The organism is Clostridium sp. D33t1_170424_F3, from assembly GCF_015667585.1.
GTDB lineage: Bacteria > Bacillota > Clostridia > Oscillospirales > Acutalibacteraceae > Anaeromassilibacillus.
Map to the genome: position 1 here is coordinate 1 of NZ_JADPEG010000010.1, position 57,671 is coordinate 57,671.

At 52.3% G+C, this 57,671-nt stretch carries 53 protein-coding genes (1 of these 53 running past the window's edge); 6 read left to right on the plus strand and 47 right to left on the minus strand.

What is annotated here, in order from left to right:
* Positions 1 to 151 precede the first annotated feature (151 nt).
* The 20 genes from hisE to I4V53_RS08085 form a co-directional block, all read right to left on the minus strand.
* Positions 152 to 478 carry a phosphoribosyl-ATP diphosphatase gene (gene hisE, locus I4V53_RS07990; RefSeq protein ID WP_195985177.1) on the minus strand — a complete coding sequence of 109 codons (327 nt, stop codon included), beginning with the start codon at positions 476 to 478 and terminating at the stop codon, positions 152 to 154.
* Between the two features lie 18 nt (positions 479 to 496).
* Complete coding sequence (gene hisI, locus I4V53_RS07995) at positions 497 to 853, minus strand: phosphoribosyl-AMP cyclohydrolase (RefSeq protein ID WP_195985178.1); 357 nt, start codon at positions 851 to 853, stop codon at positions 497 to 499.
* Positions 850 to 1,578: a 1-(5-phosphoribosyl)-5-[(5-phosphoribosylamino)methylideneamino]imidazole-4-carboxamide isomerase gene (gene hisA / locus I4V53_RS08000; protein ID WP_195985179.1), complete on the minus strand. Its 729-nt coding sequence runs from the start codon at positions 1,576 to 1,578 to the stop codon at positions 850 to 852. Before hisA ends, hisI begins: the two co-directional genes overlap by 4 nt.
* A 59-nt stretch (positions 1,579 to 1,637) precedes the next feature.
* A complete protein-coding gene (hisB, locus tag I4V53_RS08005; protein WP_195985180.1) occupies positions 1,638 to 2,213 on the minus strand; it encodes an imidazoleglycerol-phosphate dehydratase HisB in 576 nt (191 codons plus the stop codon).
* Between the two features lie 60 nt (positions 2,214 to 2,273).
* Positions 2,274 to 3,323: a histidinol-phosphate transaminase gene (hisC, locus tag I4V53_RS08010; protein ID WP_195985181.1), complete on the minus strand. Its 1,050-nt coding sequence runs from the start codon at positions 3,321 to 3,323 to the stop codon at positions 2,274 to 2,276.
* A gap of 13 nt (positions 3,324 to 3,336) precedes the next feature.
* Entirely contained in the window at positions 3,337 to 4,623 is a 1,287-nt protein-coding gene (gene hisD / locus I4V53_RS08015; protein ID WP_195985182.1) for a histidinol dehydrogenase, read from the minus strand.
* Positions 4,624 to 4,641: 18 nt separating this feature from the next.
* The gene (hisG, locus tag I4V53_RS08020; RefSeq protein ID WP_195985183.1) at positions 4,642 to 5,274 is read right to left on the minus strand and encodes an ATP phosphoribosyltransferase; all 633 of its coding nucleotides are present in this window, start codon (positions 5,272 to 5,274) and stop codon (positions 4,642 to 4,644) included.
* The gene (hisZ, locus tag I4V53_RS08025) at positions 5,271 to 6,479 is read right to left on the minus strand and encodes an ATP phosphoribosyltransferase regulatory subunit (protein WP_195985184.1); all 1,209 of its coding nucleotides are present in this window, start codon (positions 6,477 to 6,479) and stop codon (positions 5,271 to 5,273) included. Before hisZ ends, hisG begins: the two co-directional genes overlap by 4 nt.
* An 87-nt stretch (positions 6,480 to 6,566) precedes the next feature.
* Positions 6,567 to 7,253, minus strand: a complete 687-nt coding sequence (locus I4V53_RS08030; protein ID WP_195985185.1) for a YjjG family noncanonical pyrimidine nucleotidase — start codon at positions 7,251 to 7,253, stop codon at positions 6,567 to 6,569.
* Positions 7,250 to 7,750 carry a gamma carbonic anhydrase family protein gene (locus I4V53_RS08035; RefSeq protein WP_195985186.1) on the minus strand — a complete coding sequence of 167 codons (501 nt, stop codon included), beginning with the start codon at positions 7,748 to 7,750 and terminating at the stop codon, positions 7,250 to 7,252. Before I4V53_RS08035 ends, I4V53_RS08030 begins: the two co-directional genes overlap by 4 nt.
* A gap of 13 nt (positions 7,751 to 7,763) precedes the next feature.
* Positions 7,764 to 12,119, minus strand: a complete 4,356-nt coding sequence (locus I4V53_RS08040) for a PolC-type DNA polymerase III (protein WP_195985187.1) — start codon at positions 12,117 to 12,119, stop codon at positions 7,764 to 7,766.
* A 51-nt stretch (positions 12,120 to 12,170) separates the two neighbouring features.
* Positions 12,171 to 13,214, minus strand: coding sequence for a flavodoxin-dependent (E)-4-hydroxy-3-methylbut-2-enyl-diphosphate synthase (gene ispG / locus I4V53_RS08045; RefSeq protein ID WP_502709363.1), 1,044 nt, complete (start codon positions 13,212 to 13,214; stop codon positions 12,171 to 12,173).
* Positions 13,214 to 14,293 carry a M50 family metallopeptidase gene (locus tag I4V53_RS08050; protein WP_353616500.1) on the minus strand — a complete coding sequence of 360 codons (1,080 nt, stop codon included), beginning with the start codon at positions 14,291 to 14,293 and terminating at the stop codon, positions 13,214 to 13,216. The genes ispG and I4V53_RS08050 overlap by 1 nt, the downstream gene beginning before the upstream one ends.
* Before the next feature lie 4 nt (positions 14,294 to 14,297).
* Positions 14,298 to 15,449: a 1-deoxy-D-xylulose-5-phosphate reductoisomerase gene (locus tag I4V53_RS08055; RefSeq protein WP_195985188.1), complete on the minus strand. Its 1,152-nt coding sequence runs from the start codon at positions 15,447 to 15,449 to the stop codon at positions 14,298 to 14,300.
* Positions 15,450 to 15,541: 92 nt separating this feature from the next.
* On the minus strand, positions 15,542 to 16,366 hold the full coding sequence (locus I4V53_RS08060) for a phosphatidate cytidylyltransferase (RefSeq protein ID WP_195985189.1): 825 nt from the start codon (positions 16,364 to 16,366) through the stop codon (positions 15,542 to 15,544).
* On the minus strand, positions 16,367 to 17,095 hold the full coding sequence (uppS, locus tag I4V53_RS08065) for an undecaprenyl pyrophosphate synthase (RefSeq protein WP_195985190.1): 729 nt from the start codon (positions 17,093 to 17,095) through the stop codon (positions 16,367 to 16,369).
* A gap of 61 nt (positions 17,096 to 17,156) precedes the next feature.
* On the minus strand, positions 17,157 to 17,711 hold the full coding sequence (frr, locus tag I4V53_RS08070) for a ribosome recycling factor (protein WP_195985191.1): 555 nt from the start codon (positions 17,709 to 17,711) through the stop codon (positions 17,157 to 17,159).
* A complete protein-coding gene (gene pyrH, locus I4V53_RS08075; protein WP_195985192.1) occupies positions 17,712 to 18,425 on the minus strand; it encodes a UMP kinase in 714 nt (237 codons plus the stop codon). It lies immediately after the preceding gene.
* Positions 18,426 to 18,601: 176 nt separating this feature from the next.
* The gene (gene sigG / locus I4V53_RS08080) at positions 18,602 to 19,369 is read right to left on the minus strand and encodes an RNA polymerase sporulation sigma factor SigG (RefSeq protein ID WP_050698306.1); all 768 of its coding nucleotides are present in this window, start codon (positions 19,367 to 19,369) and stop codon (positions 18,602 to 18,604) included.
* A gap of 170 nt (positions 19,370 to 19,539) precedes the next feature.
* Positions 19,540 to 20,070: an inorganic diphosphatase gene (locus I4V53_RS08085; RefSeq protein WP_195985193.1), complete on the minus strand. Its 531-nt coding sequence runs from the start codon at positions 20,068 to 20,070 to the stop codon at positions 19,540 to 19,542.
* A gap of 206 nt (positions 20,071 to 20,276) precedes the next feature.
* On the opposite strand from I4V53_RS08085, the gene I4V53_RS08090 reads away from it, so the two are divergent.
* From I4V53_RS08090 to tsf, 3 genes are all read left to right on the plus strand, one after another.
* On the plus strand, positions 20,277 to 20,561 hold the full coding sequence (locus I4V53_RS08090) for a YlmC/YmxH family sporulation protein (RefSeq protein WP_050698308.1): 285 nt from the start codon (positions 20,277 to 20,279) through the stop codon (positions 20,559 to 20,561).
* 257 nt (positions 20,562 to 20,818) lie between these two features.
* Complete coding sequence (gene rpsB, locus I4V53_RS08095) at positions 20,819 to 21,559, plus strand: 30S ribosomal protein S2 (protein WP_050698309.1); 741 nt, start codon at positions 20,819 to 20,821, stop codon at positions 21,557 to 21,559.
* Between the two features lie 88 nt (positions 21,560 to 21,647).
* Positions 21,648 to 22,565 carry a translation elongation factor Ts gene (tsf, locus tag I4V53_RS08100; protein WP_195985194.1) on the plus strand — a complete coding sequence of 306 codons (918 nt, stop codon included), beginning with the start codon at positions 21,648 to 21,650 and terminating at the stop codon, positions 22,563 to 22,565.
* A 326-nt stretch (positions 22,566 to 22,891) separates the two neighbouring features.
* On the opposite strand, the gene I4V53_RS08105 is transcribed toward tsf, so the two are convergent.
* The 17 genes from I4V53_RS08105 to I4V53_RS08185 all read right to left on the minus strand — a co-directional run bounded on the left by I4V53_RS08105 (position 22,892) and on the right by I4V53_RS08185 (position 44,389).
* Entirely contained in the window at positions 22,892 to 23,338 is a 447-nt protein-coding gene (locus I4V53_RS08105) for an RrF2 family transcriptional regulator (RefSeq protein ID WP_195985195.1), read from the minus strand.
* A 37-nt stretch (positions 23,339 to 23,375) separates the two neighbouring features.
* Positions 23,376 to 23,969 carry a sortase gene (locus I4V53_RS08110; protein ID WP_195985196.1) on the minus strand — a complete coding sequence of 198 codons (594 nt, stop codon included), beginning with the start codon at positions 23,967 to 23,969 and terminating at the stop codon, positions 23,376 to 23,378.
* Positions 23,970 to 23,971: 2 nt separating this feature from the next.
* Positions 23,972 to 24,292, minus strand: coding sequence for a hypothetical protein (locus tag I4V53_RS08115; RefSeq protein WP_195985197.1), 321 nt, complete (start codon positions 24,290 to 24,292; stop codon positions 23,972 to 23,974).
* A 2-nt stretch (positions 24,293 to 24,294) separates the two neighbouring features.
* A complete protein-coding gene (locus tag I4V53_RS08120; protein WP_195985198.1) occupies positions 24,295 to 25,344 on the minus strand; it encodes a Cna B-type domain-containing protein in 1,050 nt (349 codons plus the stop codon).
* A gap of 2 nt (positions 25,345 to 25,346) precedes the next feature.
* Positions 25,347 to 26,186 (minus strand): class C sortase, encoded by an 840-nt coding sequence (locus I4V53_RS08125; RefSeq protein ID WP_195985199.1) that lies wholly within the window; start codon positions 26,184 to 26,186, stop codon positions 25,347 to 25,349.
* Positions 26,187 to 26,439: 253 nt separating this feature from the next.
* Positions 26,440 to 28,284: a SpaA isopeptide-forming pilin-related protein gene (locus I4V53_RS08130; protein ID WP_195985200.1), complete on the minus strand. Its 1,845-nt coding sequence runs from the start codon at positions 28,282 to 28,284 to the stop codon at positions 26,440 to 26,442.
* Positions 28,285 to 28,362: 78 nt separating this feature from the next.
* Positions 28,363 to 34,341 (minus strand): SpaA isopeptide-forming pilin-related protein, encoded by a 5,979-nt coding sequence (locus I4V53_RS08135; protein WP_195985201.1) that lies wholly within the window; start codon positions 34,339 to 34,341, stop codon positions 28,363 to 28,365.
* A gap of 31 nt (positions 34,342 to 34,372) precedes the next feature.
* Positions 34,373 to 34,954 carry a signal peptidase I gene (gene lepB, locus I4V53_RS08140; protein ID WP_195985202.1) on the minus strand — a complete coding sequence of 194 codons (582 nt, stop codon included), beginning with the start codon at positions 34,952 to 34,954 and terminating at the stop codon, positions 34,373 to 34,375.
* Positions 34,884 to 35,483 carry a hypothetical protein gene (locus I4V53_RS08145; protein WP_195985203.1) on the minus strand — a complete coding sequence of 200 codons (600 nt, stop codon included), beginning with the start codon at positions 35,481 to 35,483 and terminating at the stop codon, positions 34,884 to 34,886. The genes lepB and I4V53_RS08145 overlap by 71 nt, the downstream gene beginning before the upstream one ends.
* Before the next feature lie 310 nt (positions 35,484 to 35,793).
* Positions 35,794 to 39,006, minus strand: a complete 3,213-nt coding sequence (locus tag I4V53_RS08150; protein WP_195985204.1) for a diguanylate cyclase domain-containing protein — start codon at positions 39,004 to 39,006, stop codon at positions 35,794 to 35,796.
* 498 nt (positions 39,007 to 39,504) lie between these two features.
* The gene (locus I4V53_RS08155; protein WP_195985205.1) at positions 39,505 to 40,569 is read right to left on the minus strand and encodes a type IV pilus twitching motility protein PilT; all 1,065 of its coding nucleotides are present in this window, start codon (positions 40,567 to 40,569) and stop codon (positions 39,505 to 39,507) included.
* Positions 40,570 to 40,584: 15 nt separating this feature from the next.
* The gene (locus I4V53_RS08160) at positions 40,585 to 40,986 is read right to left on the minus strand and encodes a hypothetical protein (protein ID WP_195985206.1); all 402 of its coding nucleotides are present in this window, start codon (positions 40,984 to 40,986) and stop codon (positions 40,585 to 40,587) included.
* Positions 40,976 to 41,437: a hypothetical protein gene (locus I4V53_RS08165; RefSeq protein ID WP_195985207.1), complete on the minus strand. Its 462-nt coding sequence runs from the start codon at positions 41,435 to 41,437 to the stop codon at positions 40,976 to 40,978. Before I4V53_RS08165 ends, I4V53_RS08160 begins: the two co-directional genes overlap by 11 nt.
* Positions 41,434 to 41,886 carry a DUF4860 domain-containing protein gene (locus I4V53_RS08170; protein ID WP_195985208.1) on the minus strand — a complete coding sequence of 151 codons (453 nt, stop codon included), beginning with the start codon at positions 41,884 to 41,886 and terminating at the stop codon, positions 41,434 to 41,436. The genes I4V53_RS08165 and I4V53_RS08170 overlap by 4 nt, the downstream gene beginning before the upstream one ends.
* A gap of 52 nt (positions 41,887 to 41,938) precedes the next feature.
* Positions 41,939 to 42,253, minus strand: coding sequence for a hypothetical protein (locus I4V53_RS08175; RefSeq protein ID WP_195985209.1), 315 nt, complete (start codon positions 42,251 to 42,253; stop codon positions 41,939 to 41,941).
* A 32-nt stretch (positions 42,254 to 42,285) separates the two neighbouring features.
* Complete coding sequence (locus I4V53_RS08180; RefSeq protein ID WP_195985210.1) at positions 42,286 to 43,326, minus strand: type II secretion system F family protein; 1,041 nt, start codon at positions 43,324 to 43,326, stop codon at positions 42,286 to 42,288.
* A gap of 73 nt (positions 43,327 to 43,399) precedes the next feature.
* Positions 43,400 to 44,389, minus strand: coding sequence for a transglutaminase-like domain-containing protein (locus I4V53_RS08185; protein WP_195985211.1), 990 nt, complete (start codon positions 44,387 to 44,389; stop codon positions 43,400 to 43,402).
* 375 nt (positions 44,390 to 44,764) lie between these two features.
* Between I4V53_RS08185 and I4V53_RS08190 the strand changes: the two genes are divergently transcribed.
* The 3 genes from I4V53_RS08190 to I4V53_RS08200 all read left to right on the plus strand — a co-directional run bounded on the left by I4V53_RS08190 (position 44,765) and on the right by I4V53_RS08200 (position 48,146).
* On the plus strand, positions 44,765 to 46,141 hold the full coding sequence (locus I4V53_RS08190; protein WP_195985212.1) for a CCA tRNA nucleotidyltransferase: 1,377 nt from the start codon (positions 44,765 to 44,767) through the stop codon (positions 46,139 to 46,141).
* Between the two features lie 13 nt (positions 46,142 to 46,154).
* A complete protein-coding gene (locus I4V53_RS08195; RefSeq protein ID WP_195985213.1) occupies positions 46,155 to 46,649 on the plus strand; it encodes a DNA-deoxyinosine glycosylase in 495 nt (164 codons plus the stop codon).
* A 186-nt stretch (positions 46,650 to 46,835) separates the two neighbouring features.
* Entirely contained in the window at positions 46,836 to 48,146 is a 1,311-nt protein-coding gene (locus I4V53_RS08200) for an alpha-amylase family glycosyl hydrolase (RefSeq protein WP_195985214.1), read from the plus strand.
* Between the two features lie 165 nt (positions 48,147 to 48,311).
* On the opposite strand, the gene sigE is transcribed toward I4V53_RS08200, so the two are convergent.
* The 10 genes from sigE to malQ form a co-directional block, all read right to left on the minus strand.
* Positions 48,312 to 49,034 carry an RNA polymerase sporulation sigma factor SigE gene (sigE, locus tag I4V53_RS08205; RefSeq protein WP_195985276.1) on the minus strand — a complete coding sequence of 241 codons (723 nt, stop codon included), beginning with the start codon at positions 49,032 to 49,034 and terminating at the stop codon, positions 48,312 to 48,314.
* A gap of 96 nt (positions 49,035 to 49,130) precedes the next feature.
* On the minus strand, positions 49,131 to 49,958 hold the full coding sequence (locus I4V53_RS08210; protein WP_195985215.1) for a sigma-E processing peptidase SpoIIGA: 828 nt from the start codon (positions 49,956 to 49,958) through the stop codon (positions 49,131 to 49,133).
* Between the two features lie 160 nt (positions 49,959 to 50,118).
* A complete protein-coding gene (locus I4V53_RS08215) occupies positions 50,119 to 50,382 on the minus strand; it encodes a spore coat protein (protein WP_195985216.1) in 264 nt (87 codons plus the stop codon).
* Positions 50,383 to 50,395: 13 nt separating this feature from the next.
* On the minus strand, positions 50,396 to 50,578 hold the full coding sequence (locus I4V53_RS08220) for a hypothetical protein (RefSeq protein WP_050698333.1): 183 nt from the start codon (positions 50,576 to 50,578) through the stop codon (positions 50,396 to 50,398).
* 139 nt (positions 50,579 to 50,717) lie between these two features.
* The gene (locus I4V53_RS08225; RefSeq protein WP_050698334.1) at positions 50,718 to 51,089 is read right to left on the minus strand and encodes a type II toxin-antitoxin system PemK/MazF family toxin; all 372 of its coding nucleotides are present in this window, start codon (positions 51,087 to 51,089) and stop codon (positions 50,718 to 50,720) included.
* Between the two features lie 382 nt (positions 51,090 to 51,471).
* Positions 51,472 to 51,987: a hypothetical protein gene (locus I4V53_RS08230; protein WP_195985217.1), complete on the minus strand. Its 516-nt coding sequence runs from the start codon at positions 51,985 to 51,987 to the stop codon at positions 51,472 to 51,474.
* 21 nt (positions 51,988 to 52,008) lie between these two features.
* On the minus strand, positions 52,009 to 53,544 hold the full coding sequence (locus tag I4V53_RS08235) for an NAD(P)H-hydrate dehydratase (protein WP_195985218.1): 1,536 nt from the start codon (positions 53,542 to 53,544) through the stop codon (positions 52,009 to 52,011).
* Complete coding sequence (gene acpS / locus I4V53_RS08240) at positions 53,541 to 53,948, minus strand: holo-ACP synthase (RefSeq protein WP_195985219.1); 408 nt, start codon at positions 53,946 to 53,948, stop codon at positions 53,541 to 53,543. Before acpS ends, I4V53_RS08235 begins: the two co-directional genes overlap by 4 nt.
* Positions 53,949 to 54,104: 156 nt before the next feature.
* Positions 54,105 to 56,444, minus strand: coding sequence for a glycogen/starch/alpha-glucan phosphorylase (locus I4V53_RS08245; protein ID WP_195985220.1), 2,340 nt, complete (start codon positions 56,442 to 56,444; stop codon positions 54,105 to 54,107).
* Between the two features lie 18 nt (positions 56,445 to 56,462).
* Positions 56,463 to 57,671, minus strand: partial view of a 4-alpha-glucanotransferase gene (malQ, locus tag I4V53_RS08250; protein WP_195985221.1) — the 3' portion only. It continues 288 nt past the right edge of the window; the window shows 1,209 of its 1,497 coding nt (coding positions 289–1,497); its start codon lies beyond the right edge, outside the window; the stop codon is at positions 56,463 to 56,465.

The following is a 57,671-nucleotide window of genomic DNA, read 5'->3' on the forward strand; positions in this document are numbered from 1 at the left end:
GCCGCCTCTCCACCTAAAACTCAATATTTCCTACCAGGGCTCTTTTTTGTACTGTCCGCACAACCTAGGGCAGTTCACCATTAGCGGGGGGATTTATTAATACAGCCCAATATTTGCACGTTCCGTCAATTATGAGGCAGTCTCATTTTTATTAAGAGTTCTTATCCACCTGATGAAACTGCTTCAGGTTTCCGGTTTTTGCGCTGCGTTTTCCCAGCTCAGCCTCCACGTCCTCCAGCTGAATACCGGACTGCACCATCAACACGGTGAGATGATACAAAAGGTCGGAAATTTCCAGAACCGTCTCTTCATTTTTGCCGTTCTTCGCCGCGATAATAACTTCGCTGCATTCTTCGCCGCATTTCTTCAAAATTTTATCCAGCCCCTGTTCAAACAGGTAACAGGTGTAAGACCCTTCCGTATGGCTGCCTTTGCGGGCCAGCACCGTCTGATAAAGTTCGTTAAGCACATTATTCATCCTTGCAACTACCGTCCTTTATGAATTTGTATCCGCCTCTCGCTGCCAGATGCGATGAAAAAAACAGCTGTGCGCCCCTGTGTGACAGGCCGGACCGGTTTGCAGCACCGTCACCAACAGCGTATCGTCGTCGCAGTCCCCGTCTATACTGACAATCTTTTGGAGATGCCCGGACGTCGCGCCCTTGTTCCACAACTCCTGTCGGGAGCGGCTGTAAAACCAGGTGTACCCAGTCTCCAGTGTCTTTCGCAGGGACTCCCGATTCATATAGGCAAGCATCAGCACTTCATTGGTACCATACTCCTGCACAATCGCCGGCAACAGGTCGCCTTTTTTAAAAAAACGTTCTATAAACGCTTCGTCTATCTGTTTCATTTCGCGTGGACCCCTTTACAAAGATCCACCGCCTGACGCAGGCTCAGGTCTCTGGTGTAAAGCGCTTTGCCGCAGATCGCGCCGTGCAGCTTCAGAGCGGTCAGTACAACGATATCTGTCAGACTGCTGACGCCGCCGCTGGCGATTACCTTGCAGGAAACCGCACGGTTCAACTTGTCCAGCATCGTATAGTTCGGCCCATCCATCATGCCGTCGTGGGAAATATCTGTAAAGATAATATACTTTACTCCAATATCCTCCATCTGTTTTGCCAAATCAATATAATTTACGGTAGAAGTTTGTAGCCAGCCTTCCGCTGCAACATTTCCATCGCGTGCGTCGATTCCTACGGCGATCTTATCCCCGTGCTTTTTCACGGCTTCTTTGACCAGCGCCGGGTTATTCAGGGCCGCAGAGCCAAGGATTACCCGGGAAATGCCGTTTTCCAGATAATAGTCGACTGTTTCCATCGTGCGGATTCCGCCGCCCAATTCCACCTTCAGGTTGCACTGTTTAATCACGTCAAAAATCAGCTCTGTGTTAACCGGCATAGCGTCCTTTGCACCGTTCAGGTCGACCATATGCAGCCAGGTAGCGCCCATCGCCTCAAACGCCTTTGCCGTATCGGCGGCGCTTTCTGCGACTGTATAGGCGGTATCGTATTTTCCCTGCACCAAACGCACACATTTTCCATCCTTGATGTCAATTGCAGGCAGAATAACCATCTAGCCTACCTCCTATTCGTATTTTCCAAATTCCCTTATCAAAAGGAGTCAGGCAGAAACTACAAAGAACCTTTTGTGGAGAGAACGCCGCCGCCGGTTTGCGCCGCCGCCAGCCGGAGCGCATGCGCCGCCGCTTTGAAGATCGCCTCCGCCTCATGGTGCGCGTTGGAACCGTACTCCAAACGGACATGCAGCGTAATCCCCGCGTTTGTTGCAAACGCGCGCAGAAACTCCTCTGTCAGACACAGATCATATTCCCCTGCGCGTTCCTGTGAGAACTCCGCCTGGAACACAAGGAAAGGCCTTCCGCTCACATCCACCGCGGCGAACGCGAGCGCTTCGTCCATCGGCACAAAGAAGCTTCCAAAGCGTGCAATGCCGGATTTATCGCCGAACGCCTGCGCAAAGGCTTTCCCCAGTACAATGCCGGTATCCTCCACCGTATGATGCCCGTCCACATACAGGTCCCCATTTACGGAAACCTGCAGACCAAAGCCGCCATGGACGGCGAAAGCCGTCAGCATATGATCAAAAAAGCCGATTCCTGTCGAAATCTGGACCGGACCTCCATCAAGGGAAAGTTCAATTGTAATATCGGTTTCCCGGGTCTTTCTGGTTTGCAACGCGGTTCTCATAACCGTACCTCTCTTTTGAATCCTATTTATTTTACACCATTTTTACAGTTTTGTGGAGGACTAAAGCAGTTGTTTGAAATTTTCTAAAAATTGTTCATTTTCTTCTGGACTGCCCGCGGTAATTCTGAGCGTATCGCCCATAAAACGAACAGCAATTCCTTTTTCCAGAAGCGCGTCAAAAATGCGGCGCGCGTCGGGCAGCCGAACCAGCACAAAATTGGTGCAGCTGTCATAAACATGCAGCTTTTCCGGGAAAGTCGTTTCCAACTCCTTCACCGCCTGATATAAAGCTTTTCGCGCATCGATCAACTGAGCAACCGCCTGATCCAGCACTTCCCCGCTGTTCAGGACAATTGTTCCCACTTTCTGCGTAATGGAATTGACGTTGTACGGTGATTTCACCGCGCGCATCGCACGGGTCAGAATAGGATTTGCCGCCGCAAAGCCCAGCCGGATCCCCGCCATACCGAACGCCTTGGAGCAGGTGCGCAGAATGATCAGGTTGTCGTACTGCTCCACCTCGTTTAAAAGGGACTGATCCCAGAAGTCCATATACGCTTCGTCCAGAACCACCAGAGCGGAAACCGACCGGACCAGCCGGCGCACCTCCTCCCGTTTCAAACCCAGGGAGGTCGGATTGCAGGGGTTTGAAAACAGGAGCAGCTTTGCGCCGCTGTCGTTTGCGGCAAAGATCAGCTCGTCCACATCAACGGTCAAATCCTCGCCCTTTTGGTAGACGACGCTTTTTGCCTCCACCAGAGAGCTGTAGAAACGGTACATGGAGAAATCCGGCGCAACGGTCAGGATCGCATCGCCTTTCATCAAAAACGCCGTCTCAATGATGGAGATAAGTTCGTCCGAGCCGTTTCCAGCCGTCACCAAAGAGGGATCGACTCCGTAATGCGCGCCGAAGCTGGCGCAGAGCTCTTTTGCGTAGGGATCGGGATACCGGTTAAAGGGAATATCCGCCATGGCATACTGCGCCTGCTCCAGCAGATCCATCGGCATTTCCAGGAAGGATTCGTTCGCATCCAGGCGAATGGGGTAATCGCCCTCGATCGGGTCATAGGGCTGCAAATCCTTCAGCTTTTCATTCAATATAAAAGGCATATTGGCTCCTCCGTTACTGGCCGCGCACACGGATGGAATTGGCGTGTGCGGTCAAACCTTCCGTTTCGGCGAGCTTAATGATGTCGTCCTTTGCCTGCAGAAGCGCCTCCTGCGTGTAATAGATAAAGCTGGATTTTTTGACAAAGCTGTCCACGGAGAGCGGCGAGAAAAAGCGCGCCGTACCGCTGGTGGGCAGCACATGGTTCGGGCCGGCAAAATAGTCGCCCAGCGGTTCCGGGGACCAGTTGCCCAAAAAGACGGAACCCGCGTTGTCCAGCTTGCCGATAAATTCCATTGGATTGATGGCGCAGACCTCCAGATGCTCCGGCGCCAGCTCATTGGCAAATTCCACGGCTTCTTCCATCGTATTACAGAGCATCACCGCGCCGAAATTGTCCAGCGACTGGTGAATGATCTCCTTGCGGGAAAGCGTTTCGATCTGGCGGTAAAGCGCCGCAATCGTCTCCTCTGCAATCTTCTCCGACGTCGTCAGCAAAACAGAGGAAGCCAGCACGTCGTGCTCCGCCTGAGACATCAGGTCCGCCGCCAAAAACTCCGGATTCGCCGTCTCATCCGCAATAATCAGAATTTCGCTCGGCCCCGCAATCATATCGATATCGACCGTGCCGTAGAGCTGCCGTTTCGCCGTGGCCACATAGATATTGCCCGGCCCGACAATTTTATCGACTTTTGGAACGCTCTCTGTACCAAACGCCAACGCTGCGACAGCCTGCGCGCCGCCCATCAGGAAAACGCGGTCCACGCCCGCCACCAGCGCCGCCGCCAGAATATCCGGATTCGGCCTGCCGTCTTTACCGGGAGGCGTCACCATGACCAGCTCTCCCACGCCGGCGATCTTCGCGGGAATTGCATTCATCAGCACGGAGGACGGATACGCCGCCGTGCCGCCCGGCACATACAGGCCGACTTTCGCCAGGCCGCGCACGCGCTGGCCCATCATGACGCCGTTTGCCTCCGTGTTCATCCAGCTCTGCTGTTTTTGCCGCGCATGGAAATTGCGGATATTTGCCGCCGCCTTCTCCAGCGCCTCCACAAAAGCAGGGTCGCAGTCTTTGACCAGCTCCTGCATTTCCGCCTGATCGATGACCATCTTTTCCGGTACGCTGCCGTCGAAACGCTCCGTATAGGCGCGCACCGCATCGTCTCCGCCTTTGCGCACCGTCTCCACAATCTCCGCAACCGCTTCGTCCACCTTTTTGCCGGAGTTTGCACTGCGCTCCTTAAGCTGTTCAATAAAAGCGCGGCCAAAATCGCCGCCCTGTTTCACATACTGTATCATATGCGGGTGCCTCCCTTCTCATTTTTCCTGCGTTGCTTTTTCCATCTGCGCGACCAGCTCTTCAATCTCCGCTTTGCGCAGCTTGAGACTCGCTGTATTGACAATCAGCCGCGCAGAAATATCGCACACGGTTTCCACAACCTCCAGCCCGTTTTCGCGCAGGGTGGAACCCGTCTCCACAATATCGACAATCGCGTCGGAAAGCCCCAGCAGAGGCGCCAGCTCCACGGAACCTTCAATTTTGATAAAGCGAATATCCATCGCCTTGCTTTCAAAATAGTTGCGCGCTACATTGGGGTATTTGGTTGCAATCGTTTTGCTGGCGTAACCGCTGAAAAAGTCGGTCCCCTTCGGCGCGGCCAAAGCAAACCGGCAGCGGCCAAAGCCGAGGTCCAGCACTTCATAAAAGCTGGTACCGTATTCCATAATGGTATCCTTGCCCACAACGCCCAGATCGCAGACGCCGTGTTCCACATAGGTGATGACATCCGCCGCTTTGGCCAGCACGACCTCCAGATGCTCCCCCACAGGAAGAATCAATTTGCGGCCTTTATTTTTGACTGCCTCACAGTCAAACCCGATTGTTTCAAACAGGGCAACCGTATCCTTTTCGAGGCGGCCCTTTGTCAATGCAATTCGTAACGGTTTCATGCTTTCTCCCCTATCCCATTCATCGTCTCCACAGAGCCGTTGACAAAGTCGACGCGCCGGATCCCCTGCGCCCGCGCATAGGCAAGCGCTTCCTCGCGGGTTGCAAAAACAGAGCTTTCGCATTTATAGCCGCTTCCCGCCAGCTGGGACGCATACTGCAAGGCCTTGATCTCAAAACCGCTGTCGCTGTGGACCAGAATATCCACCGCCTTCGGCGGCTGAATCCGCCCCTGCTTGAGCAAAAGCTCCGCCAGGGCGTCCACATTGACGGCAAAACCGACCGCCGGCATCGGGGAGCCGAATTGTTCGGAAAGCTTATCGTACCGGCCTCCCAGCAGGATTGCATCACCGATATTTTCCATATATGCACTGAAAATGATACCTGTATAGTAATCGTTGCGCTGTACGAGCCCGAGATCCACAATCATCCGGTCGCCCAGCCCCAGCTCCACCAGGGACTGGTACAGCTCGTGCAGATAGGCCAGCGTGCCGCTGGATTCCTCATCTTCGCAGAGCGGTTCCGCCTGCGCAAAAACCTCTTCGCCGCCAAATAAGCGCGGCAGACGGCGGACGGCGTCTACCTGCCTGCTGTCCTCCAACGTATCCAGAATGGTGTTGAGCGCCGCATAATTCTTCGATTCAATACTGCTGCGAATGTCCTCCCGCAGATCGTCGGAAATGGGGAGCTGCGCCGTCAACGCGCGGAAAAAGCCCGCATGCCCCAGCTCCAGGCGGAAATTCGGTACACATTTGCTCAACGCTTCCACCGCCGTCACGATCACTTCCAGATCCGCCCGCCGGCCCGCCGCGCCCAAAAGCTCAATCCCCGTCTGCATCATTTCATTCCGGCGGCCTGTCAGGCCCGGGTTGCTGCGGTAAATCTGCTGCACATAATACAGGCGGATCGGCTTCTGCTGCTTTTGCAGGCGGGTCGCCGTCATCCGCGCGATCGGGATGGTGGAGTCCGGGCGCATAACTACCAGCCTGCCGTGCCGGTCACTCATTTTATACATAATTTCCTGCGCAATACCAGAGAAGTCCGGATCAAACACATCGTAAAATTCCAGCCCGGGCGTAACCACTTCGTTAAATCCGCGGGAAGAAAACACGCTGGTAAGCGTCCGTTCCACATAGCGGTGCGCCAGGCAGTCCTCAAAAAGCAGATCTTTTGTACCCTCTGGGGTAACCATATTGTATTTCTTCATAGGAAGCCTACCATTTCCTTAATATCATTCGCCATTCACTTTAGCGTGCTAATATAATATCATAGTGAATTATTGCTGTCAACCGTTTTATACAATTATTTTCCTGAGTTCGTCCAACCGGCGGATACGGTAATCCACCCGGATTCCTCCGCTCTCCGCCGTTTCATCCGGGCAGTACCAGCAGGTGTCAATTCCCGCATTGATTCCGCCCTGTATATCCGAGCTCAGCGAATCGCCGACAATCAGCGCTGTTTCCGGAAGAAAGTCCGGAATGCGCGCAAATACGTAATCAAAATACGCCTTCATGGGCTTTTGGTACCCGGCGTCCTCCGAAACAAAGATCCCTTTCATAAAGCGGTTCAGTCCGGAGCTCTGCAACCGGCTGTACTGCGTACGGGAAACGCCGTTGGTCACCACATATAAGTCGCAACGGGCCGCGCAATACGCGCAGATTTCCTCCGCGCCGGGAATCAAAAAGTGGCCCTGTCCCAGCGCGTCCTGATATTCGTCTTCAAACGCCCGCCCGTCCCCATCGATCCCGAGCTCTTCAAACAACCGGACAAAGCGGGAATAGATCACCGTTTCCCGGCTGATCTCTCCCCGCTCAAATTGCTTCCACAACCCATCGTTAATTCGATGATAGATTTGTTTGACGCGGCTGTCCAGCGGATAGCCATGTTTTTGAAACGTCCGCTCCAGCGCGGCCTGTTCCGACGCCTGAAAATCAAGCAGCGTTCCATCCACGTCAAACAGTACGGTTTTGTAAGTCTTCAAACTGATTTCTCCCATTCCGGCAGCGCCTCCGCATGCCGGCAGTATTCTTCCGCCGAGCGAAGATTGCCTTGTATCTCTTCTGTTGTCACGGGCCTGCGAACCTGCGCCGGCATCCCCATTGCCAGGGAACCGTCTGGAATCTCCATCCCCTGCGTCACCAAAGCGCCTGCGCCGATGATGCAGTTCGCACCGATTTTCGCACCGTTCAACAGTATCGCTCCCATGCCGATCAGGGCGTTATTTCCAATGGAACAGCCGTGAAGGATCGCCCCATGCCCCACAGTGACGCCCTTTCCAATCCGGATCGGACATCCTGTATCCACATGCAGGACACAGCCGTCCTGGATATTGGAGCGTTCTCCGATGACGATGGCGTCGTTATCCGCGCGCAGGACGGCATTGTACCAAATGGAGCTTTGCGCCTCTAATGTGACGTCTCCCACCACAGCCGTGCCGGGCGCAACATGTGCGGCCGGCGAATTTTTGGGCTGCTGCATACGATTCCCTCCTTTAGAACAAGGTCATCTGCGAACTTGCGGGCAGGTCTTTGAGAGATCCCGCCTGGGACAGCATCTCTATGACGGATTTGGACACCTTGGACCGCGCCTGTAAATCGTCCACCGAAATATAGGGGCCGCCCTCACGCGCTTCCGCCAACGCGTTGGCCGCCGCCTCTCCAACGCCCGCCAAAGAGGAAAACGGGAGGCGGATTTTTCCGTCCTCTACCATGTAGCGTTTTGCATCGGATTTGTACAGGTCCACCGGCAGCACCTCAATGCCGCGCGCCAGCATCTCATTAGCGATCTGGAAAGTAGAATAGGCAGCTTCTTCCTTGGCGCTGGCTTCCTTGCCTTTCATGCTGATTTCATTCATACGGCGGCGCACCGCGTCCCGCCCCTGGATCACCGTAGCGCCGTCAAAATCTTCGCCTCGCACGCTGAAATACGCCGCATAATATTCCACCGGCGTATGCACCTTGTACCAGCCAAGGCGCAGCGCGGAGATCATATACGCTGCGGCGTGCGCTTTGGGGAACATGTATTTGATCTTCAAACAGGATTCAATATACCACTCCGGCACATTGTGCTCGCGCATCGCCTGTTTGTGTTCATCCGTCAGCAACACAGGCGCCTTACCCTTACGGGTGATTTCCATAATTTTAAACGCCATCTTCGGTTCCAGGCCCTTCAGCAGCAGATACGTCATGATGCTGTCGCGCGTACCGATAACCTCGGAAATGGTGCAGGTCCCGTTTTTAATCAGGTCCTGTGCGTTGCCCAGCCACACGTCCGTGCCGTGGGACAGTCCGGAAATCTGCAGAAGGTCGGAAAACGTCTTCGGCTTCGCGTCCACCAGCATCTGGCGCACAAACGGCGTACCGAGTTCCGGCAGGGAAAAGGTTCCCGTCTGGCAGTCGATGTCCTCCGGCGTCACGCCCAAGGCTTTTGGCGATTCAAACAGGGACATGACCTCCGGGTCGCTCATGGAAACGGACATGACCGGAATCCCGGTGTATTCCTCCAGATAGTGATAAATGGTCGGCACGTCGTGTCCCAGCTCGTCCAGCTTACAGATCGTATCATGGATGGAGTGGAAGTCGAAGTGCGTGGTAATGTTATCGGAATTCTGGTCGTTCGCCGGATGCTGCACCGGGCAGAACTCGTAAATATCGTGGCCTTTCGGCACAACGACCATGCCGCCCGGATGCTGGCCCGTGGTGCGCTTGATCCCCGTACAGCCGACCGCCAGACGCAATTCTTCCGCGCGGTGCAGAACGCTGCCGCGCTCTTCCGCGTATTTTTTGACAAAGCCGATGGCGGTTTTGTCTGCCACCGTGGCAATGGTTCCGGCCTTGAAAACGTGATCCTTACCAAACAGCGTCTCCGTGTAGCGGTGCGCGCCGGACTGGTATTCGCCGGAGAAGTTCAGGTCAATATCCGGCGTCTTGTCGCCGTCAAAGCCAAGGAATGTTTCAAACGGGATGGTGTGCCCGTCGCGGTTGTAATCCGCGCCGCATTTTGGGCATTTCTTCGGCGGCAGATCAAACCCGGAACCGTAGCTGCCGTCCTCGATGAACTCGCTGTTCTTGCAGTTGGGGCAGATATAGTGCGGGCACAGCGGATTGACCTCCGAGATACCGGACATGCTCGCCACAAAGGAGGAACCGACCGACCCACGGGAGCCGACCAGATAGCCGTGCGCCTCCGAGTCGGCCACCAGCTTCTGTGCCGTCATATACAGCACGGAGAAACCGTGCTTATTGATGGAACCCAGCTCCCTTTCCAGCCGCTCTTTGACGACCGGAGGAAGCGGGTCGCCGTAAATTTCTTTGGCGCGCTTCCAGCAGATTTCATTCAGCTGCTCTTCCGCGCCGTCGATGAACGGCGGGAACACGCCCTCCGGGATCGGGCGCACCTGCTCGACCATGTCCGCAATTTTATTGGTGTTCGTCACAACGATTTCATAGGCCTTCTCTTTCCCAAGATACGCGAACTCTTCCAGCATCTCATCTGTTGTGCGCATGTACAGCGGCGCCTGCTGATCCGCATCGGAGAAACCCTGCCCCGCCATCAGGATTTTACGGTAATCCGCGTCCTTCGGGTCCATAAAATGAACGTCGCAGGTCGCGACAACAGGCTTGTGCAGCGTCTCTCCCAGCTTGACAATGGTGCGGTTAAACTCACGCAGTTTTTCTTCATTCGGCACATCGCCGTTGCGCACCATGAACTGGTTGTTGCCCAGCGGCTGAATCTCCAGATAGTCGTAAAAGCTGGCGATGTCGCACAGCGTGGACCACGGCTGACCGTTGAAAATCGCGCGGTAGAGCTCCCCGGCCTCACAGGCGCTGCCGATGATCAGGCCTTCGCGGTACTTGACCAGCACGCTCTTGGGAATCCGCGGCTTTTTAAAGAAATAGTCCAGATGCGAAAAGGAAATCAGCTTATACAGATTCTTTAGTCCGGTCTGGTTTTTCACCAGAATGATCTGATGATATGGACGCATCTTTTTGGGGTCGCCGCCCGCCAGCGAGGTATTGATATCCTTCACGGTCTTCGCGGCGGTATCCTCTTTCAGACGGGTCAGCAAAACCAAAAAGATTTTGCCGAGCACCGCCGCGTCGTCGCAGGCGCGGTGGTGATTGAACGGGTCCAGCTTGAGGTGCTTCGCCACGGTGTCCAGCTTATGGTTTTTCAAATCCTTTAGCATCGCGCGGCACATGGGAAGCGTATCGATATAGGTATATGGGAACTCCATACCGCAGCGCTCCGCGGCGATCCGCATGAACGAGGTATCAAACTCCGCGTTATGTGCAAGCAGCACGACGTCTTCTCCACAAAAGGCGTAGAAGCGTTCCAGCGCCTCCTTTTCCAACGGCGCGTCCTGCACCATCTCGTTCGTGATGCCGGTCAGCTCTGTAATTTTAGGAGGAATCGGCATCTGCGGATTGACAAACGTATCAAAGCTGTCTACAATTTCTCCGTTTTTAATGCGCACCGCGCCGATTTCCGTAATCCGCTCCTTGTTGGGGCTCAGGCCCGTCGTTTCAATGTCGAAAGAAATAAACGTTCCGTCCAGGGATTGATCGGAACTTCCGGTCACCGCCGGGACCATATCGTTGATAAAATAGGACTCCACACCGTAAATTACCTTGAATTTGCCGCCCTTGCCGGTGATCTTCTCCAAAGCGTTCATTGCGTCGGGAAACGCCTGCGCCACGCCGTGATCCGTCAGTGCAATAGCCGGCTGCCCCCACTGGTACGCGCGGTTAATCAGGTCCGCAACCGGGCTGACGCCGTCCATACTGGACATATTGGTATGCAGATGAAGCTCCACACGCTTTTCCGGTGCGGTGTCCATGACCTTCACCTGCTCCACTGTGGAAATCCCCTTGGGACGCAGCACAATCTCATGGTCGTATTTATCATACTCCACATCGCCGCGCACGATGATGGTCATACCCTTTTTTAAGGTGTCCAGCGCCTTGCACTGCTGCACCATCTCAATGATTTTAAGGGTGATGGAACCGGTATAGTCCGTAACATTGATGGAATAAATTTTCCGGTTCTGGTCGCGTGTCAACTTGGACTCCAAAGAAAAAATTTCTCCCCAAATGGTAACGCTGCCGATGTCCGGTGTAATACGGCTGATCGGAATCGGCTTTGCCTTTGCGGGACGGCCGTATAATTCTTTTGCTGTTTCCGGCAGAATCGCGGGCAGCATGGTTTCCGGCGTACGCATGCTGATGGTCTTTGCCTTTTTCTTTTTGGCGGGCGCGCCGTCCTGCATACTTTGTTCGTATTCCTCCACTTCCCGCACAACCTGCTCGCGCCGGACGGTCTCTTCCTGCTTCTTCTGGCGCTCTATGTATACGACGCTGTCGCTCTCCATCGAAGTTACGCCGTCGAATTCCACCTGCAGACTGACGCCGAATTCCTCCTGCAGCATCTGAGAAAGCATCCGGTCCGCCTTGCGGGAAAGCAGCAGGTTCATACCGCCGTGGCTGAGGGTGATAATCAGCTTTCCATTTTCCACGCGCGCCTTGGAGTTATTCAGCGTCCCGTTGATGCTGGCATCCCGGCGTTTTAACTCCTGCACCAGATTGGGGTAGTATTCCACGGAAAAGCTTCCCGTTGGAAACTGCGGCGTCAAAACCGCCCGATTAAGCTGCAGCGCCTGGCATCCGCTGATCTCCTTTTCCGCGCGAAACAGAGTGTATCGATCCACCAGCGCGGGAAACGCCACCTTCGCCGTCAACACCCGCTTCTGCGTATCGATCTGCAGCCCGGCAATTTCTCCTTTATGCATGCTCTCCGGATACCCGGAAAGCTTTATGTAAGGCCCAAAAAATTCTCCAAATGTTTTCAAAACAAATATCCTCCGGTCCGTGCAAACGTGCGCGCAAACGCGCGCACCGCATTACAGCTTTTCTACCTCTTTGACCAGCTCGTCCACCAGTTGTTCCTCCGGCACCTTGCGGATCACCTCACCCTTTTTAAAGAGCAGGCCGACGCCGTCTCCGCCCGCAATGCCAATGTCCGCCTCACGCGCTTCGCCGGGGCCGTTTACCACGCAGCCCATTACCGCCACTTTAATCGGTTTCTTACAGCCGGCGAGGCGTTTTTCCACCTCCGCCGCAATACCGATCAGGTCGATTTTTGTGCGCCCGCAGGTCGGACAGGAAACGAATTGTACACCTTCCGACCGAACATGTAACGCTTTTAAAATGTCAAAGCCCGCGGCGACCTCTTTGACCGGGTCCGCCGTCAGAGAAACGCGGATTGTATCTCCAATCCCCCGCTGCAACAGGGAACCGATGCCGATGGCCGATTTAATCAGACCCATGCGTTCCGTGCCCGCTTCCGTCACCCCGAGATGCAGCGGATAGGTACAGCTTTGCGCACACAATTCATAGGCGCGGATCATTGTATCCACGTCAGAAGATTTGATGGAGATAACAATATCTTCAAAATCAAAGCGTTCCAGCAGGGACGCATGGTACAGCGCGCTTTCCACCAACGCCTCGGGTGTGGGGCTCCCGTATTTTGCCAGGATTTCCTTTTCCAGCGACCCGGAATTGACGCCGATGCGGATCGGAATCCGCTGTTTCCGGCAGGCGTCCGCTACCGCCTTTACGTGTTCGTCGTTCCCGATATTGCCGGGGTTGATGCGGATTTTGTCGATACCCGCGGCGACGGATTCCAACGCCAGCCGATAGTCAAAATGAATGTCTGCGACCAAAGGGATTTGGACCGCCTGTTTGATTGCAGGAATCAGCGCCACCGCCTCCCGGTTGGGGATCGCCGCACGAATGATCTCACATCCGGCCTGTTCCAGCGCTTTTGCCTGACTGACGCTGCCTTCTATATCCAACGCCGGCACGTTCAGCATGGATTGCACGCTGACGGGCGCGCTGCCGCCAACGGCTACGCCGCCCACCAGCACCTGTTTAGACTTCCGCACTATCCACCAAGTCCTTTCCCTGTCACCAGCCGCAGAATATCGCTGAAGGTGATCACTACCATTAAGCACATCAGCAGCACAAAACCGGCCGCGTTCACCCAGCCTTCATATTTGGGGTTGATCGGTTTGCGGCGCACCGCTTCCACAATCAGGAATACCAGCCGCCCGCCGTCCAACGCCGGGAACGGCAGCAGGTTGACCACACCCAGGTTGACCGTAATGATCATCATCATATACAAAATATTGTTAATCGCGGTGCCAAAGCTTTGCGCCAGGCCCTGCGAGGCGACCTCTCCAATAGCGCTTGCCGCGCCGACCGGACCCGCCATATCGTTAAGGCCAAACCGGCCGCTCAAAAGCCCCGCCAGGCTGTACCAGACCATCCGCACGGTAGAAACCGTATCCTGCCAGGATTTCACGAGCAGGGTTCCCACATTTTTCTGGATCGGCTCCACGTAAAAATCGAGCATCAGCATCGGCTTTCCGTTGTTGTCCTTTGTGTTGAATTTCACGTCCGGGAAAGTGATGGCCTGCCCATCGCGCAGAACTTCAACATCCACGGACTCCGGGTTCGCCGTGGCCAGTGCAAAGCTCAAATCGCGGTCCGTATTCACCTTATAGCCGTCCACGCTCGTAAACGTATCGCCAATCTGTAAGCCCGCAGCCTGTGTGGCCGCCCCGTCCTGAAACTTCCCAATGGTCGTGGAATTGAACGCGGGCTGCTGGCCCAACAGAATCATCATCAGCACAAGGCCCAGCACGACGTTCATTACCGCGCCCATGACGACTACCAGAATTCGCTTCCAGACCGGCTTGCTGCCAAACGAACCTTCCTCCGAACTGTCTTCGTCTTCGCCCTCCATGGCGCAGAAGCCGCCGATGGGCAGCAGACGGAGCGCGTATTTCGTCTCCCCCTTTTGAAAATGAAACAGCGTCGGCCCCATGCCGATGGCAAACTCATTGACCTTAATGCCGGAGAGTTTTGCCGTGATAAAATGGCCAAACTCGTGGATAAAGACGATAAACCCGAAAAGCAGAACCGCTATGATTACCAATAAAACCTGTAAAATAATGATCACCTCGTCAGTTCGCCGCTTGCAGCACGAATGCACGCGCCGCCGCATCGGCGTTCAATATATCATCGACGGACGCAATTTGCTTCACATCCGGTTGATGTTCCATTGCCTGTGTTACCAATTCGCCAATCCGCGGCAGGGAAATCCGATGCTCCAGAAACAGGCGCACCGCCTCCTCGTTTGCTCCGTTCGCCGCTGCCGGAGCCAGGCCGCCGCGCTCCAGGGCATGCCGGCAGGCGCGCAGGCAGGTAAAGGTCTCCATGTCCGGCTCGCGGAAGGTCAGCGTCCCACATTGAATCAAATCCAGTTGCTCCACGGGAGAAGCCATTCGCTGCGGCCAGGTCAGCGCATATTGGATGGGAATGCGCATATCCGGCGCGCCAAGCTGTGCAATAATGGAATTGTCCTGGTATTCTACCATGGAATGCACAATGCTTTCCCGGTGCACGACCACATCTACCTGTTCGCCCGGCAGGTCGAACAGCCAGCATGCCTCCATTATTTCCAGCCCTTTGTTCATCAACGTGGCGGAATCGATAGTTACCTTCGCCCCCATATTCCAGTTGGGGTGCTTCAGGGCCTGTTCCGGCGTCACCTGCGCCAATTCCTCTTTTGTCATGCCGAAGCACGGACCACCGGAAGCCGTCAGAATAATACGCTTTACTGCCTTCTTTTCCGGGCAGCCCTGCAAACACTGAAAGATTGCGGAATGCTCGCTGTCCACGGGAAGAATCCTGACGCCGCGCGCCCTTGCTTCCGCCATGACCAGCGCGCCGCCCGCCACCAGCGTTTCCTTATTGGCAAGCGCCACATCCTTGCCGGCACGGACCGCCGCCAGCGTCGGCAGCAATCCGACCATACCCACTACCGCGTTACAGACAACGTCCGCAGGGGCAAAAGAAGCGGCTTCGCAAAGCCCCTCCATCCCCTGCACCACCCGCACCGGGGTGTCCGCAACGGCAAGCCGGAGCTTTTTGGCCGCATCTAAGTCAAAAACCGCAACAAGTTGCGGTTTGAATTCTCTGATTTGATTTTCAAGAAGCGATATGTTGCGGTTTGCCGCAAGTGCGCATACGTGTAAATTCAGGCGGCGCGCCACATCGAGCGTTTGCAGGCCGATGGAGCCCGTTGCACCCAACAGGGAAAGGTTTTGTTTCATAGGAGTCCCCTTCCATAAAAAAGAGCACAGACCCTTATCTGTTTTTTCAGAATCTGTCCTCTTTATGAAGTATTATGAACGACTTGCTCGTTTTATATAACAACAATCGGAAAAAACTGCACCCAAAAATACACGAAGGGCGCCACAAAAATCACGCTGTCAAACCGGTCCAGAACGCCGCCATGCCCGGGGATCACTTCTCCAAAGTCCTTGATGTGGCAGCTCCGTTTGATCAGGGAGAAGCTCAGGTCTCCAATCACCGAAAGCGCCGCGCCAACCAGGCCGATCACAAACAGGGAAAAGTACGAAATCTGCACCTGATAGGCATAAAAAATCGCGTGAAAAATGTATCCGAAGACCAGCATTGCCGCAATGTCTAAAACAAAGCCGCCAATCAGGCCTTCTACTGTCTTTTTGGGGCTGATCTGTGGACAGAGCTTGTGTTTGCCCAGAAAACTCCCCGCAAAAAACGCGCCAACATCCGCGATCCAAGCGGAAAAAATGGCGATAATTACATAAAACATGCCGTGGTTATACCCCATGGAACGCAGGCCGACCAGCGTCTCCAAGGCCGTGGGGATCAGCAAAGTCATACTGTACACCACGCCGATCTCCCGGAAGGTAAATATCTGATGGTAAAAAATCAGGGAAACAAACAGGATTACCGTATAAATATAATAGACTGCCTGCTGCCAAACCGGATCCTGCACCAGCGGCAGCACGGCGGCGAACACCGCGCTGGGTAAAAGCAGAATGGAATTCTTCGACATGCCCAGGGCAGAAATAATCTCCACCACGCCCATCACCGAGATTAAAGAAATCGCCAGGTTGAGCGCCATGGGAAAAGAGCGGTTAAAAATGACAATTGCCAGTAAAAAAACCACCAATGCCGCGCCGGAAGCCACTCTCGATTTCAATTAAATCCCTCCAAAGCGCCTGTTTCGCTGTGCGAATTCCATCAGGGCGCGGTCCAAATCTTTTGTGGTAAAGTCCGGCCACAGGATATCCAAACTCACATATTCACTGTATGCGGACTGCCAGAGCAGAAAATTGGAAGTGCGATTCTCCCCGCTGGGCCGGATAATCAAATCGGGGTCGGGCTGTCCAGCGGTATAGAGATGCTTTTCAATCAGGGCTTCATCTATGTCTTCCGGCGCCAGGCTGCCGGCCGCCGCTTCCCGCGCCACTTGGCGCATTGCATGCGCCAGCTCCGCCCTGCCGCCGTAATTCATTGCAATGTTGAGCACCATACCCGTCTTATCCTTGGAAGACTCCTCCGTACGCCGGATCAGATCCTGCAAATGCGGCGCAAACGCAGACGTATCCCCGATAAAACGCGTGCGAATATTTTCATCTGTGAAATCCTGGAGCGCTTCCTCCATGTACTGTTTAAAAAGGCGCATCAGCGCCTTTACTTCGTCCTGCGGACGTTTCCAGTTCTCCGTGGAAAACGCGTAAACCGTCAAATACGGGATACCGATTCTGCTGCAGTACCGGGCGATCGTACGGAACGTATTGGCGCCGGCCGTATGGCCCGCCGAGCGCGGCAAGCCGCGCTTTTTGGCCCAACGGCCGTTGCCGTCCATGATGATTCCCAGGTGGTTTGGCAGCATTGCCGTTCCCAGCTTTTGATCTGAAGCTTTCATGCCATCCGTCCTGTCTTCCTATTAATACGCAAAGAGGGGATCAGTTCATTCCGGAAAACAGTTATATTTCCATCAATTCCTTTTCTTTTTTTGCAAAGAGCGCATCCATTTCTTTGGTATATTTGTCTGTGAGGTCCTGCGTCTTCTTTTCCGCCTTTTTGAGCTCGTCCTCGCTCAGCTCCGCTTTTTTCTCCATGGCTTTCAGCTTTTCCATTGCGTCACGGCGAATGTTGCGGACGGCAATTTTGGCCTCTTCCGCCATTTTGCTGATCTCCTTAACCAACTCCTTACGGCGGTCCTCTGTCAGCTGCGGAAAAATCATCCGGATGGTCTTTCCATCGCTCTGCGGATTAATGCCGATATCGGACGTCTGGATCGCCTTTTCAATGGCACGGCAGACGGAGGCGTCCCAGGGCTGGATCACCAGCACGCGCGCTTCCGCAACGGACACGGCCGCAAGCTGGTTGACTGCTGTGGGCGTGCCGTAATAATCGACCTTTACTTTTTCCAATACTGCCGGATTCGCTCTTCCCGCGCGGATACCCGCATAGGCATGGGACAGATTGGAAGCGCTTTTTTCCATGCGCTCTTCCGCATTTTTCAATACTTCTTTCATTTACATATCCTCCTTCACAATTGTGCCGATCGGTTCGCCGCAAACTGCTTTTTTGATGTTTTCCGGGTCGTCAATGCTGAATACCAAAATCGGAATATGATTGTCCTTGCACATAGAAGCCGCCGTGCTGTCCATGACCTTTAAATCCCGATTTAAAACGTCCATAAAGGAAAGCGAATCGAACTTGACCGCATCTGGGTTCTTTTTGGGGTCGCTGTCGTAAACGCCGTCGACCATCGTCGCCTTTAAAATAATATCCGCGTCGATTTCCGCCGCCCGCAGGGAAGCCGCCGTATCCGTGGAGAAAAACGGGTTGCCTGTGCCGCAGCCAAACACCACCACGCGCCCTTTTTCCAGATGCCGCACCGCACGGTTGCGAATGTAAGGCTCTGCAACCTGCTGCATGGAAATCGCCGTCTGTACGCGCACCGTTACACCCAGTTGCTCCAGCGCATCCGCAACGCCAAGCGCGTTGATGGTCGTCGCCAGCATGCCCATGTGATCCGCGCGGGTGCGGTCCATTTTACCGCTGCTGCGTCCGCGCCAGAAGTTGCCGCCGCCCACAACAATGGCAATCTCCGTGCCCATATCCACACACTCTTTGATCGGCTTGCAAATCTTCAAAACCGTATCGAAATCAATCCCGTGGGACTCCCGCCCCGCAAGGGATTCCCCGCTCAATTTTAAAAGAACCCGTTTATATTTAGGCTGCAAATTGAACAACTCCTACTATAAATTTTTGTAAAATTGGTTTGGACTTCTATTATTTTACAATATGTATTTCGCAATGTAAAGCCTTTCCGCCGCAATTCACCTATTATTCACAAGTGTGCCGGACCAGGCCGCGGATACAATAAAAAAGACAGGGTCTTCCCTGCCTTTTTCTTCCTTTATATATCCTTTTTGATTTTACTGAGCGCGCCTTTTTCCAGCCTTGAGACCTGCGCCTGGCTGATCCCGATTTCCGCCGCCACCTCCATCTGGGTCTTGCCGCGAAAAAACCGCATGGTCAAAATTCGCTTTTCCCGATCGCTCAGATCACTGATGGCTTCCTTCAGGGCAATTTCATCCAGCCAGTTGCTGTCGTCGTTGTTGTCTCCCACCTGATCCATCACATAGATCGTATCTCCCCCGTCGGAAAAAACAGGCTCGTACAGGGAGACCGGTTCCACGATGGATTCCAGCGCAAGCACGACGTCCTCCCGGGGAAGGTCCAGCTCTTTGGCAATCTCATCGATTGTGGGTTCCCGGTTGTTTTGGGCGGTCATTCGCTCCTTGGCCTGCATCGCCTTGTACGCGGTATCCCGCAGGGACCGGCTGACCCGGATGCTGTTATTGTCCCGCAGGTAGCGCCGAATCTCACCAATGATCATGGGAACGCCATAGGTGGAAAACCGCACGCCCTGACTCATATCAAAATGATCGATCGCCTTGATTAAGCCGATGCACCCCACTTGGAACAGATCGTCCAGATTTTCGCCGCGGTTGGTGAAGCGCTGGATTACACTGAGCACCAACCGGAGGTTGCCGTTGATCAATTCCTCTCTTGCGCGCATGTCGCCATCCTTCACGCGCGTCAGGAGCTCTGTCTTTTCCTTTTCGGTCAGCACTTTCAACTTTGCTGTATTTACGCCGCAAATGTCCACTTTGTTGTACACTGCACATTGCCTCCCGTCTTCTATTCGCAATCAGTATTGCCATGAACCGGAAGGAACATGCACAGGGAAAATCCAAAAGGAACCTCTGGCCCACCCGCCAAAAATGGAAAAAGCCGGACGGCGTCCGGCTTTTTCTGATCAGTCAAGCTTATAAAAAATTTATTTTATTTTCAGCGGCAATAATTTTCGAGATAGCTGTCCAAACTCTCCTGAATAATCAGTTTGGCTGCTTCCGTGTCCCGTACATTGTCGATCGCGGTCGTCTTTCCCTCCAAAGCTTTATAAACAGAAAAGAAATGCGACATTTCATCAAAAATATGCTTGGGAAGTTCACTGATGTCCCTGTAACCGTTATAGGTGGGGTCGTTGAACGGGATGGCGATAATCTTCTCATCTTTGAAGCCGCTGTCCTCCATGCTGATGACGCCGATGGGATAGCAGCGTACCAGCGACAGCGGGTGGATATTCTCTGAGCAGAGCACCAGCACGTCCAGAGGATCATGGTCCGCGGCGTAGGTCCGCGGGATGAAGCCGTAATTCGCCGGATAGTGCGTCGAGGTATACAGGACGCGGTCCAGCGAGAGCAGGCCCGTCTCCTTATCCAGCTCATATTTTGCCTTACTTCCCTTGGTGATTTCGATTACCGCACAAAAGTCGTCTGTTTTAATGCGCTTCGGCGATATATCGTGCCAGATATTCATAAACATTCCTCCTTTTTCGGCTGAGCTCCAGACGCAGCCCTCTTGTTTATTATTGTAGCATTTCATACGGAAAGAATCAATTGATTCTATAGGGTTTATGCAGATTCGGACAAATTATGCAGCATTCTACAGGGAAACGCCGCATAGATATAAAAGAAAACTACAATACTTTTAATATTGCCGGTCTTCCGGCTGGAGGGATTTCCATGAACTGCAGAATTGCGGATATGCGCCACAAAGAAGTGATCAACGTTAAGGACGGCACGCGCATCGGGCTCGTATGCGATGTGGAGATCGATACCGTCACCGCCCGGGTGCTCTCGCTCGTCATCTACGGCCGGCTGCGTTTCTTCGGGCTTTTCGGGCGTGAGGACGATATTACCATCAAATGGCAGGATATAGAAGTCATTGGTGACGAAACTATTTTGGTGTGTTATAATGACATTTATCGTGTGAAAAAGCGCCCGCGTATATTCGGGGGCGGCGGATAAAAAGCAGCCGCATTTTACCGGTTTTCAAATACTTTTCGATTAATCCGGCAGAATAAGGATTTTTTGTCCCGTTCAGATGTGGAAAACCCGGCAATTTTCTTATATGCGGTAAAAATATTTCTTGCAATTATCGTCGCATTATGCTATAATAGTGCGCGCAAAACACACGCCGATGCTGGACGAACCGGTGCTCTTTTAAAAAGAGTTCTGCGTCCTAAATCAAAGCGCGGCGGAGGAAAAACCAAGGAGGATTTATCATGGCAGTTGTATCTATGAAACAGCTTTTGGAGGCCGGCGTACATTTCGGCCACCAGACCAGAAGATGGAACCCGAAGATGGCTCCGTACATCTTCACCGAACGCAACGGCATCTACATTATCGACTTGCAGAAAACCGTCAAAAAACTGGAAGAGGCTTACAATTTCGTGCGCGACATCGCCGCGGAAGGAAAGTCCGTCCTGTTTGTCGGTACTAAAAAGCAGGCACAGGATTCTGTCAGAGATGAAGCGGAACGCGCAGGCGCTTACTTTGTCAACGCAAGATGGCTGGGCGGCATGCTCACCAACTTCCGTACCATCCGCCGCAGAATTGACCGCCTGAATCAGCTCAAGGCCATGGAAGCGGACGGCACGTTCGATCTGCTCCCGAAGAAGGAAGTCACCAAGCTCCAGCTTGAGATTGAAAAACTTGAGAAATTCATGGGCGGCATCAAGGACATGAAGCAGATCCCCGGCGCTCTGTTCATCGTCGATCCCCGCAAAGAGAGAATCGCTGTTGCGGAAGCCAAGAAACTCGGTATTCCGATTGTTGCGATTGTCGATACCAACTGCGATCCGGATGAAATCGATTACGTGATTCCGGGCAACGACGACGCGATCCGCGCTGTCAAACTGATCTCCGCCACCGTAGCGAATGCGATCATCGAGGGCAGAGAAGGCCAGATGGGCGCAGCTGAGGCAGAAGCAAAAGAGAACGAAACGGAAGAGGTTGCGGGCTAATTTCCAACCCTTTCAAAATAAATAGAATTGATAAAAGCGCCGGAGGGACTTGTCCCCCCGGTGCATTTAAAAAATGGAGGTAATCAAAATGGCTGCTTTTACAGCGAAAGACGTTGCAGCGCTTCGTGAGAAGACCGGCTGCGGAATGATGGACTGCAAAAAGGCGTTGGCAGAGGCCGACGGTAACATGGACGCCGCAATCGACTATCTGAGAGAAAAAGGCCTTGCCGCAGCAACCAAGAAGGCTGGCCGCATCGCAGCGGAAGGCGTTGCATTTGCCTGCACCAACGACAGCAATGACATGGGTGTTGCGATCGAAGTCAACGCGGAAACGGACTTTGTCGCTAAGAATGCGGACTTCCAGGCTTTTGTAAAGACCTGCGCGGATACCGTTATGGCAAACAATCCGGCAGATGTGGACGCACTTCTCGCCAGCACCGCTGTTGGCACTGAGCAGACCGTCGACGCTCTGCTGAAGGAAAAGATTCTCACCATCGGCGAGAATATCAAGATCCGCCGTTTCCAGCGCTACGAAGGCACTGTCGTTTCTTATATTCACGGCGGCGGCAGAATCGGCGTTCTGGTAAAGTTTGAGACTGCTCCGGAGGTTGCCGCAAAAGAAGGCTTCCAGGAGTATGCCAAGAACATCGCGATGCAGATTGCCGCAATCGCACCCGCTTACCTGGATGAGTCTTCCGTTCCGGCAGACGTCGTCGAGCATGAGAAGAAGATTCTCACCGAGCAGGTCATCGAGTCCGGTAAGCCGGCAAACATTGCGGAGAAAATCGTTGTTGGCAGAATGGGCAAATTTTTCAAAGAAGTATGCCTTGTCGACCAGGCGTATGTTAAGGACAGCGACCTGTCTGTGAAGCAGTACACCGAAAACGTGGCGAAAGAACTCGGCGGTGACATTAAGATTGTTGCATTTGTTCGCTTTGAGAAGGGCGAAGGCCTGGAGAAGCGTGAAGACAACTTTGCTGACGAAGTTGCCAACATGATTAAATAAGTAAAACTTATATAATTTATATAGAAAGCGCTGGAATGTAAGCAGAGGAAACATTCCAGCGCTTTTTATTTCATCAAGAAAGTCACTGGATTTTCACCTTTGAATATAACAAAATCCTTTTCTGCAGGACTAACCGGAATCTTCCAAAGATTGGTAAAACACAGCTGTTTTTTATCGCATAGCTGATTTTTTCTCATATCTAAACGGAATTCATCCAGGTACACTCTACCCTTAACGCATCAAAATAACTTCATACTATATAAAAAGCTCCGCTGAATCCATTCTTGACTGGATTCAGCGGAGCTTTTTATAACAATCTCTTTTCACTATATCCGGCTCTCCTGCAACAAACCATAGCAGGGACTGCGCCCGGCACAACGCAGAATTTCTGCTATGCTGGCAACCTTTAAAATCGCTTCCAACTGATGCTGAAGCGCCCGATAAACTCCGTCTACAAGCCGATATTCCGGCATAACCGTCATAGAAATGCCGTTATCCACGTCAACACGGGCGATCTGCATCGTGGTTTCTGTGATTTCCGCAATGTCCCAAAGCGTAATCTTGTCCGGAGCCTTTGCAAGATAAAAGCCGCCATTGACGCCGCGTGTAGACGCCACGATACCCACGCCGCGCAACTCATTTACAATACTGAAGACATACTGTTTTGGGATACCGACCGCTTTCGACAAATCCTGCGCAGAAGTGATTCCCTTATGCCCGGCAAGATATATAACAATGCGGATTGCGTGATCCGTTTTTGCATTCAGCTGCACGATCCGCAAGCCTCCTCCCTCTTCTTTACTGTTAAAATCAGCCTCTGATCAAACGCTCACAGCGTACTGTAATGCGCTTTTGGCCGTTAAAATTACAAGTAAACAAGGTCAAATCCCAATCGCCAGACTGCATTTCTTCTGTATTGTACGCATCCAGAGATGTAATCTCTGTCACCGCGTAATGATAAACCTGTCCCGTCACATCTGTAAAAACGACTTCGTCTCCCGTTTGCAGTGCAGACAGGCTTCCAAAGTGCTTTTTATAATTATGTCCTGCCAGGATCATAGAATCGTCCAAAAAAGAACCGCTGTAACGGCAGGGCGACGCTTTCAGCTGCGCATCACTGCATTCCTTTTGAACGGGAAGCTCAAGTGAAAGAGACGGAAGCTCGATGACCCCGATATATTCCTGTCCCTCTAAACAAACGGCCTGCATCGTCTTGACGCTAGTTTGCGACGTCTCTGCAACCGCAACCGGGGCAATGATACGCTCTTCCAGTATATTGGATATCTGCTCTGCATACGCCTCGCCATGCTGCTCCTCATACAGATTCGACATCGACAAACCAAGAGCACCCACAATCAAAAGCGCTCCGGCAATCATAAACACCGCACTCCGTTTCCTTTTCATCCTCATCTCTCCCGTCCTTTAAACGAGCAAAACCAGCCAGTACTGAACAATGTTAATCCCATAACGGTTATGACGGGAATCGGCCAGTACCATTCCTCCCGCGGCAGCCTATCCTTCGGCACCGGAGAATCGGGTATATCCACCATCTTGCCTGAAGCAACTTTACCCGGAATCTCTTCCAGATACATGCTGCTGACCTCCAGCGCCGTGGTCCCTTCTGTATTTGCTATCCCACTGTATGAACTCTTCATTGCCAGACCAAGAGCGCTCACAATCAGCAAAGCACCAACGATCATAAAAAAGACGCCGTGTTTCTTTCTCATTCTCATCTCTCCTGTCCTTTAAAGGAGCAGAACCAACCAATACTGAACAGTGTTAGTCCCACAATGGTCAAAATAGGAACCGGCCACCAAAGCAATCCGGTCTGCGGCAGTTTGCCCGTCGGTATCGGATCATCCGGAATGTCCTCCGCCATCGCAGGCTCTGTCCCATCCGGCTTTTCTCCGCCCGGCGGCGGCTCATCCGAAATATCTTCCATGTATGTGTTGGTAACTTTCAGGACAGTGGCATTTTCCGTATACGTTACCCAATACGGTTCCGGGACATTGCGTTCCACAACCGTCCAGTCATATTGATTGCTCAGATCACTCCAAGTGTAACGCCAGTAATTTTCCGCACTCAAAACAACCGTCCTATGAACGCTTCCATCCCGAAGCAGTGAAACTTCTACTTTTTGGGGACGCTGCTCCTGATAGCCTTCATCATCCCACACCTTTAATACAGTGACTTCCTTTGTATCGGGATTTGGCCTTTCCTCTCCCCCGCCCGGATGGGACTCCATGGTGCATTTGGGTTCAACCGTCACATCATACTTCCAGACGTCGTCCTCAAGACTGGGCAAGCACACCAAAAACGGCGCGCTTCGGTAGGTCTTTTTCCCTATCGTCTTACTTTCCGCCGTCACAAGGTAAAGTCCTACATCCAAGGTTCCAAAGGAGAGCTGCCCAGAATTGTCCGTGCTCCTCACTGCAACCGGATTGATATGGTCCGCCGCCGCATAAACAGCAAGCGTGTTCCCTGCGGCATTCCATCCATCGGCGTCCAGACGATTCAAATTGACCTTATAGTCCTGAAAGTCTCCGCTTAGGGTAAAACGTACGCTTTCCGATACATCCGCCACACGGTACAGCCGAAAACGCGCTCCGGCAATGGCTGTATTATTATAACCAAAATGAAGCGATAAGGTGGTTTCCCGTTCCAGGTCAATCCGGCCAGCCGCGAAAGCAACGGGGACCAGCATGCTGAAAAACAGAGCAAGCATCAGAAAAAAAGCAGACAGCTGTTTAAAAACCAAATGCATCCGATTGTTTCTCATGGTTAACCACCTCCTTTTTGATTGTTTTGATCGTCTTTTTTCCTTTTTCCAGAACTAAACAACAGCCACCCCAGCAAAACAAGCAGGATAGGAGCCGCCACAACCGGTGCGACCAACATTGGGTCAACCTGCACCGCATCCGCCGAAACACGCAGTACAGAAGCGCCTTTTGTCCTCACGCCCCGCACCAGCAGACGATGTGTGTTGACCGCATAGGGGGTACAGGTGACCAGCGTTACATGGTCTTCCCCAGGAACAGCTGCCAGCTTGGAGACGTCCTCCGGCTCCACAATCGATATCTGGTCTACCTCATAGGTCAGCACTTCATTCATGACGACAACCGTAAAGGTATCTCCTAATTCCAAACGATCCAAGTCCGTAAAAAGTTTGGCGGTTGGAAGCCCTCTGTGCCCGGTAATGACAGCATGGGCGCCTTCTCCGCCGATCGGCAGGGACGATCCTTCCAAATGTCCGGCACTGTGCTGCAAAATCCGCTCAGATGTACCATGATAAATCGGCAGCGAAACGCCGAGCTTTTTGATTTCAACGTATCCCATCATGCCATCACCCGTGACGTTGAGCTGTGAAAGATAGTTGGCGTCAACCGGTTCCCCGTTCAGAAACTTTCCGATTCCAGAGGTACGGTTATACGATTGAGCCGATTCTAAAATTGCGTCATATTCATCCTCTGTCATCGTGTTAAGCGCCTTATCGTAACTGGCAATTGCATGCGTCGCGCTGAACTGGTTGATATAATTGCTGACAGTCGGATAGGACAGCACTCCCAGCCCGATCAAAAAAATGACGAGCAGCAATATTGTAGACCATTTTTTCTTTTTCATCCGAATCTTCCCATATCATTTCAAAAAAATTGCCTGCACGTACATACGGCGGCAGGGAGAACGCAGGGATCAAACAGACGCTTCCCGGCGCTCTCCCTGCCGCCGGACATCTTCTGTGCAATTCTGCAAAGAACACGCCGGCGGTCGTTTCTAATGGGGCAAATTATTAATCACAGTTTTTAATTTTGCAAATACGTTTTTATGTCTTGCCGGGGCCGCTGGAAGAACCATCCTCTCCCCGCATGGGATGCTTTTACGCCTGCTCGCTGCCTCTCATGCGGCGTTTTGTGATCATCAAAACAACTGCGCCGAGCATCAGACAGCCGCCAATCACATAGAACAGAGTGGTACCGATGCCGCCGGTGCTGGGCAGGTTCATTCCGGTGCTGTTGGCAATGCCCGCCTTATAGTAGCCGGAGCCGGGCGTGCCCGCCTCTACCTTGATAACATCCTCAACCGTGGTGGTCTCTGCCTCTACATAGGCCGGGACAAAGCGTTCGGGTCTCGGATCATTCTCAAAAGCGGCCATAACTTCACCGTTGCTGTTCATCCAAACCGGCACGCCGTTGATTTTGGCCTGCTCGCCCTTAACCTCTGTGGTATAGGTATAATGTGTAACGGTCTGATGCTCTGTGGTGGTATAAGGAATGTTGTTTGCATCGATTGTGATTTCAACCGGCTCATTCATCAGGTTATATCCGGTTGGGGCTACGGTTTCCTTCAGGTAATAGGTGCCTTTTTCCAAACCTGCATATTTCGCTGCGCCGTTCGCATCGGTGGTCAGGGTAACGGCCTTGCCGTCGCTGTCCAGGACAGGCTCTGTGCAGGCTTTATCCGTATAGATTTCAAACTGCGCTCCGGCAAGCTTTTCGCCTTCGTTTTTCTCTTCAAACTTGTCGATGACCAGCGCGTAAGAGTATACAATTTCCTTATCCTCGTCTTTGCCATAGCCAGGCTTGTCGCCGGGACGATCTTCGCCGGGCTTCCAGGTGTTGCCGTCAAACGGAGAGTTGCTGTAAACCAACTCTACATCATTATGGTTACCTGTGCCGGTGCCGATTGCCGCTTCAGAAGTAACAACAGCCTTGTACTCGACTGTTACAAAATCATACTTGGCAATCTCATCATAGTCAAAATCCACATAGAAGGTACCGCCGTTGCCGGCAACGCCTGTAACGTCCGCCGTATAGGCTGTGCCGTCCAAAACAACTGCATTCGCGGAATTTGTTGTATGGCCTTTGACGACGATGGAATCGGCGGTAAACTTCAGGCCATTGCTCAATGTATCGCCCATATAAAAGGTCTTGTTGGTAGCGCCTGCCGGATAGGTGGGAACCATCACAGTCAGCATATAGGAAACCTCATCGCCGATGCTGGCGGTCTGCTGATGTTTATCGTGCTTGTCGCCATCCTGTTTGCCGGTATTGATCGCTTCGTCGGTCACGGTGCCGCCGGTAATATCCTTGCCAACGCTGGGAGTGGAGGTCTTCATCTTCACAGAATACTCTTCATAAATCTGATAGACGTCTTTTCCATTCACATTTTTGACCTCGGGTTCCACTTCTGCCGTAACGGTCTGATAAATCTTTGCGCCAGTGGAAGCGCCGTCGCCCAGGATGATGTACTGGCCCATAGGCATTTTTTTAAACGTTGCAACGCCCTGATCGTCGGCAACCGCCGCCTTTGTAGCCTCCGGTTTCGGATCCTGCGCCTTTATGTAAGCGGAAAACGCGCCCAAAAGCGGCTTAATTTCGTCTTCGCTCATGTCACAGTACTTTTCTGCGGTCAGGCCTGCCCAATCTTTTCCCAGCTCATCGCCCAGAAACGCCTGGAAAACATCGTTGAACACATAACCCAATGTGTTGTTAACATCGTTATAGGTAATGGATACTACTTGATAGGCCAGAAGGTTGTCGCCGCCGTTGGCAGCTTTGTCTGTGGGGTCCGCTACGCCTACAACAATCGTCGCCGTAGAACCAGGGTTGATCGTCTTGAGGGCGCCTTTGCCCTCGCTGGTAGCCATAGCCGGGATACACAGGGAAATCACCATCATCAATGCCAGTGCCAATGCGGAAAGGTGCTTAAGTTGCTTTTTCATAATAATTCCTCTCTCTCTTTTACTTGTTGCTTTTTATAAAATGCTCTCGTTCAAACGACATGATTCTGTGCGGAGGATTTAAATATTCCCCCTTTTACCAAGCCGTTTCATCAAATATATTGCGCCTGCCGCTGTAATCAGCAGCAGTCCCAAAGCGGTATACAGGACCGTACCTGCACCGCCTGTCCTGGGCAAATGGTAGCCGTCTGTGTTCATAACCTGGACACCCGGTATGCCGTCTTCCACCGGAAGAATTGCCTGCGCCATCGACTGCGCCGCGCCATTGCCTTGAATATCCACTCCATCCAATTTCAGGAGGAAGTGCACCGGCTTACCTAAAAGCTGGTAACCCGCCGGCGCTTTGGTCTCAACCAGGTAAAACTCCCCCGGCGCAAGGCTGCGTACCGTAATCACCCCATCCTGATCCGTTATCAGCGGGGTTTCGTTTACTTTGATCCCATATATATTGTCCGCACCGGGGATCGGCCCGGCGTTTGGACTCCCTTGATTTGCCGCACGGTAGAGATCGAACTCCGCGCCGGGCAGCAGCTTATTCTGATTCATTAAATCGGTCTTTCGGATGATGAGACCGTTTCCCGCGATCTGTATCACCGGATGATTGTAGAGTTCCTTATAACTCTCTCCATCCGCCACATATCTTACTTCGGCGGACTGGTTGGAATGGAACCCCGGTTTTTTCGAGCTGGTGTCGTTGGCATAGCGACTGTTCTCGTAATCGGTATATGCGTCTCCCTTTACGTCTCTGTAGCCATCCAATCCATTTCTCAGGTTGTCCGCGTACTCATCGTAAGCCGTTTGGGTGGTTTTGACGTTAAAGGACAACATGTAGGTACAATCGGCTTGCAGCTCATAGTCCGGGTTGAATACAACCTGTACCGTACCTGTGGAGGCGTCTGCCGTCCCCGGCGTGGGAGTATACGTCACGTTTTGAACCACAGAAATTTTTGTACCATCATCCTGCGTTACCCGATTGCCGGGCAGCGCCGCCCCTATGGTCCCCTGTGTTCCCGGCCCGGTCCCCTGCCAGAGGGACACCACCGTACCGTCGGCCTTTCTCATTGTGACCAACACGTCCGGCTGTTCGCCATACCACTTTACATATTGGCTCAGGTGGTCTGTAATCGCAGCATGGCTTACCGGCTTTCCGTACATGATACTGTGAAAGGCATTTTCGATCGCGTCCGTGTCGTTGGCCACAAAGTAGTGTTCACTGCTGGTAGCAATTTTCTTGAGACTGTCCGCCATCAGCGGACTGCTCGTATCCTTTGTACCGCCGACGCCCAAGGAATAGAAAACTGTGTCGTCATGAATTTTATGCAGGAATTCTGCATAGTCAAGCGTCGGCTGCTTTGCGTAATTGCCTGAGTTGCTCGTACCGGTTCCAAACCGGCCCTGGTAATACTCGCTGTCAAAGGCGCCAGACTGATTGTAGTTTCCAGGAGTAAAATAAAACCGAGTGGAACCGCTGGGCTGATAGGAGAACCTGCCATAAACATCTTTGGAAATCCCGCTCGTATTTGGCGTGAGGTAATAATAAGTCGGATACCCATCGCTGATAAAAATCACATAACGGTGTGCATCAGGACGCTTGCTTTTGGATTCATCCAACAGATTTCCTGCTTTGCGCAGCGCCTGCATGATGTTTGTACCACTGCCGGAACTGCTGCTGACGCCCTGCTCTTTCAGAATATCTTTTAAAAGCGGTTTCAAATCATTCGTTTCCAATGTTTGATAATTTCTGCTCCACCCGGTTCTACACCATGCGTCTTCCGCACCGGAGCTGTACAGTTTGCCGTTTGATTTCAATCCATCTTCCCCTATTGCACTTTGCCAGGAACCAGAATATCCAACGACGCTGACATTATTCCGTGGATCGCTGTCTAAAACCTTCTTTGTAAGCCATTTCGCGTTATCCACAACCACTTTCGCCCGGGTATCGCCCCCCATATCCTTTTCCTGCATGCTGTTGGAATTGTCCAAAACCAGTACGACATCTGCCGGCGAACCGATCATTCCTGCCTTTACATTCAAATACAGGCGATAAAGATCCGTGAGATTTGCTGTACTATCATCCAACGTGGTATCCGGATTGTTTTGAGCGTCCCGCAGGGCGTCAATGGTTTTGTTATGTTCCAGCCCCATTTTATCCGGGATAATCGCTTCTTTCGTATTGGTAATGGCATAGTCTATGTTGAGGACTTCTTTTTCTTGCCGCTCATAGACGGTAAACTTGGAAGCAGACCTGGTTGAAGTTGTTGTACTGGCCTGTGCATTGCTTGGAGCACTGGAAATGTAATACGAATAGCTTCCGGACTTTGCCAAAAGGCGGGAACTGCTGTCTAAATAGAAGGTGCGATTGCTGTATTGCGTATCCGACGGCCTTGCCGCACAGACTTTATTGTTATACAGCGCTAAATCCATGTTGCTGTCCACGTTAGTCAACTTGAATCCACTTCCATTGGCAGTCGCCATCCACTCCCCGCGCGCTCCCAATTGATCATTTACTGTATAGGTTGTTAAATTGGAACCACTGCCTGCATAACCCAATGCTTTTCCACTGGAATTGTATACGATCCGGTAGGTTTCGCCGTTGGTAAAACCGGAAACTTTTTGCCAAGTAACCACATGCTCCATTTCCTCTGTCCGGTTAACCGTTGCTTCATAGCCCATCACCGAATCTTCCTCTACCGTATAAGCAATCTGTTCTCCATCTTTGTCTGACGGGAGGTCATTCCAGGTATATTTCCATGCATTGCTATTGCTCAGCGTAACCGCCGGTTCAATGCGCGTACCGTTTTTCACCAGCCAAACTTTGAGGCTTTGAGGATGATTTCCGTTGTCTCCGGCCCAATTCTTGGCAATGGATACATTGGTTGTCTGCCCGTTCTTTCTGTTTATAATGGGGAATGCGCCGTTCTCGGGCGGGGCCTCCCCATTCAGGGTCGCGCCGCTTTCGGCAACCTGTACGTTCCAAGGCCCGGCAGGCAATGTAAAGCCGTTTGCCGCTTTGGTTTCAAACAACAGGTAATTGCCCAGCGGCAAGTTATTGAACGTAATCTCACCCGATCCCCCGGAGGTTTGCGTTTGAATCGGGGCCGTATTCTTCTTTTCCCCGTTCTCGTCTGCCCCATATAACGCAAAGGTGACGCCAGACAACGTGTTCCCTTTGGTATCAGTCTTTTTCAGGATAAGTTTTCCCGTTTTCTCACTCGCGTAGGTGTTAGTCACCATAACGTCAGCCGTATCCGGAGATTTGAAGGGCAGTTTATAAAGCGCACCGTTTTCCTGAATAACGGTATCCGCAATAACAGCGCCATTATGGGTAGCGTCAAGCTCGACTTGCCCTGAAGGAACAAGAATGGTGCCCGCGTTCTCCGAACTCCAGGTCACAGTACCGGTATAAGGCTTGCCATTGGCAACCAGGTTCCAAAGCAATCTGGATTCCCAATCGCCGCCACTGCCGTTTACACCGATTCCATGCAAATTAAGCGATACTGTACCAGCAACCTTTGAGCAGTCTATATTCACCAACAGATACTGATCTTCGTTTAGGGGGAATCCATCATTTCCAATCGTATTTCCTGCGTCTGGGTTTCCACAGAGCTGTTCTCCCAAATCACTTAAATCCAACGTTCCCGTTGCGGGAACCGTAAGGTTCAAAACTTTTATGCCCGGCGCAGTGTCCGTATCAGGCTTGATATTGCCGTCCGAATCACAGGTCGGTAAATAGTTTGTTTTTGCCGCCGCCATTTGCAGGGACAGAGCCTTTAATCGTTCAAAGTCGCTCGTCCAGATATTTTTGCGGCTTGCGGAATAAACCGCTCCTTCTATTCCAGCTTCCAGCTGAACGGTCTTTCCATTGGCTTTGATATACCAGCTTCCGTTGCCGTCCGCACGACCGCACTCATATGTATCGCTCACATACAGTACACCGCCGCGGAGATTGAGCGTATCTCCCAACTGGGCAAAGTTTATAAACTGTTCTACGTAATTGTCTTCACTGCCGCCGGAAACCGATTCATTACCATTGTAAGAGACGGTAAAACCATTTCCTTCTTCCTGCTCCATCAACGGTTTTCCATTGGGTCCATCCAATTCAAATACATAGTATTTTTGATCGGCGGCCAATCCGGTGACCGAAGCGGTTCCCGCCCCTGTAACTTGGGCCTGCTTTTCCGGTATACCAACCGGCGCTCCATTCACCATCTGACTGGCAGAATAAACGCCAAAATAGAAGGTCTGGTCCTTGCCGCCGCTGCCTTCCAGCTGGTTTTGAACCTCCAATGCGAATTCCGCAGCAGCGCCATACACCTTTTGGCTGTTTCCAAGCTGAAAGTTGTTTGCCGTCAGGTTTTGAACTGCGATATTGCCTTCCATATCGCCTCTGCCAGTCATTTGATTGGCAAACACTGCGAACTGGTTGGCATCACCCAAACCGGTCGTAATCTGTTCCAACGTCAGAGTTCCGTCGGCAGCTGCCAATACCACACTGTAAATGGAGAAGTGATCTGTACTCATGACGACCGATCCGTCTTCCTTCATCCAACTTTCCATATCGGTGGCACTTTCCGCATTTTCGTCCACGTGATACACTTTTGCGCGTGTGCTTCCCGCCTCTGCCTCCATTAAATCGGAGAAGGTAACGATTACCGGCTTGAGCGGCTCGACCTCCTTATTATCCAGAAGAAGCTTGATGTCAAATAAGCGGCGCTCAATGGGCTGCATTTCATCCGCTTCCATCGCTCTGTCCAGCGCGTCCAGGGCTCCTGGCGTCGGCGCTTTTGACTCTTCCCCTTGCATCGGCAATTCTTCCACGCTCAGAAGCAGATTGCCTGCCGGGAAGGCGTCCTCCGTGCCTGTCATCGTCACGGTTACGCCGCTGTTCGTTACCGCCGTGAGCGTCCGTTCTTCCAACGTCTCTTTCCAATTCAGTTCCAATGCGGCGGCGTTTCTCGATGCTATGTGCAGCGCCCTCTCGTAATTGTCCGCCATCGCACAATGGAATTGCAGGAACTGGTCCGCCTCATCCTCGGCAGGAAATTCCTCCCGGCCCGTATCATTGTCATCCAGCGGCACATCAGAGGAAAGGTTCTTATCTTTCCCTTCTGTGAAGTCCTCCGTGCCGGCATCTTCTGCCGGCGCTTCGGAACTGACAGTGGAAGAATTTTCATCTTCCGGCGTATACGTTTCTTCCGAATCAGAAGACGTCGCTTCTTCAGAAGGAGCCGTCTCTTCATCCCACTCCGCCTCGGGAGACGCATCCTCCGGTTCCTGCGTGGATGCAGAATCATCGATATGGTCTTTGCCTTTCTCATTTTCTTCAGGATCTACCGTCAGCACATCCTCAAGCAGTTCGTCATCCAGCGCATATGCGGGCTGGAATATGCTGGCAAACAGACCTTTCTGTGATTCTTTTTGGGAGGCATCGTCCACTTCTGCTTGTTCCGGCTGTGATTCTTCCTGTGAAGAATTCCCGACATCCTGTATCTTGTCTTCTCCGGTAGCTTCGGCAGGCGTCTCCGGCATTTCTCCCAGCGGTACATCGCCTTCCTCTATTTCTGTATGGTTCGGTTCAATCCCGCTGCCAGATTCGCACGCAAGCGTAAATGCGGTTATCTGCCCGGGCTCCAAGGCAAACCAGTAGTTGGTTTCTCCCTCCGCCTGCCGGTCACGGTTCAGGATCAGCACACTTCCATCCTCTGTTTCAATTTCGCAGGCATCCTGTTCATCAAACTCATATTGTCCGGACAAACCTGCGCCGTTGCTCAATGTATGCAGCACAAATATGAAGGGCTCTTTTCCCTCCGGGGCTTCCGCCGTCACGTGGGTTTCCATTGTCTCTCCCAACACGGCTACCGTCTGCTCCGCCTCTATCTGTGGCTGTGTTTTCGCCATACTGACCGCAGGCAGACTCAACGCTCCATATACAGAAGCGGCTATCATCACACAGGCCAGCGAGAGCGCCACGTACGCATATCTCTTCTTTTTATGTTTTTTCAGGTATATCCCCACTCGATCCATCAATTCGCTGCGCAACGCTTTCACCTCCTTCTCAAACTCTTTTAACTCAGCTAATGGTTCCGACTCTGTCAAACGGCCAGAACCGGAGCCATACTTTTCCTACTACAAACTCATCGGAAATACATCCGATTGCCGACGAACGGCTGTCGACCGAAGTCGACCGATGATCTCCCATGACAAAAATCCGATTATCCGGAATCTGATAAGGAAACTCCAGGTCGCATTCCCCCAGACTTTTTTCAAAAAGATACGGTTCATCCAGTTCGTCGCCATTGACCAAAACCGTACCGTCCTCGCGGATCACAATCTGATCGCCCTGCAGGGCAATGACCCGTTTGAGTAATATTTTATTATTATAGTAGAACGCCACAACCTCGCCGCGGCGAAACTCTCCCATTTTAGTCGCCAGAACCAATTCGCCATTTTCCAGTGTCGGCTCCATGCTGCTGCCGTAAACCTGAAGAATCGGCAAAAAGATGGTTGCAACCAGCACGGCCACAGCTGCAACCGTTATCAGGATGTACATAGTCCCGCGCATGGTGCGCGAATATTCCTTTTTACGGCTCCTGCGCTGCAGTTCCTTGTCCAACTGCTCCAACGTGGGCCGTTCCATCTTCTGCTTCGTCATATTCGATGCCCTTTTCTGTTTCTTGATTCGTTTCCTGCTGCAAAGATGTTAAATCTGGTTTTGGTATGACGATTTGAATGTCGGTCGCAGCCAGCATCGCTTCCAGGCCCTCATGACTTTGGTAAAAGTCCTCCAATCGGATCTGGAGCTCTTCCCAGTAAGCATTTGCTTTCTTTTGGGACTCCTCCTCAAGCGTGCGGCAACGTGCTTCCAAATCTTTGAGGCGCAGTTCCATTTGCAACGCGGCGTCCGCTTCCTGCTTTTCCATCCGCTCCTTAAAAGCGTCTTCACGTTCCTGCACATTAAACAGATATTGATCCGCAGCCGCCTGTGCAGTCTGAAAGACATTATTTAAACGGAGCGCTGCTTCCGCCAAAGAACCGCATTCTTCAATCGCGATCGTCCTCGCAGACAATTGCGATTGTAAATCGGCAATTTGTGCCTGCGCCTGCACAAGCTCCGCTTCCTGATCCCGTATGATGGTTAATAGCTCTGTTTTACTGAGATTTCTTATTCCTTTTTCTGTCATAGGACAACCTTCCTATCCTGCACTTTTTATACAACAGGTTCCATCATTCAAAGCAGCCATTCTATACTGCTTCGGACAAGTATACTATTTTGCCGGTAAAAAACGGCCTTTGGGCCGCCTGCTCTGCGTGAAGCATTGTTTTCCTGTGTGAAACTTTATGATTCAAGTATACATAGCACGCATTCCAAAGACGTTCCTTCGGCGTTCCAATTCCGTACCAAAGCAGAGAAAAGAACGTAAAAAAACTCAGGTAAAAATGACTGTTTTTCGTCATTTTTACCTGAGTTCTGTTTAATAGTCTTATTTTATCTCAATTTTGCGCCACTTCCAATGCGGCCAGCGTCGTTTCTCCCCAACTGTAATTGTTCATATAGCTTCCACGGAAAAGCCCTTGCCCGGAATCCGCCCCTTCCAGATAGAGGTAGTAATCGCAGGTAAAACGTGAGATGTCCACACATCGTCCATCATTGCGGGACAGCAGAATATCCCCAATCCCCGCCTTGTCCAGACTCTGCTTTAACCGCAGCGCCACTTTACGATACCGGCTAAGCGTGGTTTTATTCAAAGGCTCATCCTCCCAGAGCAGACTTACCGCCTCGCTGGAGGACAGAATGCCGCCCCGCCGGTCCACCAGAATCGCCAGCAGCTCCTTTGCCTTTGCGGAACTGAAAGAAAGCGGCTCGTTATCGACAAACAAATCAAAATATCCAAAGGTCCGTACAAAAATCTGTTTTACTTCCTTCCGTTCTTCTTCCGCAGGCACAGGTTCCCCACTTGGCGCACTGGTCTGGCATTCCACATGAACAAAACCGTCACCGCTATTATTTTTTGCCGCATACAGCCCTTTGTCCGCAAGCGCGTAAAGCTCGTCGAACGTTTTGCCGTCCTGTGGGAACAAAGCCACACCGATACTGACGGTTACGCCCATTTTTTCCGCATACCGGTTCCGGACCGCTTTGCAGATGGAGTCCGCCCGGCGCATGGCCAAAGAAGCATCTGGGATATTGGTCAGATAAATCAAGAAATTGTCCCCCTCAAACCGGGCGAGCAAATCATAGGAACGCAGCATTGCGCTCATCACATGGCTGAGGTTTGTCAGGAGTTTATCCCCCTCCAAATGCCCGTTTACTTCGTTAACCATTTTGAAATGGTCAAGATTCAGCATCAGAAGCGCATGATACAGTTCTGCATTCTCGTTGATCCGGTTCACCTGGTCGCAAAACGCATAGCGATTCAACAGGCCGGTCAAAAAATCCCGGTCGGCCCGCTGCCGGAGCGAAAGCAGCTGCCGTTTATCCGCATCAATATTCGTAATCTGGAAGATACCGCGCACATCCGCAGAATAAGGATCCTGAAACATCCGGACATTTTCCCGGACCCATATCTCCTGTCCGTCCAATACTGCCAGAAATTCCAGTTCTTCCTCCTCTCTGCCGTCCGCATATGCTTGAAGCAAGCGGAACCGGTTGTTAAACTTCCGATATTCCGCTTCCGACGGAGGGGAGATAAACCGCTCCACCGTGCGCTGAACCATTCCATCCAGCGTCCCATCGCTTTTGCCGCAAATGGAATTCATCAGCGACCCTTTTTCCTGGTCGCAGCGGTCTCTTGTCAGGTTAAATACATAATAGCTGTACTGATCGGATGTAAGCCTTTCAAAATGCTGCGAAAACTGACAACTGGCCAGCTCCAGCTCATAGCGGTCATTTATATTTTTGAAAGAAATGACCGCATAGGCCGGCTGCCCGTCCGCATCCTTTACCAAAGTAAAATCCACCTGATACCAGGAATACTTGCCCGTGGCGTCCTTCCCGCAAATCCGCGCACCGCCGGCAGCGTCTCCCCGCAGAATAGATCTGTAGAGCGCTATGTATGTTTCCTGACTTTCCGTTGCCACCTGTTCCAGATGCAGATCGTGCTCATCCCGTACGTGTATCTCCGTCATCAGCCCAAATCGTTCGGCTGTCTGATCATCCAGATATGCCGTGCGCTCGGCCAGATCAAATTTAAAGACGGTCCGCCCGCTGTGCGCGGCAATGATCCGCAGCAGCTCCTGTTCCTGGCACAGCCGATCGAGCTTTTTTTCCTTCTCGCAGCGGTCGGTTATATCTTCAAGCGTTCCAACAGTGGAAACAGCCGTTCCATCCTTTGCATAGACCATCGTATAGCGCGCCAGAAACCACCGGTCCCCTCCCGTTCCGTCCTTCCACTGGAGTACCGTCTCTCCGCTTGGTTTTCCCTGTTCAATTTCCGCATGAAAAGCCTGATAGCGCTCTACACTTTCCGGAGCCAGTTTCCCCATCGAAAGAATACTCTGCGGCACGTCTTCTATCACATCCGGCACGTTCAAACGTTTTGCGGTCCGCCCTGCTATTTCCAGACGTTTGGATGCAAGATCATACCGGCACAGTAATTTGTCGCTCTGTTCGATTGCCAGACGATATTCTTCCTCTCTGGCACGCAGCTGCATTTCGCTTTCCTTGCGTTTTGTGACATCCAGCAGAATACTGAAATAAATCAACGTTCCGTCATAATACCGGTCCAACTTCGTGTGGTCGCTGACCCAGAGGTAAGTCCCGTCCTTTTTGCGCACGCGATATTCCAGCTCATATTCCGGTACTGGCAGGTGAACAGACATGCCAAGGCTATGGATATGCGCTCCGTCCTCCGGCGCCAGCAGATTCTGATAGCCCGAACGGAGAAGCGTTTGAAATTCATCTGTACTGTAACCCAACAGCAAAGGAATATTGGGTGATACCAGCAGCGGCTCCAACGTTTCAGCATGGCGGATCAGAATGCCTCCAAAATTATAGCGGCTGAACACCTCCCGAAAATAAGCCATCCGCTTTTTTTCCAATTCAATTCCTACCATTTGCTCATTATCGTTTAGGATCAAATGCCATTCTTTTTCATCCTCCGAAGCCGGAGACATATGTACGGCAAGGGAACCGATTCGGTCGTCTTTTCTGCGGAATATCCAGTAGAAATCCTTGCTTCGCAGTTGGATCGCCTTCAAGAATTCTTCCGGATAGACAGACAACTGGTTTATACTATTATCATATAATGTGTAAAATTCCTCTTCTGTACAGCCGACCAATCGGAAAAAGGCGGGATTCGCGCAGCAAACGCGCACCTGATCCTGCTGCTCCAGGCAAACCCGCGCCACACCCAAGGGGAACATGTCAAACGGACGATCCAGCTTTTGAATGCCCTGGCAAACCGCTGCTTCTTCACAGTTGGAAAGTTCATTGTGCAGTATCAATTTTGTGACATCCTCTACAATGCCAAAAAAGATGACCTGATCAGCGGAGCGTTCCAATACCATTGCGAAAACCGATAACCGGCGGTTCACCCCATCAAAGCAAACTGCGTGTCCTGCATACTGAAATTCACTTCTCGAAGTGGAATGCAGCAAGTTTACACTCAATTGACTTCGCTCCGCTTCTGCAAGGCTTTTCCACACCGGTTCCAGGCTCTGGCCGCCATGTCCCAACAGTTCCCGATAGCGCCGGTTTGTTTTCATTAAAACCAGATTGCCGTCCTGTTGTAAACAGCATACGCATGCCATCCCTGGAATTTCCTCTAAAGAAAATCTTTCCCAGCGAATTGAATTCATCTCATTCACAAAATCTCCCCCAGATATTCATTTAGAACGCAGGCCATCTTCTTCCCAAAACATCCCTGCGACCAGCGGGAAACATATTATGTATCTTCCTGCTACGGCTTGTTTCCGTTTCTCGCGTAATTAACCGTAAAACTCAGACTTTTCATTTCTTTAAAAAGTCTGAAAATGTTCTAATTTTTTTCAGTATTAACCCGTATTATACAACATAATTTATTTTTTATTTCTGATACTGGAAAGATTCCTGATAAAGTTCAGTTAAATATTTTTGAGAGTTGTTCTTTACTTATTCATAAAATAAGCCATTTTATACCATCTATGTACCTCTGCAAAATCTTTCAGCATATAAAAAAAGCGATTTATTGTTCACCAATAAGTCGCTTTTCGTATTTCTGCCGCCTATTTTACAGAAGCGATGCGGCGCTGCATTTGCTCTGCACCGTTGGCATATTCCAAAGCAGTATCCGCCTGAATCATTCCCTGCTGCCAAAGCCGGAAGATGGATTGATCCATACTCACCATGCCCTGACTTCCGGATGTTTGTATGACGTTGTCAATTTGATAGCTCTTGTTTTCCCGAATCATGTTCCGGATAGCCGCATTGTTATGCATAATTTCAAACGCAGGCCGCAGGCCTCCCTCCTTATCCGGTATCAGTTGCTGAGAAATTGCCGTGTGCAGCACCATACTCAGTTGTACGCGCACCTGATCCTGTTGATCGGACGAAAAGCTGTCGATGATGCGGTCAATCGTGTTTACCGCGCCTTTTGTATGCAGGGTTGCGATGACCAGATGCCCCGTCTCGGCCGCCGTCATAGCGGTTCGGATGGTTTCATAGTCCCGCATTTCCCCCAACAGGATCACGTCCGGCGCCTGCCGCAGACAGGCCCGCAGGGCGGAGAGATAATTTACCGTATCAATGGCAATTTCCCGCTGGCTGACGATGCTCATGCAATCCCGGTGTAAAAATTCAATGGGGTCTTCCAGGGTAATAATATGAGCGGCACGCGTATGATTGATGCGGTCGATAATACATGCCTGCGTAGTCGATTTACCGCTGCCCGCCGTACCGGATATCAGGACCAGCCCGTGCGTTAAATTCGCCACGGACATGACCTCATCGGAAATGCCCAGCTTTTTATAATCGGGGATGTCAAACGCGACCACTCGGATCACCGCCGCGAGAGATCCTCTCTGGCGGAAGGCGCTGACACGAAAACGGGCCAAACCGGGCTGGGCAAAGGAAAAATCATCGTCTCCTTGCGATAAGTAGTCATCTATATTCCTGTTTGCCATTGCATATATTTCACGGATCAAAGACTCGGTCTTCTGCGGCAGAAGGCGCTCCTGCTCCATTGGAAGAATTTTTCCATCAATTTTATAGCTCATGAACCCCCCGGCTACCATAAAAAGGTCTGAAGCTCCGTCTGTTACCCCGCGCTGCAAATATTCCAACAATGCCATACGGCTGTTTCCTCCTTATTCGCCTTCCCAGACAGACAGATTTGCATCCGGCGTCCAGTCCGCTGTGGATACCTCCTGCCAACGGAGGACGGTCCAGGTATCCATTTCTCTTTGCAAAACCACCTGCAATTCCTGTGTATCCGACACCTGACAGGTATAGCGGTAGCAATTCCCCTCCCGGGTCACGCCTTCTGGATGTTCGCCCGCCCGCAGATGGGCGAACATCTCTTCCGCCTCCGCATCGGCAGCATAGTAATCCGCTACCGCCTGTACGGAAGCGTCTGATAGTCGTGTATCCGCTTGCACAGTGGATAAAACCAGCAGCGCAAAAGTCGTCAGGCACAATACCGCAAAGATGACCAACAAAGAGCTGCCCCCTGAGACAAAGGGCGGCGTAGCACGCCGTTTACGACGCATGCGCGCTCACCTCCTGCCAGGCCGCCGTCAACTGGAACAGGACTTCCTGGGTACCGTTCTCCTCTTGATTGGCAACCACCTGCACGTTGGCTTTATAAAATCCTTTTAAATCGGTAGGCTCTGCAACCGCCCGCAAACTATAACGGAACGGCATACCGCCGGGTACTTCCCGCCAATCCTGGTCATAGAATACCTGCCAATTCTCCTGAAGGACCTGTCCGCCCATGCGCTCCGCAGCCGCAAGCTGCGCCTGCTCCACAGTGCCTCCCGTGGACTTCATAATTTCCACAGCGGTCTGCGCCATTTGGACCGCCCGATCCCGTTCCTCATTATAGATGGATTGGCGGCTGGCATACACAAACGTCTGTACGCAAAGCGCCGCCGCCAGGGCAAACGCAAGCAGCATCAGCACCTGTTCCATCAGAACCAATGTAACACGGCTCCGATTCACGCCGCCGCCTCCCTTCCGCTGCGCAGAGACAGAATCAACGTCTCCGTCTCCGTTTCCACGGTCAGAATATTTTCCTCTTTGAAAAATTTTAGTGCGGAAGCTTGCAGCACCTCGTTTCCATCCTGGGGTTCAAATGCGCCGTCCGCTTCCGCAAACAGTTCCCTGACTGCACCGTCATACCAGTAAATACGGGTATCATAGGTTGCGCCCTCAATCTCCTGCCGCAGATATAACGTGGATATGCCGTCGTCGCGGTCCGGTTCCGAAAAGCCCCCGACAAAAACCGCGCCCTCCCGGTCGCCGTGGCGCACTTTGGTCGCGATGTACTGCGCGCAAAGTCGCCGGTTGTAGCTGCCGGCGCCCCGCTCCGCGACCCTGCGATAACTGTTTGCACCGGTAAAAAGCACCAGCAGCAGGACAGCGGCGAACACGGTAAAAAGAAGCAGCACAAACAGACTCTCTATATGACCCTGTCTCCTTTGATTTCTCATGATACACCTTTCATTGAAGCGGTACTACCGTAATTTCCGGCATTTGATTATCTGCAAAAATTTCATAAAACACGGCAAAACGTTTGGAATCCACCTGGATTCCATACCGCCGCTGCAATTCCTCCAACGTGGAAGGATAGACTCCCTCTGTTGTGTAGCAGGTTACCGCCGCCCGCCGCAGGTTATTTTCCAGTTGCTTCTGAGCCTCAGCGCTCTGCCCATCCCGCAGATTCCCTATTGCCGTGAAGAGCGCCAGCACTCCGCACAGCACAAGCGCTGGAAATAATAAAATCTTCCATCCCTGGAACTCTCTACGCCGCCTCATCCAATCACCTTCTTACATTCTCTTGCGCCATATCATAGAGCAGACATGATATGGATGAGCGGCAACATGACCGATAGGAGGATGGCACCGATCATAAAGGAGGTTACAATGACCAGAGCCGGTTCCACCCGGCCCACCTTTTCTTCGATGCTCTCCTCCGCTTCTTCTTCAAGCCTGCGGGCAATCTCCGCCATCACTGTATCGCCGGAGCCACTGCGAAATCCCAATGCCAGCAGCCGGCAGGAACCTGCGGGCAACAGGCCGCTTTCCTTCAGCGCCTCAGCAAGTCCAGCGCCGGCAAACAGCCGGTTCCGGCAGTCCTCCATCCGCCCTGCCGCGGCAGCCGTATCCCCGGCAAAGGGGGTCGCCGTTTCCAAAGCCGCCTCCATGGATAAGCCGCTCCGCAGTCCCATTGACAAAGCAGAGGCAAACCGGGCTGTGGCAATTTTTCCGGACAAGCCCTTTTCCCCATGATGCCGGTTCCACCAGCTTAGAAACGACATACGCAGAGGCGCGCTTGCCGTAAAAGCCGTTGCGGTTGAAACCGCCAGGGCCAACACGACGCACAGCGCCGGCATACAGGCGTCCAATATCATTCCCAACTGTAAAAGCCCGCCGCCCAATCCTGTCAACCCCGTCCCCATCTGCGCAAAAACCTGATCGAATACCGGCAATACCTTTGCCAATAATACAACCAGCACGACCAGCATCAAAAGCGCCAGTATGGACGGATATAAAAGCGCGTTCCGGATTTGCCGTCCAAGCCTTCCCTGCGCTTCATAATGGTTGGCAAGGCCCTCAAATACCTCTTCCAGCCTGCCGGACTGCTCCCCGACCCGAACCATCTCCACCAGATAAGCCGGGAATACCTTTGCGCCATCCAAAACGGAGGACAGCTGTTCCCCATCCTCCGCCCGCGCAGCTAATCCGGCCAGAAAAGCGGCGCTCTCGCCGTCGCTTTCCTCCGCCAGCAGGCATAACGCATCGGCTGTTCCAACGCCGGCCCGGATCAGCAGGGAAAACTCCATGCAAAAATCGGAAAGCGCTTCATTAGATAAAATTGTTTTTTTCATTATATAACCGCCTCATAAAAAATGAACCTGCACCAAAGTACAAGTCCATTTTATCCATTGTTTTTCTTCACCCTTAATAAATGTATTTCGCACTGTAGTTGGCGTCGTTGCCAATATATTCCATAATCTTTTTACTCTGTTTCCCACTGGAAGCAAAAGTCGGGTCCATCAGCTTCCAGGAAGTTCCATCAAAATAGACGATCCCCTCAACCCAACCGGTTTCCTTGGAATACACATTGATCCAGGCATGGTAAATACTGCCGCTGTATCCCACCACCAGTTTTGTAGGGATATTCTGACTGCGGAGCATAGCGGCCATCACCGCGGCATAATCAAAGCAAATCCCTTTTTTCTCAGATAAAACCGTATCCAGAACCGGCAGATACCCGCTCTGCACTGTGGCCGCTTTCTGATCATCATAAGTGATGTTCTTGACCACATAGTCGTAAATCGTCTGCACTTTTTTCAGCGGATCGCTCTCGCTTCCCGTCAGTTCCGCCGCCTTTTTTACTACCTGGCTGTCCGGCGTATAATTCACATACTGGTTCGGCAGCAGGAACGGGGCAAACTCATCCTTGAGCGCAGCGGTAAACGTAACGGATACGACCGTAGCATAGCTGGTTCCAGAAATATTTTCGAACACCGTTACCTTGTAACCGCCGTTGCCGTCGGACAAAGGGAAAGCCGCATAGTCGGCTCCCGCCGTCAAATTGTATGTATAAACGGTCCCGCTGGGACCTTTGACCTGCGCTTTGAGTTTTTTGCTGGTGGCCGCGGCATATCGCGCCATCACATATCCGTCAGCTGTATTGGAATAATCAATCTCCGCTTTCTCAATCTTTTTCACCAGAGAGCCGGAGGCTTTCGGCATTGTACTATTGGGAATAGCAGGCGCTTTTGCCAGCGCTACCGCTTCTTCTGCAATATTTTCGACGCCCAAATCCACAGATGCAATATACGCGTCCGATTCTGTCGCCTCGATGGGATCCGACGTACAGCCGGCGCCAAATAAAAGAACAAGCGCCATCAGCACCAACCCGATCTTTTTACCAGCCCGATTCATGAGCCTACTCTCCTATTCTTTCCAGCATACATATTACACTACATATTTGCATGGTATTTCTATCTTATAATAGCACAGCCTGTTGCATATGGAAAGAACAATCAGAAAATATTTAAAAATGTGTTTTCTATCGACCTTTTTCAGCACGATTTTCCTTTTCTGATGCTTTTTCCATATCATTATAAATTGAAAGCTTTAGGACAACGAGCAGGCCTTTTCTCTGCATCGCAATTGACAACTCCCAATTGAATTATCCGGAAATTCAGGTATAATATAGAAACGAGTATTCCATGGACTGAAAGTTCAACATACAAACAGCCGTGTTTATCTCAGGCTTTTGTTTTATTTACCATTAGAAGGAATTGAGGTGAAGCTATGCCCTCCACCAAAAAGCGTTCCGGTATTGGCAGACTTCCCCACCCGATCCATCCTCCGCAGCAGGTGCTTTTTTTGCTTCGTCTGTTGCAGGAGCAGGGTTTTGAAGCATATATTGTAGGCGGTTGTGTACGGGACAGTTTTCTCGGCCTGCATCCAAACGACTGGGATATCACCACCTCTGCCATGCCGGCTGAGGCGGTCAGTGCGTTGCCCGGTTACCGCATTTTGACCACAGGGTTAAAGCATGGCACCATTACGGTTCTGACCGACGATATGCCGGTTGAAGTCACCACCTACCGGATTGATGGTACCTATTCAGACGGACGGCATCCGGACGCCGTTTTCTTTTCCCGCAGTCTGCGGGAAGACCTGGCGCGCCGGGACTTTACCGTCAACGCGCTCGCCTATTCCCCAACTATCGGGTTGGAGGACCATTTTAATGGCCTGCACGACCTGCACAGCCGTACGCTGCGCTGTGTGGGAATTCCGGAGCAGCGTTTTCAGGAGGACGCGCTCCGCATCTTGCGTGCGCTCCGTTTCGCCGCGACGCTCGGTTTTACCATTGAAAAGAAAACCGCCTACGCAATTTATCAGCAAAAAGAGCTTCTGCGGCAAATTTCCGCAGAACGCATCCAAGCGGAATTCAGCAAACTGCTTTGCGGACGCAACGCGGAACGCGTCCTGCGCAAATACAGGGAAGTCATCGCTGTCTTTATACCGGAAATCCAACCGATGGCAGGGTTGGACCAGCACAGTCCCTACCATATTTACGATGTATGGGAGCACACCATCCACGCGGTCTCCGCCGTCGAGCCGATCCCGGAACTGCGGCTGGCCCTGCTGTTGCACGATATTGGCAAGCCTCAGTGCTTTTCCATGGACGCAAAAGGGATCGGCCATTTCTACGGACATCAAAAGCTGGGAGCTGATCTTGCGGAAAAAATACTGGAACGCCTGCGCTTCAGCAGGCAAACCGTGCAAACCGTAACGGCACTGGTCCGCTACCATGATATTTCCATAACAGACGACGAGATCCGTGTCAAACGCTGGCTGAACAGGCTGGGGGAGCCGCTCTTCCGCATGCTGTTACAGGTAAACCGGGCCGATACCGTCGCACATTCCGCTGCCGCCGCCGTGCGCATGGAGATGATTCGCCGGGAAGAATTTGTCCTGGAAAAAATTCTGGCGGACAAGCAGTGCTTCCAGTTGAAGGACCTGGCGGTCAGCGGCAAAGACTTGCTTGCAATCGGCGTTCCTGAGGGCCAACCAGTCGGCAAAGCGCTGCAGACCCTGCTGGAAGCCGTTATTGAAAAACGCTGCTTTAACCAAAAAGAAGCGCTTCTGGTTTACGCCAGGAAGAATATCCTGAAATGAAAGGAGCCGCCGTATGCCGGAATTTGTACAGCACACCATCGGTCCTGTCTATGACACATCATCGAAAATACTTATTTTAGGGACGATGCCCTCTCCTAAAAGCCGGGAATACGGTTTTTTCTATTCCCATCCGCAAAACCGTTTTTGGCGCGTGCTTGCGGAACTGCTGCAAACGACGGTTCCCTCCTCCAATGAAGAAAAACGCCGGCTTTGTATCAGCCATCACATCGCCCTGTGGGACGTGCTGCAAAGCTGTTCCATCGAGGGCGCGGACGACGCCAGCATCCGGGAACCTGTTGCCAACGATATTGCCGGACTTCTGCGGGAGACCGGTATTCGCAAGGTTTTTACTACCGGGACAAAAGCCGCCGCACTCTATAGACGGCTTTGTTTTCCGTCCACTCAGCTCTCCGCCATCGCGCTGCCATCCACCAGCCCGGCAAACTGCCGCCACTATTCCTACCCGGATCTGGTGGACGCCTACCGCGTCATTCTGGAATATTTATAAAGAATGTGCAAAAGATAGGCTTTGGATTTTACGTGACAAATCTGCACAATTCTTGTATAATAGCAACATAACTCTTTCTTTTTTCTTTGGATTGAAAAGAGAAAGTAAACAAAAAGCCGGCTGACCGCTGTTAGCCAGGCTTTATCTTTAACAACAATTTGAACAGCGGAGAATGAGGTTTTTACCATGTGGGCTTATGAAAGTGTTTTTTATCAAATATATCCTCTGGGGTTCTGCGGCGCGCCCCGTCAAAACGACGGCGTTTTGGAGCCGCGCATTCGGAAGGTGGCGGATTGGATTCCGCATATCAAGAACTGCGGCGCGGACGCCATCTACTTTTCGCCGATCTTTGACTCCGACGCGCACGGCTACGACACCCGCGATTACCGCAAGCTGGACTGCCGTTTGGGTTCCAACGAAGACTTTGCCGAAGTATGCGGGGAACTGCACAAAAACGGGATCAAAGTTGTGCTGGACGGCGTATTCAACCATGTTGGCCGCGGCTTCTGGGCCTTCCAGGACGTTTTGAAAAATCGGGAACAGTCCCCCTACAAGGACTGGTTCCACATCAATTTCGGCGGAAACGACGGCTATAACGACGGGCTTTGGTACGAGGGCTGGGAAGGCCATTACGAGCTGGTAAAGCTCAATCTGCGCAACGAAGCTGTAATTGAGCACCTGTTCTCCTGCATCCGCGGCTGGGTGGAAGAATTTGACATCGACGGCCTGCGCCTTGACGTCGCCTATTGTGTAGACCGCGATTTTCTGCGCCGTCTGCGCGGTTTCTGCGATACATTGAAGCCGGAATTTTTCCTGGTTGGAGAAATTCTGGGAGGAGATTACACCCAGATCATGAACGACCAGATGCTGCACAGCGCAACCAACTATGAATGCTATAAAGGTCTGTTTTCCAGCTTGAATTCCATGAATCTGTTTGAGATCGGCCATTCCCTGCTGCGTCAGTTTGGTCCGGAAAACTGGACGCTTTATAAGGGGAAACACCTGCTCAACTTTGTCGACAACCACGATGTGGCGCGCATTGCGAGCAATCTCACCACCAAGGAACATATTCCCATCATTTACGCCCTGTTGTTTGGCATGCCGGGCATTCCCTGCATCTATTACGGCAGCGAGTGGGGGGCAGAAGGCAAAAAGGAACATGGCAGCGACGACTCCCTTCGCCCCTGCTTTGAACAGCCGGAAAGCAACGAACTGACCGAATGGATTGCCAAATGCGCCGCGGCGCACAAGGGCAGCAAAGCTCTGTGCTACGGCGATTTCCATTCCATCCTGCTCACCAACAAACAGTTTATCTTTGAGCGCAGCTTTGAGGGACAGCGTGTCCTGGTCGCCGTCAATGCGGACAGCGAAGCCTGCGACGCGCACTTTAACGCCAACGCCGGACGCGCCAGGGACCTGATTTCCGGTGAAACACATGACTTTGGCGGCGGAAGCCAATTGCCGCCCTACAGCGCGTTTTTCTGGGAAATTTACTGACGGCACACAAGGACCTTTGTAAAATCTGCACAGTATGGCAAGACAATGAAATAAATGGTGTGAAACCCATATAACAAACGCCCATGAATTCCAATTAAAATCGGAGTTCATGGGCGTTCTTTCACCATGTCAGCAATGAATTTTTTTTGTAACAGCTCCTTTCATTCAGCTGACCCGCTCCAGGTCCCGTTTCAGCCGTTCAATGATGCGCTTTTCCAGGCGCGATATGTAGGATTGGGAAATACCCAGACTGTCTGCCACCTCCTTTTGCGTGTGTTCTTTCGTATGATTCAGGCCGAAGCGGAGCTGCATGATTTTCTTTTCGCGCGGGGCCAGATGTTCCACCGCGTTTAGCAGCAGGTCCCGTTCTACCTCCTGCTCGATCCCGTGGTTGACAACGTCCTGCTCGCTGCCCAGTATGTCGGAGAGGAGCAGTTCGTTCCCGTCCCAGTCCACGTTCAGCGGATCGTCAATGGAGATTTCATTCTTCTGCTGGGAGCTTTTCCGCAGGAACATCAGAATTTCATTTTCAATACAGCGGGAAGCATATGTCGCCAGCTTGATGTTCCGTTCCGGGCAGAACGTATTGACCGCTTTAATCAGTCCTATGGTGCCGATGGAAATCAGATCTTCCACGCCGGCATTGCTGGATTCAAACTTTTTCGCGATATAAACCACCAAACGCAGGTTATGGGTGATCAGCGGCTCCCGGGCATTCTGTTTTCCCTTCATAATGTTTTCCATCACAATTGCTTCTTCGTCGCGCGTCAACGGCGGCGGCAAGGTTTCCGGGCCGTTGATGTAGTGGACCTCTCCCTGCAGGCCCAGACGGAGCAAAAAAAACGACCATTTGCTTTTCAGCCATTGAAACAGGCTCCATTTTTTCATTTTCAACGCAGTTTCCCTTTTTACCGCTGCCGCCGCGGTTTCGATTCTTCCGCCCTCGGCCAGATTTGGGCGGAATCAGCCGTCTGCTCACGGCATTCAGGACAACAGGTCGGGATTGAGCAGCGCGCTGAAATCCCCTCCCGAAAGAGATTCCCGGGTGACCGCGATATAAACGTCCTTTGCTTCTATTTTCTTTTCCCCGGCGAGTATCACCAGTTTATCCGGACGGAACGCGGGCAGGATGCCGCTTCCTGAAACCGTCTGGAACGGAACCACACGAAAGGAAGACCTCTCCTCTTCCGCAGGCAGGATATCACAAAACGCGCTTTCCTCCACTACCACCACCGGAAACCCTGAAAACGGCTCCACAAGGGTATTTCCCGTGTCCACCTTCGCTTTGCAAATCCCGGTCAACCCCTTATATGCAATCAATATCCTGCAAAAAAGGAGCGACGGGTTTTGCCGTCCTGTAATGCGCTGGATGACGCGGATGGTCAGGTAGCACAGCACCGTTACCACCAGCAGGAACAACGGAGAAATTTCAAAATAGACGACGGAATTTTTAATGAGCAGTCCCTGCGGCGCGATGAAAAACCACAGGCAGAGCATAAAGCCGGCAAAGGCAAAATTGGTTATGTAGAAGCAGGCCAGCTCCCGCAAAAATAGCTTGCATGTTCTGCGCGGAAAAGCCGCGAGTACGATTGTAGCAGACATTGCCAGCTTGACCAGAAGCGATAAAACGGAGGGCAACTCCGGGAGAAAAATACTGAGCGCGTAAAACGCGCCCAGCGCCGCCGCCGCAACCAGCCGTCCCCGTCTGACGGAAATGCTGAGAAACCGCGCAACCGCCAAAAGCAAAAAATAGTTGATAAACAGGTTGACGCCGATTAGTACGTCCAGATAAATCGTCTGCGTGTGTGTCATTCCCCCTTTCCCTGCGATGAGGCTGTATCATTGATCTTTATTATAGCGGGTCCATTTTGCTGTTTCTGTCAGAAATTGAAGGGTGTCCCGTACCTTTTTCCGTTGGAATGACAAAAAGAGCCGATCCAAAAGAGGTTTCTTTTGGATCGGCTCTGCTTCTTTAGCCCTGTGGATTTTCGTTTTGATATTTCTGCTTTGCCTGCTGGACCTTTTGCTGCTCCGCCTGTGGAGTCGTATACCAGCCGCGCTTTTTCATCTCGTCAAACACATCCGCCTGGATTTGGTGCTCCTCGGTCAGAATGTTTAAAAACTCGTCGCGGATATTCGGCGTCGCACACTCATTCGTATACGTGTTGTACGTATCCGTAATGAACTTCTGAGAAGTCAAAACGTCGTCAAATACTTCTTTTTCCTGCATACTCATAGCATATCCCTCCCTAATTCAAAAAGCTCAGAAGCTTTTCATAATGGGTCTGGTGTTTTCCGGCAATCGCTTCGCATTTCTGTTTCAATTCCGGGTCGGTACACTGTTGGGCATATGCCTTGCATTTGGTAATGAGCAGCTTTTCTCCGCTGAGCTGATCCTCAATTGCAGAGAGCTCCTTTTCGGTCAATGCCATTTGAACACATCCCTTCTTTTATTTGCGCCTGCCCTGCGGCCGCGCCTTCTTTATTTTGAAAGATTTCCTCTGTTTTTATACCATATGGGGCAAAAAAGAATGCCCCGCCGGGCCGCCATCGCCTGCCGTTATCTGCAGCTTATGTAGCCCGGCGAACCTCTTCCGTACTGCCCAATCCAAAACTGATGCTCAGTGCCTGATCCACCTGTTCCATGGACGCGCGGTCTATGCGTCCCATGCGCTCCTTCAGTCTGTGCTTATCTATGGTGCGGACCTGTTCCAATAAAACCACCGAATCCTTTGCCAAGCCGGTATTTTCTGAGTCAAGCATAATATGCGTGGGAAGGTTTGCCTTGGCACGCTGGCTGGTGATCGCGGCCGCGATTACGGTTGGACTGAACCGGTTTCCTACATCATTCTGAACAATTAGCACCGGGCGCACTCCGCCCTGTTCCGAGCCGACCACAGGGCTTAAATCGGCATAGTAAATATCGCCTCTTCTAATGTTCACTCTTTTCACTCTCCGAATAATCATGTGATGCCGGTTTCCGAATCGTTATAAGATTTTAAAACCAGCTGAACTGTCTTGCTCATGAGCCTGTTTGTATTGTTGGCGGCGCCATTCGCGTTTATGCACAACGCTCCAAAGCCACAAAAAAATTTCCCAGGCTCGTTACCATAATATTAGAGAGCAGCGCGGGTTGGCACAAAAACAAAAATGATAAAAAATAGTTATGTTTTCCCGGTTTCTGAGCGTATTCCGGTTCACCTGGCAGAAATGGATTTTTTGTTGCGTTCAGAAATAGAAAAGCTGCGCAATTTTCCCGATGCAATAAAAAAACTGCCGTTTGTGCACAACTCAGCACAAACGGCAGTTTTTTGCTCTATTCATTTCAGGGAATGGTATCACTGTAATCGGAAAAAACAGCGGCAAAATTTTTCTGCGGCACAGAGAGATTTACAAGACGGCCCGTTTCCGGGTCTGCTGTGAGAGTAAACGCACAGCCGTCAAACTCGCCTGTAAAGGTGTTGTTCTCCCCTGCCGTTAACACGTCGGACCGGCTGGCATAATCCAGCGTCTCCTGCAGGATCACTGCAAAATTGGCCTGCGGCAAGGGGCATACATCGCTTTGCGCCTCCAGCCCGGCATAGGTGGTGCTGAAGCTGTCCCCGCTCCAGTAATACCCCATCCCCGCAAGGTCCTCCGGCTGCAAAACAGAAAACCGGATGATACCCGGCGCGGTGCGCTCCACCGTACAGACGGCCTGCGTCTCCCCTGCCGTGATCTCGGCCTTGCAGGAAAACAAAAACACCAGCTCCGACGCCTCAAGAGAAGGCGTTACGGCAGAACAGGAGACAATCCAGCAGCATTGTAGCATCGCAAGCAGACATAGCGCCGCTTTGCGCATGGGCATCCCTCCGGAGAGCGTTTACCGCTCAATTTCTAAAAACAGCTCCGGAAGCTTTTCGATCATATCCGTCGGCAGCATGGCACATTTCGAAAGCTGCTGTGCGCAGCGGTCGCCCGCCAGGCCGTGCAGATATACGGCGCCCGCCGCCGCGGTCAGCGGATTAACCCCCTGCGTGACAAACGACGCGATCATACCCGCCAGGACGTCGCCGCTGCCGGCCTTTGCCATGCCGGGATTCCCGGTGATGTTGAGGAACGCTTTCCCCTCCGGTGAAACGGCGATCGTGCCCGCGCCTTTGAGCACCATGGTCACGTTGTGCTCCGCCGCAAACTTCCGCGCATACTCCAACCGATGCGCCTGCACATCCGAAACTGTCGTTTTCAACAGGCGCGCCATCTCCCCCGGATGCGGCGTCATAATGACCGGCCCCTTGGCTGTTTTCAATACATCTATATGTTCCGCCACAATATTTATGCCATCGGCGTCGATGACCAACGGGCACTTCGCCGTGGCAATCAGCTTAGTGACCATCGCCGTGGTTCCGGCGGATTTTCCCATGCCGCAGCCGATCAGGCACGCGGTGGAACGCGACAGGAACGCAAACAGATTGCGTTCGCTCTCTCCAGACAGCATGCCGTTTGGCAGGTTGTTAAGCAGGGTATAGGTCGGCTCCGTCACATTCTGGGCCACGATCGGATAAATCAAAGAGGGCAGCGCCACGTTGACTAAACCCGCGCCGCACCGGACCGCCGCTTTGGCGCTCAGCACCGCCGCGCCCGCCATGCCCACACTGCCGCAGACGCAGAGCAGCCTGCCATAGCTGCCTTTGTTGCTTTCCGGCTTCCTGGGCTTGATCATCGCGCGCGCCACGTTCTGCTCCGTCACCTCCAGCGTGGTTGGCTGGCGGTTAATCAGCGCGGACGTAATCCCGACCGGCACCACAGCTACCTGTCCGCAATATGTCTTGCCCGGCTGCAGCAGATGTGCGTTCTTCAGTGTTGTAAAGGACACCGTATAATTGGCGCGGATGCATTTTCCCTGGATGCCTCCCGTATCGCAAAGGACACCGCTGGGAATATCCAGAGAAATCACCATGGCAGAACAGCTCTTTACCACAATGAACAGCGGGTGCAAATACTCCGGTATGGAACCGTGGAACCCAATGCCATAGATTGCATCCACGATGAAATCGGCAGAGGAGAGCATCGGCGCGATCATTTCCGGAGTTTCCAGGTAATCCACGGTCTTGACCCCCGTGTCCGCCAGCTTCTCATACATCTCCCGCGCGATGTCCGTTCCCGGTTGTCCTTCCACCAGAACGACAATCACCTTCGCGCCGAGCTCCGCCAGGTGCCGCGCGGCAACAAATCCATCCCCGCCGTTGTTGCCCTTGCCGCAGAGCACTACAACGCGCTTTTGATCGACCGGAAAGCGTTTTTTAATAAACCGTGCGGCGGCGGCGCCTGCGTTTTCCATCAGCTGTAAATAACTGATCCCCGATTTGACGGCGCTCTTCTCCAGACTGCGTGTTTGCTCTGCGTTCAATACCTTCATTTATGTACCTCTCCTTTATCTCCGGATCCTTCCGCAGGTGGGGCTTTCTCCCCGATTACGACTGCCGCCGCATACGCCTTTGTATGCGTCACACTCACTGTAAAAGTCAATCCCCGTTCCTGCGCAATTCGCCCGGCTGCACCACTCAGCCGCAGCAAAGGCTCTCCCAATTTGCCCCTCAGTAATTCCACTTCACAAAGTGCAAACCCACGCACTCCCGTGCCAAGCGCTTTGGCAAACGCCTCTTTCGCACAAAAGGAGGCCGCCGCACTCTGCGCGGAAAATCCGCGCTCCCGCAAAAAAGCCAGTTCAGCCGGGCCGAAGACCTTTTCACAGAAGCGCGGATTTTGTATTGATTTTTTTATTCGTTCTACCTCAATCAGATCAATTCCCGTCACCAGCATGCCATACCTGCTTTACAGCGTTTTCTACCGGAATCCCCGCGAATTCAGCCGGATTCCGACATAACGCAGTTTTGTTTTCATATGATAGCTTATTGTACCACATTTCGACAGCATTGACAATTCTTGGAACAGCCATTTTTATAAAAAGAGACTTCCTTATTTTTCCACTTCCCAGATTTCCTTCGCATACTCGTGGATGGTTCGGTCGCTGGAAAACTTGCCCGCGTTTGCGGTATTGAGCAGACATTTCTGTGTGAAATGGAACCGGTCGCGGTACTCTGCGTTTGCACGCAGCTTTGCCTCGCAATACGGGATAAAATCGAGCAGCAGGTAGTAATTGTCCGGCTTGTGCCAGCTGGCGCCTTTCAGAATGGAATCGTAAAGGTCCTGGAACATGCCCGTTCCGCCGTCGTCAAACGTACCGTCGATCAGGCAGTCCATGACCCTGCGGATGCGCGCGTCTTCTTTGTACAACGCCTTCGGATCGTACTTGTCCGCCAGCTTTTCCAGGTCCTCCACGCGCGCGCCGAAAATATAGTTGTTCTCCTCCCCGGCCTGTTCTACAATCTCCACATTCGCGCCGTCATAGGTGCCAAGCGTCACAGCGCCGTTCAGCATAAACTTCATGTTGCCGGTTCCGGAAGCCTCCGTGCCTGCTGTGGAAATCTGCTCGGAAATATCGGCCGCGGGGACCAGTTTTTCCGCATAGGAAACATTGTAATTGGAGACAAACACCACCTGCAGCCGGTCCTTCGTCTCCGGATCGTTGTTGACCCGTTTGGCGATTTCGTTGATGAACTTGATGACGCCCTTGGCTCGGAAGTACCCCGGAGCCGCCTTGGCTCCAAAGAGAAACACCATGGGATAAAAATCCTTGATGCGCCCGTCCTTCAGGCCAAAATAAAGATCCAGAATGGAAAACGCATTTAACAGCTGGCGCTTGTACTCGTGCAGACGCTTTGCCTGAATGTCAAAGATAAAGTCCGGACTGATCCGCACCCCGTCGTGCTTCTGTACATAATCCGCCAACTGCTGCTTCTTCAGGTATTTAATCTCCGCAAACTGGCGGATTGCGGTCGCGTCGTCCTTGTACGCCTCCAGCCCCTTCAGCTTATCCAGATCGGTAATCCAGCCGTTCCCGATTTTGCCCGTGATATACCCGGACAGCTCCTGGTTGGCCAAGGCAAGCCAGCGGCGCTGCGTGATGCCGTTGGTCTTGTTGTTAAAGCGCTCCGGATACAGCGTATACCATTCGTGCAGCGCAACATTTTTAATAATTTCCGTGTGGATTTTTGCGACGCCGTTGGTGGAATGCGTACCAAAAATCGCAAGGCGCGCCATGTGAATCTGCCCGTCGTCCAAAATCCGATACGGCTTCTGCGCTTCCCCCGTCACGCCCATCGCCGTCAGTTCCTTTTGCAGCGTTTTATCGATCAGCACAACATAGCGGTAAACCTGCGGAAGCACGGAGCGGAACAACCGGACACTCCATTTTTCCAGCGCCTCCGCCATAATGGTGTGGTTGGTGTAGGCAAAGGTCCGGCGGGCAATTTTCAGCGCGCGCGCAAAAGTCAGATGCTCGTTCATCACCAGCAGACGCACCAGCTCCGCAATGGACACGACCGGATGGGTGTCGTTCAACTGAATTGCATAGGCCTCCGGGAACGCGGAGAAATCGTCCCCATGCACCGCTTTATAGCGGCGGATCAAATCCTGCAGGGACGCGCTGGAGAAAAAGTACTGCTGTTTCAGGCGCAACCGCTTGCCCTTATCTGTATCGTCATTGGGATAAAGCACGCTGGAGATCGCTTCCGCCTCGTTGCGCTCTTTCACCGCAAGGTCGTATTTCTGCGCATTAAACAGGTCAAAGTCAAAACCGTTGACCGGCTCCGCCTGCCACAACCGCAGGGTATTGACCGTCTCCCCGCCGTATCCGATCACCGGCGTGTCGTAAGGTACGGCATATACAGACTGATTTTTGAATGTAACCAGGACTTTTTCCTCTTCCTTCCGGATGGACCAGGGATCGCCGAAGCGCTGCCAGTCGTCCGCCGTCTCCTTTTGAAAGCCGTCGGCAAAATACTGCTTGAACAGTCCGTATTTATACCGGATGCCGTAGCCGTCCAGCGGAATCTGATGTGTAGCCGCGGAATCCAGGAAGCAGGCGGCCAATCGGCCCAGCCCGCCGTTTCCCAACGCCGCGTCCTCAATTTCCTCAAATATGGAAAGCTCAATATTATGTTCGTTAAACAGCTCTGCGAGCGGTTCCAGCAAGCCAAGATTCAAAAGATTGTTGTAAATCAACCGGCCAATGAGAAATTCCGCAGAAAAATAGCAAGCGCGCTTCTGCCCGGCAGGTTTGTTCCACTCCGGTATCACCGCTTTCATGGTCGCTTTGGAAACGGCGTTATATAATTCAACCGTACTGGCGTCCTGAATGTCCTTTCCGTATTCCAGCTCCAGCGCCTCACAGATATCATTTTTAAATGTATTCATTCTACACGCTCCTTCTTCTCATCGCCCGTAAAGCTCCGTCAACTCTTTCAGCCACGACGCCAGCTCGTCTTTCAGCTGCTCCCGACGCAGGCGCCAGCGCCAGTTTCCGCCCAATGTAGATGGAAAATTCATGCGCGCGCTGTTTGGCAGGAACAGCAGATCCTGCATCTGGAACAGCACCGTATTTGCCACGCTCGCATATCCCGCTATAACAACGGCTTTGGGGATATCGTTTCTCCTGCGCACCTGCAGATATTTCATGGCATACCGCGCATCCGCGGGTTTCATATTGTTGTAGCGTCCCGCCAACGTTTCATTGTCGTGCGTCCCGCCGTACACAACCATATTCTGCGTGTAGTTGTGCGGAAGGTGCTCGTTCCGCGCGTCGGAGTCAAAGCCGAATTGAATGATCTTCATGCTTGGGTAACCCGCCTGTTTCAGCACCTTGCGCACCTGCGGCACCACGACGCCCAGGTCCTCCGCAATCACTTTGGATTGCCCGACCGCGGAGTCGATTGCCTTGACCAGCTTTGCTCCGGGCCCTTCCCGCCACTCCCCCGTCGCGGCGGTCTCTGAACCGTAGGGAATCGCATAGTACCGCACCACACCGATGAAATGATCGACTCGGATGACGTCGTACAGCTTCGCAGAGTGCGCCATTCGCTCCTTCCACCATGTGAAATCTGTTTGCTCCATTGCATCCCAGTCATACAAAGGATTTCCCCAGAGCTGGCCCGTTGTGGAAAACGCATCCGGAGGCACCCCCGCCACGCTGACCGGACGGCGCAGTTCATCCAATTGGAACAGGCCGCCGTGAACCCACACATCCGCGCTGTCCAGCGCCACATAAATCGGAATGTCCCCGATGATCTGCACGCCTTTCTCATTTGCATAGGCTTTGACCCGGTTCCACTGCTCAAAGAATTTATACTGGCAGAAGCTCCAGAACGCGCGCTCCTCCGCCAGTTCCGCTTCCCAGTGCGCTATGGCCTCCGGCTGGCGCAGCCGGAGTTCTTCCGGCCAGCACAGCCACTCCTGGTTGTCAAATCGCTCTTTCAGAGCCATAAACAGGCTGTAGTCCCCCAGCCAGTTTTTCTGTTCTTCACAAAACCGGCGGTACGCTTCCGTCCCCTGGTGCCGGCTGCGACGAAACGCCTGCCGCAAAAGGGGGAACCGGAACCGGAACAGCCGTTCATAGTCCACGTCGTCCGGGGCGGTTCCCCAGCT

Coding starts and splice junctions, on each gene's coding strand:
- hisE (WP_195985177.1), bottom strand. CDS start 478: ATGAATAATGTGCTTAACGAACTTTATCAGACGGTGCTGGCCCGCAAA.
- hisI (WP_195985178.1), bottom strand. CDS start 853: ATGAAACAGATAGACGAAGCGTTTATAGAACGTTTTTTTAAAAAAGGC.
- hisA (WP_195985179.1), bottom strand. CDS start 1,578: ATGGTTATTCTGCCTGCAATTGACATCAAGGATGGAAAATGTGTGCGT.
- hisB (WP_195985180.1), bottom strand. CDS start 2,213: ATGAGAACCGCGTTGCAAACCAGAAAGACCCGGGAAACCGATATTACA.
- hisC (WP_195985181.1), bottom strand. CDS start 3,323: ATGCCTTTTATATTGAATGAAAAGCTGAAGGATTTGCAGCCCTATGAC.
- hisD (WP_195985182.1), bottom strand. CDS start 4,623: ATGATACAGTATGTGAAACAGGGCGGCGATTTTGGCCGCGCTTTTATT.
- hisG (WP_195985183.1), bottom strand. CDS start 5,274: ATGAAACCGTTACGAATTGCATTGACAAAGGGCCGCCTCGAAAAGGAT.
- hisZ (WP_195985184.1), bottom strand. CDS start 6,479: ATGAAGAAATACAATATGGTTACCCCAGAGGGTACAAAAGATCTGCTT.
- I4V53_RS08035 (WP_195985186.1), bottom strand. CDS start 7,750: ATGCAGCAGCCCAAAAATTCGCCGGCCGCACATGTTGCGCCCGGCACG.
- I4V53_RS08055 (WP_195985188.1), bottom strand. CDS start 15,449: ATGAAACAAAACCTTTCCCTGTTGGGTGCAACGGGCTCCATCGGCCTG.
- uppS (WP_195985190.1), bottom strand. CDS start 17,095: ATGAAAGCTTCAGATCAAAAGCTGGGAACGGCAATGCTGCCAAACCAC.
- frr (WP_195985191.1), bottom strand. CDS start 17,711: ATGAAAGAAGTATTGAAAAATGCGGAAGAGCGCATGGAAAAAAGCGCT.
- I4V53_RS08085 (WP_195985193.1), bottom strand. CDS start 20,070: ATGAATATCTGGCACGATATATCGCCGAAGCGCATTAAAACAGACGAC.
- I4V53_RS08090 (WP_050698308.1), top strand. CDS start 20,277: ATGAACTGCAGAATTGCGGATATGCGCCACAAAGAAGTGATCAACGTT.
- rpsB (WP_050698309.1), top strand. CDS start 20,819: ATGGCAGTTGTATCTATGAAACAGCTTTTGGAGGCCGGCGTACATTTC.
- tsf (WP_195985194.1), top strand. CDS start 21,648: ATGGCTGCTTTTACAGCGAAAGACGTTGCAGCGCTTCGTGAGAAGACC.
- I4V53_RS08110 (WP_195985196.1), bottom strand. CDS start 23,969: ATGAAAAGGAAACGGAGTGCGGTGTTTATGATTGCCGGAGCGCTTTTG.
- I4V53_RS08115 (WP_195985197.1), bottom strand. CDS start 24,292: ATGAGAAAGAAACACGGCGTCTTTTTTATGATCGTTGGTGCTTTGCTG.
- I4V53_RS08120 (WP_195985198.1), bottom strand. CDS start 25,344: ATGAGAAACAATCGGATGCATTTGGTTTTTAAACAGCTGTCTGCTTTT.
- I4V53_RS08125 (WP_195985199.1), bottom strand. CDS start 26,186: ATGAAAAAGAAAAAATGGTCTACAATATTGCTGCTCGTCATTTTTTTG.
- I4V53_RS08130 (WP_195985200.1), bottom strand. CDS start 28,284: ATGAAAAAGCAACTTAAGCACCTTTCCGCATTGGCACTGGCATTGATG.
- lepB (WP_195985202.1), bottom strand. CDS start 34,954: ATGACGAAGCAGAAGATGGAACGGCCCACGTTGGAGCAGTTGGACAAG.
- I4V53_RS08145 (WP_195985203.1), bottom strand. CDS start 35,483: ATGACAGAAAAAGGAATAAGAAATCTCAGTAAAACAGAGCTATTAACC.
- I4V53_RS08150 (WP_195985204.1), bottom strand. CDS start 39,006: ATGAAAACAAACCGGCGCTATCGGGAACTGTTGGGACATGGCGGCCAG.
- I4V53_RS08155 (WP_195985205.1), bottom strand. CDS start 40,569: ATGGCATTGTTGGAATATTTGCAGCGCGGGGTAACAGACGGAGCTTCA.
- I4V53_RS08160 (WP_195985206.1), bottom strand. CDS start 40,986: ATGCGTCGTAAACGGCGTGCTACGCCGCCCTTTGTCTCAGGGGGCAGC.
- I4V53_RS08175 (WP_195985209.1), bottom strand. CDS start 42,253: ATGAGGCGGCGTAGAGAGTTCCAGGGATGGAAGATTTTATTATTTCCA.
- I4V53_RS08180 (WP_195985210.1), bottom strand. CDS start 43,326: ATGAAAAAAACAATTTTATCTAATGAAGCGCTTTCCGATTTTTGCATG.
- I4V53_RS08185 (WP_195985211.1), bottom strand. CDS start 44,389: ATGAATCGGGCTGGTAAAAAGATCGGGTTGGTGCTGATGGCGCTTGTT.
- I4V53_RS08190 (WP_195985212.1), top strand. CDS start 44,765: ATGCCCTCCACCAAAAAGCGTTCCGGTATTGGCAGACTTCCCCACCCG.
- I4V53_RS08195 (WP_195985213.1), top strand. CDS start 46,155: ATGCCGGAATTTGTACAGCACACCATCGGTCCTGTCTATGACACATCA.
- I4V53_RS08200 (WP_195985214.1), top strand. CDS start 46,836: ATGTGGGCTTATGAAAGTGTTTTTTATCAAATATATCCTCTGGGGTTC.
- sigE (WP_195985276.1), bottom strand. CDS start 49,034: ATGAAAAAATGGAGCCTGTTTCAATGGCTGAAAAGCAAATGGTCGTTT.
- I4V53_RS08210 (WP_195985215.1), bottom strand. CDS start 49,958: ATGACACACACGCAGACGATTTATCTGGACGTACTAATCGGCGTCAAC.
- I4V53_RS08215 (WP_195985216.1), bottom strand. CDS start 50,382: ATGAGTATGCAGGAAAAAGAAGTATTTGACGACGTTTTGACTTCTCAG.
- I4V53_RS08220 (WP_050698333.1), bottom strand. CDS start 50,578: ATGGCATTGACCGAAAAGGAGCTCTCTGCAATTGAGGATCAGCTCAGC.
- I4V53_RS08230 (WP_195985217.1), bottom strand. CDS start 51,987: ATGCGCAAAGCGGCGCTATGTCTGCTTGCGATGCTACAATGCTGCTGG.
- I4V53_RS08235 (WP_195985218.1), bottom strand. CDS start 53,544: ATGAAGGTATTGAACGCAGAGCAAACACGCAGTCTGGAGAAGAGCGCC.
- acpS (WP_195985219.1), bottom strand. CDS start 53,948: ATGCTGGTGACGGGAATTGATCTGATTGAGGTAGAACGAATAAAAAAA.
- I4V53_RS08245 (WP_195985220.1), bottom strand. CDS start 56,444: ATGAATACATTTAAAAATGATATCTGTGAGGCGCTGGAGCTGGAATAC.